The organism is Ignavibacteriales bacterium (assembly GCA_026390795.1).
Classification (GTDB): domain Bacteria; phylum Bacteroidota; class Ignavibacteria; order Ignavibacteriales; family Melioribacteraceae; genus Fen-1258.
In genome coordinates this window covers 403,700-461,370 of the sequence record JAPLFG010000003.1, presented here as the reverse complement: position 1 = coordinate 461,370, position 57,671 = coordinate 403,700, and the positions used below count along the sequence as shown (strand labels likewise).

46 protein-coding genes (2 of these 46 running past the window's edge) are annotated in these 57,671 nt (G+C 36.3%); 21 read left to right on the top strand and 25 right to left on the bottom strand.

The features are described 5' to 3' along the window. The 3 genes from NTX65_05655 to NTX65_05645 all read left to right on the top strand — a co-directional run. Positions 1-1,081: the 3' portion of a T9SS type A sorting domain-containing protein gene (locus tag NTX65_05655; protein MCX6168801.1), read on the top strand. 194 nt of this gene lie to the left of the window's left edge; the window shows 1,081 of its 1,275 coding nt (coding positions 195-1,275); its start codon lies off the left edge, out of view; its stop codon occupies positions 1,079-1,081. A 63-nt stretch (positions 1,082-1,144) separates the two neighbouring features. After that, complete coding sequence (locus NTX65_05650) at positions 1,145-1,756, top strand: outer membrane beta-barrel protein (protein ID MCX6168800.1); 612 nt, start codon at positions 1,145-1,147, stop codon at positions 1,754-1,756. Positions 1,757-1,801: 45 nt separating this feature from the next. Beyond that, positions 1,802-2,425 carry an outer membrane beta-barrel protein gene (locus tag NTX65_05645; protein ID MCX6168799.1) on the top strand — a complete coding sequence of 208 codons (624 nt, stop codon included), beginning with the start codon at positions 1,802-1,804 and terminating at the stop codon, positions 2,423-2,425. Between the two features lie 126 nt (positions 2,426-2,551). On the opposite strand, the gene NTX65_05640 is transcribed toward NTX65_05645, so the two are convergent. The 5 genes from NTX65_05640 to recG form a co-directional block, all read right to left on the bottom strand. Beyond that, entirely contained in the window at positions 2,552-3,796 is a 1,245-nt protein-coding gene (locus tag NTX65_05640; GenBank protein MCX6168798.1) for a KamA family radical SAM protein, read from the bottom strand. A 26-nt stretch (positions 3,797-3,822) separates the two neighbouring features. After that, the gene (locus tag NTX65_05635) at positions 3,823-4,296 is read right to left on the bottom strand and encodes a GNAT family N-acetyltransferase (protein ID MCX6168797.1); all 474 of its coding nucleotides are present in this window, start codon (positions 4,294-4,296) and stop codon (positions 3,823-3,825) included. Next, complete coding sequence (locus NTX65_05630; GenBank protein ID MCX6168796.1) at positions 4,274-5,332, bottom strand: ATP-grasp domain-containing protein; 1,059 nt, start codon at positions 5,330-5,332, stop codon at positions 4,274-4,276. The genes NTX65_05635 and NTX65_05630 overlap by 23 nt, the downstream gene beginning before the upstream one ends. Continuing rightward, the gene (locus NTX65_05625) at positions 5,329-6,420 is read right to left on the bottom strand and encodes an ATP-grasp domain-containing protein (GenBank protein MCX6168795.1); all 1,092 of its coding nucleotides are present in this window, start codon (positions 6,418-6,420) and stop codon (positions 5,329-5,331) included. Before NTX65_05625 ends, NTX65_05630 begins: the two co-directional genes overlap by 4 nt. A 116-nt stretch (positions 6,421-6,536) precedes the next feature. Beyond that, positions 6,537-8,714: an ATP-dependent DNA helicase RecG gene (recG, locus tag NTX65_05620; GenBank protein ID MCX6168794.1), complete on the bottom strand. Its 2,178-nt coding sequence runs from the start codon at positions 8,712-8,714 to the stop codon at positions 6,537-6,539. 200 nt (positions 8,715-8,914) lie between these two features. Between recG and NTX65_05615 the strand changes: the two genes are divergently transcribed. After that, complete coding sequence (locus tag NTX65_05615; protein ID MCX6168793.1) at positions 8,915-10,309, top strand: Xaa-Pro aminopeptidase; 1,395 nt, start codon at positions 8,915-8,917, stop codon at positions 10,307-10,309. 35 nt (positions 10,310-10,344) lie between these two features. Here the strand turns inward: NTX65_05615 and NTX65_05610 are convergent, their stop codons facing one another. The 15 genes from NTX65_05610 to apbC all read right to left on the bottom strand — a co-directional run bounded on the left by NTX65_05610 (position 10,345) and on the right by apbC (position 29,426). Further along, entirely contained in the window at positions 10,345-11,346 is a 1,002-nt protein-coding gene (locus NTX65_05610) for an NAD(P)H-dependent glycerol-3-phosphate dehydrogenase (GenBank protein ID MCX6168792.1), read from the bottom strand. After that, complete coding sequence (gene plsY / locus NTX65_05605; protein ID MCX6168791.1) at positions 11,347-12,015, bottom strand: glycerol-3-phosphate 1-O-acyltransferase PlsY; 669 nt, start codon at positions 12,013-12,015, stop codon at positions 11,347-11,349. A gap of 67 nt (positions 12,016-12,082) precedes the next feature. Next, positions 12,083-12,763 (bottom strand): 2-C-methyl-D-erythritol 4-phosphate cytidylyltransferase, encoded by a 681-nt coding sequence (gene ispD / locus NTX65_05600; GenBank protein ID MCX6168790.1) that lies wholly within the window; start codon positions 12,761-12,763, stop codon positions 12,083-12,085. A 30-nt stretch (positions 12,764-12,793) separates the two neighbouring features. Continuing rightward, on the bottom strand, positions 12,794-13,831 hold the full coding sequence (gene queA / locus NTX65_05595) for a tRNA preQ1(34) S-adenosylmethionine ribosyltransferase-isomerase QueA (GenBank protein ID MCX6168789.1): 1,038 nt from the start codon (positions 13,829-13,831) through the stop codon (positions 12,794-12,796). 85 nt (positions 13,832-13,916) lie between these two features. Beyond that, entirely contained in the window at positions 13,917-16,721 is a 2,805-nt protein-coding gene (gene ppdK, locus NTX65_05590; GenBank protein MCX6168788.1) for a pyruvate, phosphate dikinase, read from the bottom strand. Further along, positions 16,714-17,808, bottom strand: a complete 1,095-nt coding sequence (gene lpxK / locus NTX65_05585) for a tetraacyldisaccharide 4'-kinase (GenBank protein MCX6168787.1) — start codon at positions 17,806-17,808, stop codon at positions 16,714-16,716. Before lpxK ends, ppdK begins: the two co-directional genes overlap by 8 nt. After that, positions 17,802-18,461: a lysophospholipid acyltransferase family protein gene (locus NTX65_05580; GenBank protein MCX6168786.1), complete on the bottom strand. Its 660-nt coding sequence runs from the start codon at positions 18,459-18,461 to the stop codon at positions 17,802-17,804. The genes lpxK and NTX65_05580 overlap by 7 nt, the downstream gene beginning before the upstream one ends. Beyond that, the gene (gene lpxB / locus NTX65_05575) at positions 18,448-19,587 is read right to left on the bottom strand and encodes a lipid-A-disaccharide synthase (protein MCX6168785.1); all 1,140 of its coding nucleotides are present in this window, start codon (positions 19,585-19,587) and stop codon (positions 18,448-18,450) included. Before lpxB ends, NTX65_05580 begins: the two co-directional genes overlap by 14 nt. Then, complete coding sequence (locus NTX65_05570) at positions 19,584-20,171, bottom strand: isoprenylcysteine carboxylmethyltransferase family protein (GenBank protein ID MCX6168784.1); 588 nt, start codon at positions 20,169-20,171, stop codon at positions 19,584-19,586. Before NTX65_05570 ends, lpxB begins: the two co-directional genes overlap by 4 nt. Before the next feature lie 83 nt (positions 20,172-20,254). Beyond that, positions 20,255-20,983 carry an MtnX-like HAD-IB family phosphatase gene (locus tag NTX65_05565; protein ID MCX6168783.1) on the bottom strand — a complete coding sequence of 243 codons (729 nt, stop codon included), beginning with the start codon at positions 20,981-20,983 and terminating at the stop codon, positions 20,255-20,257. After that, entirely contained in the window at positions 20,970-24,569 is a 3,600-nt protein-coding gene (smc, locus tag NTX65_05560; GenBank protein ID MCX6168782.1) for a chromosome segregation protein SMC, read from the bottom strand. Before smc ends, NTX65_05565 begins: the two co-directional genes overlap by 14 nt. Positions 24,570-24,578: 9 nt before the next feature. After that, entirely contained in the window at positions 24,579-27,152 is a 2,574-nt protein-coding gene (locus NTX65_05555) for a hypothetical protein (protein MCX6168781.1), read from the bottom strand. A 129-nt stretch (positions 27,153-27,281) separates the two neighbouring features. Further along, a complete protein-coding gene (gene tpiA / locus NTX65_05550; protein ID MCX6168780.1) occupies positions 27,282-28,037 on the bottom strand; it encodes a triose-phosphate isomerase in 756 nt (251 codons plus the stop codon). Positions 28,038-28,074: 37 nt separating this feature from the next. Further along, positions 28,075-28,299, bottom strand: coding sequence for a NifU family protein (locus NTX65_05545; GenBank protein MCX6168779.1), 225 nt, complete (start codon positions 28,297-28,299; stop codon positions 28,075-28,077). A gap of 35 nt (positions 28,300-28,334) precedes the next feature. After that, on the bottom strand, positions 28,335-29,426 hold the full coding sequence (gene apbC, locus NTX65_05540) for an iron-sulfur cluster carrier protein ApbC (protein ID MCX6168778.1): 1,092 nt from the start codon (positions 29,424-29,426) through the stop codon (positions 28,335-28,337). Between the two features lie 205 nt (positions 29,427-29,631). Here apbC and NTX65_05535 point away from each other — a divergent pair, with 205 nt between their 5' ends. The 4 genes from NTX65_05535 (at position 29,632) to NTX65_05520 (ending at position 33,793) form a co-directional block, all read left to right on the top strand. After that, positions 29,632-30,648: a metal-dependent transcriptional regulator gene (locus tag NTX65_05535; GenBank protein ID MCX6168777.1), complete on the top strand. Its 1,017-nt coding sequence runs from the start codon at positions 29,632-29,634 to the stop codon at positions 30,646-30,648. Between the two features lie 63 nt (positions 30,649-30,711). After that, entirely contained in the window at positions 30,712-31,503 is a 792-nt protein-coding gene (locus NTX65_05530; GenBank protein MCX6168776.1) for a 50S ribosome-binding GTPase, read from the top strand. Positions 31,504-31,583: 80 nt separating this feature from the next. After that, positions 31,584-32,999, top strand: a complete 1,416-nt coding sequence (locus tag NTX65_05525) for a ferrous iron transporter B (protein ID MCX6168775.1) — start codon at positions 31,584-31,586, stop codon at positions 32,997-32,999. Positions 33,000-33,031: 32 nt separating this feature from the next. After that, positions 33,032-33,793 carry a transporter gene (locus NTX65_05520; protein MCX6168774.1) on the top strand — a complete coding sequence of 254 codons (762 nt, stop codon included), beginning with the start codon at positions 33,032-33,034 and terminating at the stop codon, positions 33,791-33,793. A 2-nt stretch (positions 33,794-33,795) separates the two neighbouring features. On the opposite strand, the gene ppk1 is transcribed toward NTX65_05520, so the two are convergent. The 5 genes from ppk1 to NTX65_05495 form a co-directional block, all read right to left on the bottom strand. Further along, positions 33,796-35,931 (bottom strand): polyphosphate kinase 1, encoded by a 2,136-nt coding sequence (gene ppk1 / locus NTX65_05515; GenBank protein MCX6168773.1) that lies wholly within the window; start codon positions 35,929-35,931, stop codon positions 33,796-33,798. A gap of 75 nt (positions 35,932-36,006) precedes the next feature. Then, positions 36,007-36,501 (bottom strand): deaminase, encoded by a 495-nt coding sequence (locus NTX65_05510; GenBank protein MCX6168772.1) that lies wholly within the window; start codon positions 36,499-36,501, stop codon positions 36,007-36,009. A gap of 408 nt (positions 36,502-36,909) precedes the next feature. Beyond that, positions 36,910-38,133: a HAMP domain-containing sensor histidine kinase gene (locus tag NTX65_05505; GenBank protein MCX6168771.1), complete on the bottom strand. Its 1,224-nt coding sequence runs from the start codon at positions 38,131-38,133 to the stop codon at positions 36,910-36,912. A gap of 83 nt (positions 38,134-38,216) precedes the next feature. Continuing rightward, a complete protein-coding gene (locus NTX65_05500; protein MCX6168770.1) occupies positions 38,217-39,485 on the bottom strand; it encodes an adenylosuccinate synthase in 1,269 nt (422 codons plus the stop codon). 71 nt (positions 39,486-39,556) lie between these two features. Further along, positions 39,557-39,895, bottom strand: a complete 339-nt coding sequence (locus NTX65_05495) for an STAS domain-containing protein (GenBank protein ID MCX6168769.1) — start codon at positions 39,893-39,895, stop codon at positions 39,557-39,559. A gap of 233 nt (positions 39,896-40,128) precedes the next feature. Between NTX65_05495 and NTX65_05490 the strand changes: the two genes are divergently transcribed. The 13 genes from NTX65_05490 to NTX65_05430 all read left to right on the top strand — a co-directional run. Next, a complete protein-coding gene (locus tag NTX65_05490) occupies positions 40,129-40,731 on the top strand; it encodes a sigma-70 family RNA polymerase sigma factor (protein ID MCX6168768.1) in 603 nt (200 codons plus the stop codon). A 1-nt stretch (position 40,732) separates the two neighbouring features. Continuing rightward, positions 40,733-42,019 carry a hypothetical protein gene (locus tag NTX65_05485; GenBank protein ID MCX6168767.1) on the top strand — a complete coding sequence of 429 codons (1,287 nt, stop codon included), beginning with the start codon at positions 40,733-40,735 and terminating at the stop codon, positions 42,017-42,019. Positions 42,020-42,094: 75 nt separating this feature from the next. Beyond that, positions 42,095-44,143 carry a SpoIIE family protein phosphatase gene (locus tag NTX65_05480; protein MCX6168766.1) on the top strand — a complete coding sequence of 683 codons (2,049 nt, stop codon included), beginning with the start codon at positions 42,095-42,097 and terminating at the stop codon, positions 44,141-44,143. A 19-nt stretch (positions 44,144-44,162) separates the two neighbouring features. Beyond that, positions 44,163-44,516: an STAS domain-containing protein gene (locus NTX65_05475; protein MCX6168765.1), complete on the top strand. Its 354-nt coding sequence runs from the start codon at positions 44,163-44,165 to the stop codon at positions 44,514-44,516. Positions 44,517-44,518: 2 nt separating this feature from the next. After that, positions 44,519-44,953 (top strand): ATP-binding protein, encoded by a 435-nt coding sequence (locus NTX65_05470; protein ID MCX6168764.1) that lies wholly within the window; start codon positions 44,519-44,521, stop codon positions 44,951-44,953. Positions 44,954-44,958: 5 nt separating this feature from the next. Further along, entirely contained in the window at positions 44,959-46,638 is a 1,680-nt protein-coding gene (locus NTX65_05465) for a PP2C family protein-serine/threonine phosphatase (protein ID MCX6168763.1), read from the top strand. Position 46,639: 1 nt separating this feature from the next. After that, positions 46,640-49,204, top strand: a complete 2,565-nt coding sequence (locus NTX65_05460; GenBank protein MCX6168762.1) for a SpoIIE family protein phosphatase — start codon at positions 46,640-46,642, stop codon at positions 49,202-49,204. Between the two features lie 312 nt (positions 49,205-49,516). Continuing rightward, on the top strand, positions 49,517-50,083 hold the full coding sequence (locus NTX65_05455) for an RNA polymerase sigma-70 factor (GenBank protein ID MCX6168761.1): 567 nt from the start codon (positions 49,517-49,519) through the stop codon (positions 50,081-50,083). A 141-nt stretch (positions 50,084-50,224) separates the two neighbouring features. Next, positions 50,225-51,226 carry a FecR domain-containing protein gene (locus tag NTX65_05450; GenBank protein MCX6168760.1) on the top strand — a complete coding sequence of 334 codons (1,002 nt, stop codon included), beginning with the start codon at positions 50,225-50,227 and terminating at the stop codon, positions 51,224-51,226. Between the two features lie 133 nt (positions 51,227-51,359). Further along, complete coding sequence (locus NTX65_05445; protein ID MCX6168759.1) at positions 51,360-54,035, top strand: TonB-dependent receptor; 2,676 nt, start codon at positions 51,360-51,362, stop codon at positions 54,033-54,035. A gap of 21 nt (positions 54,036-54,056) precedes the next feature. Then, positions 54,057-55,229, top strand: coding sequence for an AhpC/TSA family protein (locus NTX65_05440; protein ID MCX6168758.1), 1,173 nt, complete (start codon positions 54,057-54,059; stop codon positions 55,227-55,229). A 242-nt stretch (positions 55,230-55,471) separates the two neighbouring features. Beyond that, positions 55,472-57,121, top strand: a complete 1,650-nt coding sequence (locus tag NTX65_05435; GenBank protein MCX6168757.1) for a thioredoxin-like domain-containing protein — start codon at positions 55,472-55,474, stop codon at positions 57,119-57,121. 351 nt (positions 57,122-57,472) lie between these two features. Continuing rightward, positions 57,473-57,671: the start of a chloride channel protein gene (locus NTX65_05430; protein MCX6168756.1), read on the top strand. 1,604 nt of this gene lie beyond the right edge of the window; only the first 199 of its 1,803 coding nucleotides appear in the window; its start codon is at positions 57,473-57,475; its stop codon lies off the right edge, out of view.

Here is a 57,671-nt window from a genome sequence, read left to right as displayed (position 1 = left end):
TCAAAAATCATTACCGAAAAATAACGCCATTGATATTTCATTGGTAAGTAAAACTATTTTTTATGTTGCTGCCGATGATGGGACATTTTATAAAACAACGGATGGTGGTGATAACTGGACTATAATTTACTCGAATCCTCAGAAAACGGGTTATGGAAATTATATTGAAATGTTCACTCCGACAGACGGCATTGCAATGGGCGATGGTGATATCAATACGAAGATCCCTCTTTTTATTAAAACAACGAATGGAATAAATTGGACTGAAACTTGTACTCAGTCCATTGGCGGCGCGGCTGCTGACGGGTGGAAAAGCCTGGACTTTGTTAATTCAAACATAGGTTACTACTCACCTAAAGCCGGGCCGATTCCTCGTAGACTCTGGAAAACAAATAACGGCGGTCTAAATTGGACAGAGACCAGCTTTGATGTTTATGCAGATGTGCTAAAATTTTATAACAAAGATTTCGGTATTCTCGCACACTTTCCAACAGTTTATAGGACGTTAGATGGCGCCAATACCTGGAAGGATTTTCCGTCTCCTGTCTCTGGTTTTACTCCCCCGGCCTTAGATATTGAATTTGTGCCCAACAATCCCAATAAGGTATGGATGAGCTATTATAACGGATTATTTTTCAGTAATGATTCTGGAAAAACTTGGTTGCAGCAAAGCATACCAAATACTACCAATACATTCTTTGATATTACATTCGCAAATGAAGAGATAGGCTGGTTGCTTTGTACTAACGGTAAATTATTTTATACGAACAACTGCGGAGGTTATTTTACAAGTGATGTACAAGAAAAAATCCTTCCCGAAGATTTTGAATTGTCACAGAATTATCCGAATCCGTTCAATCCCGTCACGACAATTTCTTATTCAATACCAAAACAGAGTAGTGTCAAGTTAAAGATATATGATCTATTGGGAAATGAAATTGCAGTTCTGATTAATGAAGAGAAATCTGCCGGTAATTACGATGTGAAGTTTAACGGCAGTTCATTACCAAGCGGTGTTTATTTTTACACTCTGCAAGCCGGAGATTTTTACCAGACAAGGAAATTAGTTTTACTTAAATAAATGAATATCACGTAATTACTCAGCGGTAGAGGAATGGTACCTGACTAAAGAAAAAAGGTTCAAATGAAATATTATCTATTAGCATTAATGATTATTGCATGCACATTTTCAACGGCGCAAAGCAGTTTCTCAGTTTATCTTAGAGGCAGTTTGAATTACACTCCCATGCGAGGTCTGGAACACGATTTAGTTGAATGGAAGATAACTGAGATTGACAGATTTAATTTCAGTCCTCATTTTGGAATAAAATATTCCATTAATGAAAAACATTGTTTATACCTGGACGCCGAATGGATAAGCGCAAAATTATCTTATGGACCGGAAGGCTTTCAGAATCATTACACATTTGCAGGTTATCCGGTAACATTTGGTTATGAGTATTTCATAGATACTAATTCCGGATTCAAGCCATATCTAGGAGCCGGTATTTCGTATCTGTTTTTTAATACGGAGAGAACGGAATGGTGGACCGGTTCAACAGAGAATTTAACGGATAAGGGCTTTGGTATGGAAGTTAAATTCGGTTCTGAATATAAATTAACCGGTAATTTCTTTATTACCGGTGAAATAATTTATCGCTATTTGAGCGATATGGAGCGGAACAATGATCGCAATCTGAATAAAGTGAATCTTTCCGGCTTAGCGTCTTCAATAGGAATATTGTTTAAAATGTAAATTAAGCGGTAGAGCCGATATGCGGCAAAACTAAAAAGGGTCTCTATGAAATATTATCTTATCATCATTACATTTGTTCTCACTTCCTTCTCGTCGGCTCAGAGCAATTTATCGGTTTACGTAAAAGGAGGATTGAATTATTCAGCAATGAGAAATACAGGATACGAATCACCAGGAAATTATAACTCTAATATCGATAGATTTTACTACAGTGTTAATCTTGGAATTAAATATGCTATAAATGAAAACAATCGATTATACTTAAACGGTGAGATAACACGCTCAAAATTATCTCATGATTACGGCGGATGGGGAAGCGACCATTATACATTTACATCTTATCCGGTAACTTTAGGTTATGAATACATTTTTCTTACCGGTTCTGAATTTAAGTTATATACAGGTGCAGGAATGTCATATATATTCCGTGAGAGTGAGGTACTGGTATTAGATGATATGCCCCTGTTTCGGCCATTTAGTGTCCGTGACAGCGGCTTTGGATTTGAAATGAAAATTGGCTCAGAATATAAATTAGATGGAAATCTATATTTACTCGGAGAGATAAATTACCGGTTACTAAATGATGTTGAGGCACTTAAGCTTATGTCTGGAGTAAAAGTAAATCTTTCCGGTGTAAGTTTGTCTGTGGGATTACTATTTAGAATATAACGTTTATAACCTGCCACATTCTTTTGCGGCTAAAATAAGTACGAAGATTATAAAAAAATCCCGGCTAGACCGGGATTTTAATTCTATAAATGCTGAAACAAGTTCAGCATGACAGAAGTGAAGCCGTCAATTATTACTTGTCGCAACTTCTGTTACTTCAACTTTCTCTTTATAATTCTTCGGTTTCTTAGATGAACCGTTAGAACCGTTGCCATTGGATCCGTTGCCGTTAGAGCCATTACCATTAGAACCGTTCGAACCATTTCCATTTGAACCGTTTTCCTTCTCCACTATTTCAATAGGAATACTAACTTCCGGTTTTGCCTCTCCGTTATGAGCTTCTCGGTAAACGAAAATCTCACCTTTGTAATTCTTCATAACAACTCTGTCTTCATCGCGGTGTAGAACGTATTGCGGAAGAATCGGTATCTTACCGCCGCCGCCGGGTGCGTCAATAACAAAATGAGGAATTGCAAGACCGCTTGTATATCCGCGCAGTTTCTGCATGATCTCAAGACCTTTATCAAGCGATGTGCGGAAGTGATTAGCGCCTCGTGTTTCATCTGCCATATACAAGTAATAAGGTCTCACTCTAATCTTAAGAAGTTTGGTAAATAATTCTCTCATCACTTCGGCATCGTCATTCACACCTTTCATCAGAACAGCTTGATTGCTTACCGGAATTCCCGCATTAGCGAGCATCTCACAAGCTTTTGTGCTCTCTGGTGTAATTTCCCACGGATGATTAAAATGTGTATTAACATAGACCGGGTGATACTTCTTTATCATATCAACAAGCTTTGGTGTTATTCGCTGCGGAAGAACGCACGGCATCTTCGAACCGATGCGGATGATCTCTAAATGAGGAATTTGACGCAGCCGTTTTAAAATCTTTTCCAGCATAACATCTGTAAGCATCAGCGGATCGCCGCCGGACATAATTACATCTCTAATCTCTGTATGCTTTTCCAAGTATTTGAAAGCGGATTCAAGTTCCTTCATCGAAATTTTATCTGAGTTACCGACTTTTCTTTTTCTTGTACAGAAGCGGCAGTACATTCCGCATTGACTCGTTGTAAGAAATAAAGCTCTGTCCGGATACCGGTGAGTAATATTGGGAACGGGACTCATTCGATCTTCCTGAAGAGGATCTTCAAAACCGTCCATATCATCCAGCTCTGCTTTATCCGGAACACATTGTTTCCAGATCGGATCGCCGGGTTCACGGATTAATGAAAGGTAGTAAGGATTTATTCTTGCCTGGAAAAATTCATCCAAGCCCTCTGCTACTGTCCGGTCAATTCCAAACTTCTCCACAAGTTGATCAACAGAGTGAACGCTATCTCTAACCATTTGCTGCCAGAGTTCCATGATAGTTGCCCTTTATAGTTTGCCGTTTATGTTTTAATGTACTTGCCAAAGACAATCAAGTTGTCGTTGACAGCGTAAAAATCTTTTATTTGGGAGACTATCGAGTATTTATTCCTCATATAAAAATTTCTTGTAGCGTTGTAGCTATCCTTAGAAGATGTTTCGGCAAGTATCCATCTTCCGTTGCTTTCTTTCACAAAATTTTCAGAATGATCCAGAAGTTGTTTGCCGATTCCTTTGTTTTGAGTAGAACCGTCAACAACAATCCAAAATAGATCAAACACGCCGTCGGTCAGCGCTCTTTTACCAACACAATGGTAACCATCAATTTTATTTTCATTTTCCGAAACGAATACATTGTAATATTCATGATTCGGATTAGCGATCGCTTCGTCAATTAATTCAATTGCAACTTTTTTTTCGTCTTCAGTAAAATTATGTGTAGTCTCAATGATAGAGACAAGTTTCGCTCTATCACTAGCTTGCAGCTTGCGTATCATATGTCATTCTCTTTAATGCGAAAGTTGAAATTTTAAAAAGCAATTCATCATAGCCAATACCCGCGGTTGCAGCAGAACGGACAAAACCGGTATCGGGAGAAATATCCGGATTAGGATTCACTTCAATAACATAAGGAACATTTCTCTGATTCAAGCGGATGTCAACGCGCGCATAGTCCCGGCATTCCAGAGCTTCGAATGCTTCCATTGCCATCTTCTCAATTTTTTGTTTCAGGTTGTCATCAAGAGGTGCGGGACATCTTGGAATTGTATTTTTGAAATAGACACTTTCCGGCGACCATTTTGCTTCATACGTAACAATTTTAGGAAACTCATCCGGTAGTCCGTCAAAACGAATTTCCGAAATTGGTAGAATCTGGTTCCCTAGTATTGCAACGTTTAATTCGCGTCCGTCAATGTATTCTTCAATTAAAACTTCTTGATTGAACGAACCGAATAGGTATTCTAATCTTTCTTTCAACGAATCGAATTTATTTACGACCGATAATTCCGAAATACCGATACTTGCGTCTTCTCGGGCTAGTTTTAGGATTACAGGAAATTTCAATAAGAAATTATTTTTTTCCGGATACTGGTTCACGTTCACAATCATATGTTTTGGAGTTCTTACACCATGCGACTGCAGTATTTGTTTCGTCCTGGATTTGATTAGGCAGTTGCCAAGACTAACAGGACCATTCCCGGTATAAGGAATTTCCATCAGATCAAAAAGACCGGCAACGTAACTTTCTAAGTTTGAATTCCCCTCAACCGATTCTACAAAATTAAAAATCAAATCCGGTGAGTAATGGAGAATTTTCTTCATTGCCAATTTTATATCGCTGTTCACCGCGAGGGTTTCAACACTCATATATTTTTTGGAAAGCGATTTCTTAATCATTGTGATCTGTTTTAAAAATTCACGTTCGGATAAATCAACGTTCTCTTTACTATCGGAAACATTTTTCCCAATGTAATTATCGTAAAAACGGGTCGGTTCATTATAACAGATCAACACTTTCTGTTCTAGGTTCATAATAAATTATATCTCTTAGCCGCAGTTAATAAAACTTTGTTAATCATCTCTTCATAAGAGAGCCCGTGTACGCGTGCCGCCTTTGGAAAACATGAATTGTCTTTCGGATCGGGAAGTATTCCCGGTAGAGGATTAACTTCAATTATGTTCGGTTCGCCATCGGCATCGAGTCGAACATCAACACGGCTCCAGTCTTTGCAGCGCAGCACTTTGTAAGTTCTAAGAGCTATGTCTTCTATCTTTTTATATAGTGTCTTGTCAATATCGGCAGGACAGCTAAAAATGTTCAAAGGATTTTCCCGTGTGTCTGCAATCCACTTGGCTTCATAAGAATAGATCGGTGCTAATTCCTTTGGAAGTTCATGCAAATTTATTTCAACAATAGGTAAAACTTCTGTTTCGGAATCATTTCCAATCAATGCTACTGTAAATTCTCTTCCGGGTAAGTATTCTTCAACAAGGAAGGGTTGATTATAAATTTCAAGATTCGTTGAAAGTCTCTCGGTGAGTTCACTAATATTTTTAACAAGAGAAGAATTAAAAATCCCTTTACTTGATCCTTCGGCTACAGGTTTGATCATAACCGGGAATTTCAAACTGAAATTTGCGAGATCTTCTAGAGTTTCGATCAATAAAAATTTTGCCGTATGAATATTATGATATGACAGAACTTCTTTTGCCCGCGCTTTATCAAGACAAGTTGTAAGTGTCAATGGATCGGAACCGGTATAAGGAATTTGCAGCATGTCGAGCATTGCAGGTATCTGTGCTTCCCGACTTATACCGTTTGCACATTCAGCTACATTGAAGACAATATCCGGTTTTACTTTTTTAAAATTTTCAAATGCATTTTCATTCGCTTCGATCATCGTTACGTCGTGAAAAAGTTCTAATGCGTCTCTTAGTGCGTTCACTGTCTCGATTGTATCCCACTCTGCGTAAGTATCATTGAATGTTTCTGCTGATTTTTCATGAAGAGAGAGAGGTATTGTGTCGGAAAAATTATTTTCTTCCGGTTTGACATTATATGTGAGAGCAACTTTTAACTTTTTATTTGGTAGATAAGAACTAATAATGCTTCCTTCCAAAATTTTCTAATAGAAATATAACCAATTAATTTTTTTTTGCAACAAATTGTAAAAAATATTTTTCGGAAAAAAAATTTTTGGCACGATGAGTGAGGAGAAAAAATTTCCGGAACTGCTCAAGCGATCTGAGCAAGATGAATGTGCTGGGAATAATTTTCTTGAAGAGTTCTTTTGATAAGTGAATTGTCCTGGTGAGTTAGCAGCGGATCACCATCGATGATTAAAAAAGCCGCAGCGCGTGCGTCAAATAAAATTTTGGAGTCTTCAATTATGTTGGCATATTTTAATTCCGGCAAACCGCTCTGCTGAGTTCCAAAAATATTTCCTGGTCCGCGGAGTTTCATATCAATTTCGGAAAGATCGAACCCGCTTGTGTATTTTACCATAGAGTTAAGGCGGATGACTGTTTTGTTCTTTTCAATTTGCTCGGGAGAAAGAAAATCGAAATTGAAATTGAATTGATTTGATTTGACTGCAAGTTCATCCTTAGTGACGAGAATACAGTATGCCTGCTTCTCGCTTCTTCCGACTCTTCCGCGCAATTGATGGAGTTGTGATAAACCAAATCGGAACGCATCGTTAATTACAATAATGTTTGCATCCGGTATATCAATTCCGACCTCAATTACCGTGGTCGAAACGAGCACGTCATATTTCCGATCGGCAAAGTCGAACATTATTTTTTCTTTCTCTTTCCAATTCATTCTGCCGTGTATCAAGCATAAGCGTAAATCCTTCAATTGATCTCGGCTTAATTCCTCAAAATATTTTTGCGCCGCTTTGAGTTCTATCTTCTCGGATTCTTCCACAAGCGGATAAACTAAAAATGTTTGGTAGCCATCCTTCGCTTTAGTTCTTATGAAGTTGTAAATATCCGGCAGCTTCCTCTCTCCACGCAAAATTGTTTTTATCGGTTTTCTATTTTGTGGCATCTGATCTATAACCGAAACATCGAGATCGCCGTAGAGTGTCATTGTCAATGTTCTAGGAATTGGAGTGGCAGTCATTATGAGAACATCCGCTTGCAAACCTTTCTGAACAAGAGTTGATCTCTGCATAACCCCAAAGCGGTGCTGTTCATCAATCACCACTAAACCAAGTTTGTTGAACTCAACATTCTCCTCGATCAGTGCATGAGTGCCGATGATAATATTTGTTTCTCCTTCACGGATTTTTTTTAATGTGTCGTCCCTCACAGATATTTTTTGTCCGCCAATCACTTCGTCTACTTTTAAACCGAGCGGCTGAACAAATTCGGAAATTCTTTTGAAGTGTTGATCAGCTAAAATTTCTGTCGGTGCCATCAGTACAGCTTGAAAATTATTTTCAACAATTATCAGCATACTGATCAAAGCAACTATTGTCTTCCCGCTTCCAACATCACCCTGAAGCAAACGGTTCATCGGTTCATCGCTCTCGAGGTCTTTTCTTATTTCGGTTAAAACTTTTAATTGAGATTCGGTCAACTCAAACGGTAGCGATTTCAAAAACTGCTTGAGCGGTGCCTTTTTTGTTTTAAAAGAAAAACCTTTTTTCTTCTCTTTGATAAAATGCTTTCTCATCGCCACAAGGCATTCAAAATAGAATAACTCCTCGTACTTAAGGCGATGTTTCGCTTCATCAAGCAAAGGATAATCTTTCGGCGAATGCATATTCTGTACCGTCGGAATAATTCCAAGAAGCTTATTTTCTTTAATAATAAAATCGGGAAGCGATTCGGCAAGTTGAGTTGAATATGTTTCAACAGCTTGATTGATGATTCGGCGTAAACTAAGATCGCCGAGATTAGTTTCGCGTAATTCTTTTTGAACGCGGTAAAACGGTATAATCTTACCAGTGTTTAAAAAGTCTTTTGATTCTTTTTCAGCAAAACGGTCAAAGTCCGGATGCACAAATTGAAGATGACCATACTTAGTTAAAACCGGTTTTGCCGAAATTGCGAAATGATCGCCTGTGTTGAAAACATCTTTAAAATATTTAGCTCCTTGGAACCAGACACAATCAAAAAATCCCGATGCGTCTTTCATTCTTACTTTAAAGACTTGCTTTCTATTATAGTAATGAACTTCAGTATCAAGCACCTCACCTATTATTGTAACTTCACCCTCATAACCATTCACAACATACTGAACAACTTTGATGCAATTTAAAATTGTCGAACGGTCTAAATAACGGGAAGGAAAGTAAAAGAGAAGATCTTTAATTGAGTGAATACCGATCTTAGAAAAGGATTCCGCCCGTTTTGGTCCTACGGATTTTAAATATTGGACGGACTGATTTAAGGGATCAACCATAGGATTAAATATTATTATATATTAAATATAATCAAATGGGATTTTAAAAAGCATTATTACCTCTGTGTAACTTATAAACCACATTTATATGCAGTCTACTATTTATTGTATTTCCATTGAGTCTTGAGGGAAGTATATTCTTCATAACTTAATCACACTATAAAAGATAGGGATTCATTAAATATAATATTGGAGTAAAGATGAGAATCAAGAAAATAGTTTTAGGATCCTTACTTGTATTTGCGTGTACTTATTGTACTGAACAAATTGTAAATCCAATCGAATCACCATTTCAGTATCCGGAAAAATTATCTTTGTATGAATCTTCATATGATTATAACACTGCGAGGCAACGAAGGATCGAATTAATTAATAGTATTCCTAATGACGCAATAGTCGTGATTACAACAAACGGCTTATACTTGCGTAACGGTGATGTAGATTACGAGTTTAGAGCCGCTTCAAATTTTTATTATCTGACCGGTTTTGAAGAACCTAACTCTATTGCTGTTCTTAGAAAAAATGCTTCAGCAGTTGAATTAATTATGTTCGTTGAAAAAGAAAGATTCGGCACTAATTTAAATTGGTTAGGTCAAGTAAGCGGAATTAATGGTGCTAAAGAAAAATACGGTGCGGATTCAGCATATGCCTATGAAGACTTTCAAAAACTGATCCGTTTTTATTTGAATACGGGAAAGTACAAATCGGTCTATGCTAATTTTGCTGTGAACGCAGAAGTCTCAGATTCTTTTTACAAATGCGGGGCTGTAATTCCACAAGTTTTTTTTATTGATGCGGTCGTTAATCAATTGAGAGTTATTAAAAGCGCAAATGAAATTAACGCGATTCGTAAATCGGTGAATGTATCGCATCAAGCATTTTTCGAAGCAGTCAAAATGATAAAACCGGGAAAGTACGAGTATGAAGTTGAAGCGGTAATGGATTTAATTTCTAAACTGAATGGATGTAAAAGATTAGCATTTCCGGCAATTATTGCTTCCGGTAAAAATGTAAACACAATACATTATGATTTGAACAATACTCAAATGCAATCGGGCGATTTGGTAATGATCGATTTCGGTGCTGAATACTCTTACTATGCATCGGATGTTACTAGAACTTTTCCTGTTAACGGGAAATTTTCATCTGAACAAAACACTGTTTACAATATTGTACTTGAAGCATATAAAGCTGTCATTCAAGCAGCAAAACCTGGGGTAAGTTATAATTATCTTTACTCTCTCAGCCGAGATATAATTTTAAGTAAAATGCTTGAGAAAGGAATAATTACGGGGAATAAACAAGATATTATTAATACCGGTAGATATAGAAATTATATTCCTGCCGGTTTGGGTCATTGCGTCGGTTTAGATGTTCACGATCCTAGCCCAGCTGATTATATTTTAAAAGAAAACATGATTTATGCTTTCGAACCTCATATCTATTTATATGAAGGTGATAATACAGTTAAACAAAATTATTGGAAAGCGAGCGCCAGAATTGAAGATACGGTCTTAATAACGGCAAACGGATGTGAGGTTTTAGGTAATAAATTTCCCGTTGAAATTGGTGATATCGAAAAACTTATGAAATAGAATTTAGGGTTACATTTTAAATTTTGATAGGCTATTTATTCGTCTTCGGCTTTCATATCGCGGGTCATTAATTCGTAAGTGGCTTTGGTCGGATCTTTCTCTTCGAACAATATTTTATAAACTGCTTTAGCAATAGGAGTTTCAATTTTGTGTTTGAGAGAAAGCTGATGAACCGAACGGCAAGTTTCAACACCTTCGGCAATCATCTGCATTTTTTTTAGAATATCTTTTAGTTTTTTTCCTCTGCCAAGTTGTTCGCCGACATATCGATTACGGCTATGCTTGCTCATACACGTAACAATTAAATCTCCCATGCCGGATAAACCGGAAAAAGTTTCAGGCTTAGCGCCAAGCGCTATCCCCAGACGAGAAATTTCTGCAATGCCGCGCGTCATTATTGCTGCTTTTGTATTATCTCCGAACTTTGCACCGTCAATTATGCCCGCACCGATTGCAATAACATTTTTTAATGCGCCGCCATATTCAACTCCAAGAATATCTGTTGTAGAATAAACACGGAAATATGAAGTGATAAATGCAGATTGAATTTGTTTCGCTGTAAACGGATCGCGCGAGGCGGCAACTACTGCAGTCGGAATATTTTTAGCAACTTCTTCGGCATGACTTGGTCCCGATAGTACCCCAATGTTTGTGATTGGTATATCTTTTAATTCATCCTTAATTATTTGGGAGACAGTCAATAATGTATCTTTCTCAATTCCTTTTGCAACACTTACAAATATTGTATCGTGGAAATCATAACGCTTCATTTCTTTTAATACACTACGGATGAATTGTGTAGGTACAGCAAGAACAATCATATGCTTGTCCTGGCAGCTCTCGGAAAGCGAATGTGTGATATAAATTTCTTTTGGGATTTTAATTCCGGGAAGGAGGATTTTATTTTCGCGGGAACGATTAAGAACTTTGGCGTAATTACGTTTGTATTCCCAAAGCGTTACTTCATGCCCGTTAAAATGTAGAAGGATGGCTAAGGTTGTTCCCCAGCCGCCTGCGCCGAGAACGGAAATCTTCATTTAAACCGATTTCTTTTTTACAAATGATAATTTGCTTTCACTGCCTTTGATTAAACGGTCTATATTTTTACGGTGTGTGTAAATCACTAATAATGCAAGGACGATTGTGAACGGAAGTATAGTATGGTAGCCCTGAATGTCGATACCAAATAAATTTTCTCTGATTACAAGAATTAAAGGAACAGCAACTGCTGCTGCGATTGAGCCGAGTGAAATATAACGGGAGAGAGTAACAACAAGGAAGAAAATACCTAGAGCAAGTGCCATATCAACTGTAACAATTATTATCAAAACACCAAGTCCGGTTGCAATTCCTTTGCCTCCGCGGAATCCGGCGAAGATAGTCCATATGTGACCAATTACTGCGGTAACACCGCAAATTATTTGAACGAGAGTGAAGTCATCAAATGGTGTGATATTTTTAAATGGGAAACTGTCTAGATATAAACGGGCAACAATAATAACGGCAAGAGCTCCTTTCAAAGCATCAAGCAAAATTACAAGAATACCGTATTTCCAGCCAAGAACTCTAAAAACATTTGAGCCGCCGGCATTGCCGCTGCCGTGTTCTCTTATATCTATTCCACGTACGAGTTTGCTAACAATGATACTTGTGGGAATTGAACCCGCCAAATAAGAAAGAATAACAACAAATATGAGGTTTAACATCTAAAATCCATCCAAAATGTGGTCAAACTTAGAGAAAAAGTATTTTATATACAAGGAAGAATCTTCTTCAGCTATGTTCGGAAATTAACTGGAAAAGTTTAATATCATCATGATTTGTAATCTTGAAATTGAAAGATGAACCTTCTACTAGTTTTATTTTATATCCCAACCTATGAACCAACATCGATTCATCTGTGCCAAGAAATTTATCATCACTTGCTTTCATGAACGCTTCAGATAAGATTTTGCATGAGAAAATTTGCGGAGTTTGTGCGTAATAAAATTCTTTTCTATCAACAAATGAAAGGACGAAATGGTTCCCTTTAATCAAAGTGTCTTTAGCTTTGGTTGCTACAACCGCGCTACCGAACTTTTTAGCCGTTTCAATCGCATTAATCAAAACATTTTTGGGAAGAAGCGGGCGAACAGCATCGTGAACAATAATTAAATCTTCATCGGAAGCATTAAGTGATTTAAGGGCGTTGAAAACTGAATTTTGTCTTTCTTCGCCCCCTTCAACAATTTTTGAAAGTTTGGTAAATGAATATTGTTCTTTTATATCATTGAGTAATTTGAAATAATCTTTTTGCGCTGAAATAACAATCTCATCAATCATTTCACAATTCTGAAAAACATCGAGCGTGTATGCAATTAATTCTTTACCGTTAAACCGGGTATATTGTTTTGGTAAAACTGTTTCTGCCCGTTTCCCGGTACCGCCCGATGGTATGATAGTAAAAATCTTCACGTCATTATCCAAAAATCACATAACAAAATCTTAAATGATCAACATTGCATCGCCATAACTCAAGAAGCGATAATCATCTTTTAATGCTTTCTTATATGCTTTCATAATAAAATCGAAACCTGCAAAAGCTCCTGCCAACATCATTAATGTTGATTCCGGCTGGTGAAAATTGGTTATCAATTTTTTAGTTACACGGAATTCGTAAGGCGGAAAGATGAATTTATCTGTCCATCCGGAATTTGGCTTTGCAAATCCGTCTGCAGTTACACTGCTTTCAAGAGCACGGCAAGTGCTGGTGCCAACAACAAAAATATTTTTTTTCTCTTCAAGAGCTTTATTAATTACTTTGGCAGTCTCTTCATGAATTTCAAAATATTCTGAATCCATTCTGTGCTTTGTTAAATCCTCAACTTCAACAGGACGAAAAGTACCAAGACCGATATGAAGAATGACTGGAACAAATTTTACACCGAGTTTTTCTGCTTTCTTCACCAATGATGGCGTAAAATGTAAACCCGCAGTAGGAGCCGCAACGGAACCGTCAACTTCTGCAAAGATTGTCTGGTAATTTTCTTTATCGGATGGAACAGCGTCTCTTTTGATATAAGGGGGAAGAGGAGTGTGCCCGATTTTTTCGATCGCCTTGAAAATATCTCCGGCATCTTCGTTGAAACGAACTGTTCTGCCTCGTGATGTTGTGTTATCAATTACTTCACACCAAAGTTTATCATTAAAATAAATTCTGTTGCCTATTCTAACTTTTCTTGCAGGATCAACAATTACATCCCAGATATTTTCTTCCTTGTTAAGTTCACGAAGGACAAAGACTTCGATTTTTGCGTTGGTTCTTTCTTTCTTGCCGAACAAGCGTGCCTGCATAACCTTAGTTTGATTAACAACAACTACATCGCCTTTCTGCATGTAGTCTACAACATCAGAAAATTTATGCTGCTCAATCTCGCCGGTTGCGCGGTTCAACACCATCAGTTTTGCTTTATCACGCGGTGAGACCGGATTTTTAGCAATAGATGTTTTAGGTAAATTATATTGGAACTCTGATAACTTCATTTATTCTCCTCTTTTTTAATTCCGAACGGAGCGAAGAATCTCTTTCAATGAAGAGATTCTTCAAACTCCGCTCAATAGAATTATATTACTTCTTCTTTGAAACTTTCTTATTTGTTTTCTTTACCACTTTTTTAACAGCTTTTTTTGCTGCCGGTTTAACTGATTGCATTTCCTTAACTACAGCATGAGCAGCAGCAAGGCGCGCAATCGGAACTCTGAACGGTGAACAGCTTACATAATTCAATCCTATCTTATGACAGAATTCAACAGATTTTGGTTCGCCGCCATGTTCTCCGCATATACCTATTTTAAGATCAGGTCTTGTAGAACGTCCGCCTTCAACTGCCATCTTCATTAACTTGCCGATCGCTTCTTGGTCAATTGTCTGGAACGGATCAACTGGAAGAATTTTCTTATCAAGATATTCCGGTAAGAACCCGCCGATATCGTCGCGAGAAAATCCAAAACCCATTTGTGTTAAATCGTTTGTTCCGAATGAGAAAAATTGTGCAACTTCTGCAATTTTGTCTGCAGTCAAACATGCACGCGGAATTTCAATCATTGTTCCGGTTAAATGAACAATCTTCTTCAAACCGAATTTTGCACAAACTTCATCATGAACTCTATTTATGATTACATATTGATGTTTGATTTCATTAACATGACATGTAACAGGAATCATAATTTCCGGGTAAGGTTTTTTCCCTTCTGCTAATAATTCTGCTGTTGCTTCGAATATTGCACGAACCTGCATTTCAGTAATTTCCGGAAATGTAATTCCAAGACGAACACCGCGATGTCCCATCATTGGATTATTTTCATGCAATGCATCTGCGCGTTTATTTAACTCATCGAGGGAAATCCCCAAACTTGAAGCGAGTTTTTCTCTTTCATCTTGTCTTGTTGGCACAAATTCGTGAAGCGGTGGATCAAGTGTTCTGAATGTTACCGGATAACCGTCCATTGCTTCAAGAGTACCTTTCACATCATGCTTAACAAATGGGAAGAGTTCATTTAATGCGCTTCTTCTTTCGGCTTCCGTATTAGAGTGAATCATCTTACGCAATTTGAATAATGGTTCTTCAGAGTTTATTCCGTAGAACATATGTTCGGTTCTGAACAAACCAATTCCTTCGGCACCAAATGCACGCGCACGTGCGGCATCTTCAGGTGTATCTGCATTTGTTCTCACTTTTAATTTTCTTACCGCGTCGCAAATCTTCATAAATGCCTGGAAGTCTGGATTTTCTTCAGCAGCTTTGATCATAGGCATTTCACCAAGATATACAGTTCCCTTAGAACCATTTAGAGTGAGATATTCACCTTCTCGAACTGTTACATCACCAACGGTAAAATATTTTTCTTGATAATTTATTTTTACAGAACCTGCACCAACGATACAGCATTTACCCCATCCGCGTGCTACAAGAGCTGCGTGTGAAGTCATTCCGCCGCGACCGGTTAAGATTGCTTGTGCCGCGCGCATTCCTTCGATGTCTTCAGGATTTGTTTCTTCTCTAACCAAAATGACTTTCTTACCTTCCTTAGCCCATGCAACGGCATCAACAGAAGAAAATACAACTTGACCAGATGCGGCACCAGGGCCTGCCGGTAATCCTTTTACAATAACTGCTGAAGTAAGTTCTGCTTTTGGATCTATGATAGGATGAAGAAGTTCATCAAGCTGAGAAGGTTGAACACGCATTACAGCTTCTTCTTTAGTAATTAATTTTTCTTTATACATATCAACAGCCATCTTAACAGCAGCAGGTCCGTTTCTTTTTCCAACACGGCACTGAAGCATATAGAGCCGACCTTCTTGAATTGTGAATTCAATATCAAGCATATCGTGATAATGTTTTTCGAGAGAGCGCTGAATTGCATGTAATTGTTTATAAGCCGGAACCATTCCAGTTTCTAGTGATGGAAGATGAGCAGTATGCTCGCTCTTTCCAATTTCATTAATTGGATTTGGAGTTCTTATGCCAGCAACTACATCTTCACCTTGTGCATTTGGAAGCCATTCGCCGTAAAAATAATTTTCTCCGGTTGCAGGATTGCGTGTAAATGCAACCCCGGTTGCAGATGTATCACCCATATTTCCAAATACCATCGATTGAACATTTACAGCAGTGCCCCATTCATCTGCAATGCCTTCAATTCTTCTGTAAGAGATTGCACGTTTACCCATCCAGCTTTGAAATACAGCAGAAACAGCACCCCAAAGTTGATCCATCGGATTTTCTGGGAAAGGTTTACCAAGAACTTCCTGAACTTTTGCTTTATAGATTTCAATAAGTTCCTTCAAATCATCTGCACTCAAATCAGTATCGCTCTGAGCACCGCGTGCTTCTTTCATATTATGAAGTTCTTTCTCTAATTGCTGGCGAACACCTTTACCTTCTTCCGGTTCAATACCAGCAGCTTTTTCCATTACAACATCAGAATACATTTGAATCAAGCGGCGGTGTGAATCGTAAACAAAGCGCGGGTTTCCGGTCTTTGCAATTAATGCTTCGCGTGTTTGATTGTTCAAACCAACATTCAGAATTGTCTCCATCATGCCTGGCATTGAAGCGCGCGCGCCGGAACGAACTGAGACAAGAAGCGGATTTACTTTATCTCCAAACTTTGCACCCATCTCTTTTTCTGTTTTTGCAAGAGCATCTTTAACTTGTTTCTCAAGTTCTTTTGGGTACTTTCTGTTGTTTTTGTAATAAGCCGTACATACTTCGGTTGTAATTGTAAAACCGGCAGGAACCGGTAATCCAATATTGACCATCTCGGCAAGGTTTGCACCTTTACCGCCGAGCAGTTCTTTCATAGTTGCTTTACCTTCCGCACGTTTGCCGCCGAAATAGTACACATACTTTTGTGTTGCCTTAGCCATTTAACATATCCTCCGATAAATGTTTCTCATTATTTTTTTGTGAGTTAAGTGATTTCGTAATTAATTCGTCAAATTTACTTTGTTCATCAAGTTTGAATTCAATCTTCAAGTAGAAAATATCAATGTCGTCAAGCTCTTTAGAATACTTGATGAATTTTACCGCATCCTTTTGTGTAGTAAGTACCGAATAAGAATTTGAATCGTAAAATTTCTTTCTGATGTCATTTACTTCTTTGAGAGAATAATTTTTATGATCATCAAATATCATTTTATTCGTAATATCAATTTTATTTTTCTCCAGTGCATTCAAAAAAGAATATGGGCGGGCAATTCCGCATACCACTAAACTTTTTTGACCTTGAAACTCGTTCATGTTAAAAAAATGATGACTTTTCACGTCGTAAAAACCAATCGATTCATAATAACCGGTAAATACTTCTTTTCCTTTAAAATATCTTTCCAATTTTTCCGGAATTTTTTTTATCTCTGAAAATTTTCTATTGATTATAATAATATCAGAACGATTCAACGATTCAAACGGTTCCCGCATTGAACCAAGAGGAAGCAGATGTTGTTCAATCTGTCCTTCTTTATCCAAAAATCTCTGATCAATTATTACAACATCAATGTTTCTGTAAATCCATCTATGCTGAAATGCATCGTCGAGGATGATAGTATCAACATTAGAATCTTTTATGAACTGTTTAGCACCGTCTACGCGGTGCTCGGCAACCGCTGCGGGCACTTTTAATTCTTCCGACATGAAATACATTTCATCGCCGCATTCATCAACAGATGTATAGATTTTTTCGCCGTCACTCACATAAACGTAACCGATAGAGTTTCTACCATACCCGCGGCTTAAAAGTCCAACTTTTCTATTTTTACCTTTAAGCGTTTTCGCAATCATCATTGTTGCGGGAGTTTTTCCCGAGCCACCGACGGTTAAATTTCCAACTGAAATTATTTTTGCATCAACCTTTGATGCGGAAAAAATATTTTTATCAAAGAACAAGTTTCGAATTTTTGTTATTAACGAATAGACGACAACCAATGGTGATAATATTATTCTTAAAAAATCTAGCACAGACTTAGAGCATCCTTATGTAATTTATTTAATAACTCTTCGCACTCAATTATTTTTTGATTTGTTTCTTCGTGACTCAAATTCTGATCTATATAAATCGGTTCGGAATAAACAACAACAACTTTGCTGAACGGTTTTGGCACTTCAAAACGGTCCCAGCTTTTTAATACAAACTTTTTCTTTATTCCTATTCCAACCAAAAACAACGGCACGTTCGATTTCTTTGCAGTGATTACAGCGCCGGCTTTCATATTATAAATTGGTCCGCGTGGTCCGTCTGGTGTAATTGCCAACGAGTATCCTTCTCTAATAAGCAAAATCATAACGGTCAACGCATCACTTCCGCCGGTTGAACTTGAACCGCGTACAACGTGATAATTCCACTTTTCGAGTATGCTTGCAAGAACATCACCGTCTTTACTCTGACTAACAAGTGCAGAAGCATTATCGTTCCGGTGAATAAACCACCCGATCATCATTGAACCGTGCCAGAATGCAGTTACAAAATTTTTCTTTTCTTGCTGCAATCTTGATAACGATTCTCCATTAACGGTTGTTATTCTGAGAGATCTTAGCAAAAGCCGGATGGCGGCGCTTGCAAACCGGATTCCAATATATCGAAGAACATTTCGTTGAAAATTACTTAGCTTCATTAAGGCGCATATTAATTAATTCGGCAGTTTTACGGGAAGCTCCCGTTCCGCCAAGTTTTGCTTTTATTAAACCGAGTTTCTGTTTTATTGCGTTGTACTTTTCGTTGCTATTCAGAATTGCTGCACTTTTTACATAAATATTTTCTGCGTTTACATCATATTGAATCAATTCATCAATTACATTTTCTTCAAGAATAATATTTGCCATAGCAATATTTTTTATTTGAACAAGAATTCGTCCTAGTCCGTAGGTAAAATAATTTGTAGAGTAAACAACTATAAAAGGAAGTTCAAACAGACCGGCTTCAAGCGTTGATGTGCCAGATTTAATAATTCCAAAATGTGAATGCTTAAGAAGATCGTATGTAAATCCTTTCACTAATTTGAAATCCTTAACCTGTGTTAGTCCGGTAAAGAAATTCTCGTCAATATTTTCCGAGCATGCAACAACCGTTTGTAAATTAAATTCTTTAGATAGTTTTTCCGCGGCCGCAATACACTCCGGAAATATTTTTCCAATTTCATGCTTACGGCTTCCGGGCAAAAGGAGTAATATTTCTTTATCTTTATTTAAACCAAGCTTGGTATAAAGTTCCGTTTTTGTGAGATAAGGATAATTCTCAACATGTTCTATAAGCGGATGCCCGACATATGCTACGTCTACATTATAGCTCCGGTACATTTTTTCTTCAAATGGAAATACTACAATCATTTTGTTCACTACTTCTCTAATCTTATCAATTCTGCCTTTTCCCCATGCCCAGACTTGTGGAGATATATAATAGATAACTTGTTTTCCGAGTTCATGTAATTTCTTTGCGAGGTTTAAATTGAAACCCGGATAATCAATCAACACAACTGTATCAATCTTTTCATCGGAAATTTTTTGAAGAAGTTCCTTTCTGACTTTGCTGATGAATGGAAGATGTTTCAGTACTTCAATGAATCCAAGAAAAGCCATCTGTTTTATATGAAATTGAGCTTTCATTCCGGCAGCAATCATTTTATCACCGCCGATACCAAAAATTTCTATAGAACTATCGAGCCGCTTTAATTCGGTTATTAAACTTGCGCCGTGAAGATCACCAGATGCCTCGCCTGCAACTATCATTAATTTTTTACTCAATTCAGACTCAAGACGTAACGAATTATTATTATCAAAACAATTAAAGAGAATGCCTGCAATGTTCTTCTTTCAGAGCGAAGACCTTTCTGTAATTGATATTCCGGTTGTTCCAAACCCGGATTTTTATACTTTTTGAACGACGGAATTAATTTTGGAATTACCGCACAATAATCTTTATAGCTCTTACCGTACTTTGTTTGTAAAAAACTTTCTTCTTCTTTAATAATTACAGTGTACTGCCAAAAGAAAAACAAGAGAGCAAAAATTTGCAAATATGGAAAGAGTGCCATAGACATTATTCCAATTCCAAGGTACATCAGCATATTGCCGAGGTAAAGCGGATTGCGCAGATATGCAAAGGCGCCGGAAACAACAAGAAAAGTTCCGCCGACTCCATTAGTTGTACGTGTCTCACTGCCGGCGTAACTAACGCCCCACAAACGGAAAAACTCGCCGAGTAGCGCTATAGAAAAACCAATGACGATACTTGTAATATCGGCTTTTTGAAAAACCACCATCAGAATCAAAAATGGAATTGGCGTGTAGCTTCGGTATTTAAATATTTTCAGTGCAATTTTTTTCATAGTATTTAGTAATTAGTATCTAGTATTTAGACCATAGTAGTTAGTCTAACGACTAATCACTATTTACCTAATACTAAATGTTGTTATCCTTGAATAAAAACTTCTCTTCGTTTTAGTTCTGCTTGATGTCTTTTCTTAAGTCGTTTTTTCGCTTTTAGTTCATCAATTTTTTTGATAACATCATCGAAAGTTGAATACGGGAAGAATGTAATTCTATTTATCTCACAATGTCGCAGTAATGAATGCTTCGCGAAAATGAAATCGCAAAATTGTGCCGGGCAAATATCTGTAATGCCATCTCCGATATAGAAAGTGTAATCTTCATCACTGCTAAAATTCAAAACATGATTCCGTTTGCAATTTCCGCATTGTGTGCATTCTTCGTCGGTAAAAGGGAAGAGAGGGATTAATTTATTCTCCTCATCAAACGAGAGTTTATTGGAATAAACTTCGAGATGCGCTAGTCCTTCGCGCTCTAAAAATTTTTGAATGTAAAAATCAAAACCGTCACTCAAAACACGTAACTCAAATCCTTCGGTAGCGCAGTAATTTACAAATTTTTTAAATGCCGGATCAATTTTTATCTCATCTAAAAAAAGATCAAATTCATTTTCATCAAAATTGTTTACCTGACTGCAGAGCAATCTCCACAGTTCCATCGAATTTATTTTTTGATCAATCCATTCATCAACCCAGGCTTTGGATTTGACAGCATCGCCGAATCTTAGAAACATTGCCTCGCCGACATCGGTTTGTGTAATCGTTCCATCGAAGTCAACAAATATTTTATATGATTTGTTATTGAGGTTCATAAGTTGATGGTATTTCTTCAAAACGAACGCCTACCAATTTAGAAATACCTTCTTCCTGAATTGTTACGCCGTACATGGTTTCCGATGCTTCCATCGTTCGTTTGTTGTGAGTTACAATTATAAATTGAGTCTTAACGCTGAATTCCTTTATCAGTTTGGTGAAGCGGTCTATATTTGCATCATCAAGAGGCGCGTCAACTTCATCAAGAATACAAAACGGACTTGGTTTAACAAGATAAATCGCAAAGAGAAGAGCAGTAGCGGTTAAAGTTTTCTCTCCTCCGGAAAGAAGTTCAATTGAAGTCGGTCGCTTGCCTTTCGGCTTGGCAAGAATTTCAATTTTACCTTCAAGCGGATCAATTCCTTCTTCGAGCATTAAATCTGCTTCATCGCCCGGATTGAAGAGTGTTTGGAATATCTGGGTAAAGTTTTGACGGATTTTTTCAAATGTATCAAGAAATAGCTGCTGTGCTGTTTCATTGATCTCGTTAATTGTCTTAATCAAATCTTTTTCGGAATCTGTTAAGTCGTCACGTTGTTTATGCAAAAATTCAAGCCGTTTATTTTCTTCTTCATATTCGGAATAAGCAAGAAGATTTACCGGACCAATATTTTTTATTTTTTCTTTAAGCGATTGAACTTCAGCAGTTGTTGAGATAAAATCGAAAGTCTCAAGATCATCAAACTGTTTCAGAGCCAGTTCTAATGAATAATTTTCTTTAATGTGATCGATCAAATTTTCCGTGCGGATAGTAATTTCATTTTCTTTTATTTCAAACGAGTAAACTTTATCTGAAACTTCCTGACGTTCATTCCGCAATTGATTTAATTCATTCTCAAATTTTGCCGCTTCGTCTTTAATCGCTTTTAATTTGTCGCTAATCTCTTTTTCTTCATTAAGCAACGTTTGCCTGAGAGAATTAATCGATTCAAGATCATCATTTACTTGTACTATCTTCTCTTTAAGAGTGTCGGTCTCTACTTCGTTAGACTGCAAATCCTCTTGACGTTTCTCGATTCCTTTTGATATTTGTGTTTGATTCGATTGGGAACGAGTTATTGAACTCCGAGTGTTTTCAATTTGTCCTTTCAACCGTTCGAGTTCAAGTTTGCGCTGATTCTGCTCTTCAACAAATGAATTGAATTCATCCTCGAAGGCATCAAGTTCCGATTCATTCGAGTAGATATTCTCTTCAAAAACTTTTTTCTTTTCATTCAGCGAATCGAGTTCTTTATCGAAAGTAATAATCTGATTATCAAGCAAATTTGCTTTTTCCGCAAGCTCGCGGATTTCCTTCTGAGAATTCTCAATTTCTTCGTTTGCCTTGTTCTTTTCAAATTCAAGTTGAGAAATTTGCTTTTCTATATTTGCAACATCATTGGCAATTAATTTCTCGCTGTCGGTTAAATTCTTCAAATCAATTCTAGAAATTTTTCCCTCGGTATCCGCAATAAGAGCTTTCAATCTGGCTAAACTGGTTTCATGTTTTGGGAATTCTTTCTTTAAATTTTCCAAAAGCTGGCGGCGTCCAAATAAAGTTTCATCTTGTTTGGGAAGAGAGCCGGCTTCAACAATACCGCTGGTTTGAACAAAATCGCCGTCTAAAGTTGAAAAATTAAATCCGGGATATTTTTTGTTCAGATAAATTGCAGATTTTAAATCTGCAGTAACCGCATAATTGAACAGTGCCTGTTCAAAAAACGGCTGCCAGTTTTTTTCGGTTTCAACAAAATCTTTTGCCCAACCGATAAATGTTTCCTCTTTGGCAAGTTTTTTTGCTTTTCTCTTTTGACTGAAATCCGCCAAGTTTTCTATAAATGATTTCTTTACTTGCCCGTTCGAACGCAGTAAATAAAAGCTTGCTTTGCCAAGATCATTCTTTCGCAAATACTCGATAGCATTCTGAAGATCGTCTGTGCTTTCAACGAGAAGATTATTAAGAACAGATTTGAGTGCGGCTTCTAAAGCAAACCGGTATTTCTCTTGTGCGTTTCCTATATCGGCAAAAATATTTTTATTCTTTTTAGTCCATTCATTGTTTTCAATAAGAACTTTAGCGCCTTTAGAAATACCTTCCAGATTGGAGATCAATGTTTGCAAAAATTCAATTTTTTCTTTCAGTCCGGCAAGAAGCGTTTTTTCTTCAACTTCTTTTTGCTTAAGTGAATTAAGTTCTTGTTCTAAATCTTCTTTTTCTTTTTCGCGCAGAGCAATCATTAACCCGGCATCTTTAAGCTTTTGCTCGGCACTGTTTTTCTCTACGTTCAACTCTTCAATGAAGCCGACTGTTTTTGCAATCTTGTTAGTGATGTTCTGAATTTTCTGATTGAGTTTTTCTATGTTGGAATTATGGGTAGCCAGTTCTTTTCTAATATTAGCAGCATTGTTTTCTCTTTCCGAAATTTCTCTTAACAATGAAAACTTTTCTTCATTAAGCTGTTTTAATTCACCGCGCTTCTTCTCAAGAGCTTCCCGCCGGTCAATAACTATTTGCTCACTTTGAGAAATTTCCGAACTCTTTTCATCAAGTTTTTGAGAGAGCATTAACAGATCTTCGTTGCTTTGCTCGATATGATTAATCGTTTCATCCAACTGATGCTGAAGTTCTAAAATTTCTTTTTGCAATCTTTCATGATTGCCGAGAAGCGATTTAAGCCGTTCTTCAGAAACCGAGATATTTTTTTGTGTTGTATGAAGTTGGTCTGTATTAAGAGCAATTTCATCTCGTTTGTTCTCTAAGCGGGTATCAATTTCATTTATTTCATTTCTATAGCGGATCAGTTCATTTTCAATTTTTCGAATGTCAAGATCAATAGTGTCTTTTTTATTTGTAAACTCGGATATATCTGTTAAGAGATTTTGCCTTTTGATGCTGAGATGAGAATACTCACGTTCGGCAAGATCAATTTCTTTATCGCGCAAAACAGATTGAATTTGTGTGTATTGATCTGCACGTTTTGCTTGTCGTTCAAGAGAGCGAACCGATTTTTCAACTTCGGAAACAATATCATTTACACGTGTAAGATCAGATTTAACATCATCCAATTTTTTCAAAGAGAGGCGGCGGCGCAATTTATATTTGTTAACTCCGGCAGCTTCTTCAAACATCTTTCTGCGTTCTTCGGTTCTGCTGCTCAAAATTGTTTCAACCATTTTCAACTCGATCACAGAGTAAGCATTTGCGCCTATTCCAGTATCCATGAAAAGGTTTGTAATATCTTTAAGGCGGCAAAGATTCTTGTTCAGAAGATATTCGCTTTCACCTGAACGAAAAATTCTACGTGTAATTGTAACTTCGGTGTATTCGGTTGGGAGAACGCCTTTGTCATTTACCAGAGTAAGAGATACTTCAGACATTCCCATTGGCTTCTTATCGCGGGTTCCGTTGAAGATTACGTTCTCCATTTTATCGCTGCGGAGAGTTGTAGTTTTTTGTTCACCCAGCACCCATCGAATTGCATCCACAATATTTGTCTTACCGCATCCGTTAGGGCCAACAATGCCGGTTATACCGCGGTTGAAATTTATATTAGTCTTGTTAGCAAAAGACTTGAATCCGAAGATCTCTAATTTGGATAAAAACAAATAGCGCCTCTAAAAAATCATTGAATTGTACTGCTTGATTGAATTTACTATGTAATAGTATGTTGAACTAGTCAGCTGATATTTCAATAAGATGCCGCCGACAAATAAAACAATTACAGCGAGACTGTATAAATAAACCATCAATGGTCTTACATCAAAGACAACATAAATTCCCTTGAAGATTCTCTGAAGAATCCACAAGAAATATAAAATCAAAAAAATAAAAATGACCGTTTCATATGATCCATTGATTAAAAGTTTGAAGAGAATTAATTCAACCGGAAGCAAGAGAATTAAGGGCAAGAATGACCAAACGACCGTATATAAAATGCTTGTAAACTCAACACGCGTTTTAATAAAGAACGACGCAAACTTAATTACTGCCGCAATTACTACAAATTTCAAAATGAATAGAGCGAAGAGAAACACAAAACAACTCTGCAGATTCCACGCAAGGTAACTGATAAGCTTTAGTAAGCTGTGATGCCCGATTGCGATAACTAATTTTTCTAATAAAATATTAGTGCGGTAATAGTAAAGTAATATCGTAATTAGAAGTGATGCCGAGCCTGCTTGGATCAAAAGTAAAATCGCAGTGTGAATGCCTGACATGATTCTATGATCCCGGACATCTGCGAAAAAATTATACGGTCTTAATAATGCACGGGTACAATCTTCTCTGAATTTTTTCTTTGTGTTTATAAGAACAGCCATAACAATGAAAAGAAACAATGCAAGTAAAATGAAAATAATCGGGTTATCCTCTTTACGTGTGCCGATTGGAATTGTAACTTTTGCATCGTTGCCCAATTTTGCGGCTATTACTTTATAGCCGATACCATTAAGGTTGCGCGCATAATCAAGAATACCAAATTTATAAAATCCATTTTCTGAATAACTGCCGTATAGAGAAGCAAATTCTCCTTTGTAGTCACAGAGTGAATTAATGAAGAAGCCGGAAATTTTTAATTCTCTTGTTAGATCAATTAATACGCTAAAATATTTTGCTTGAGCGTCCGATGAATATTTTGTCAAGTAACCGCTTTGATTGCCTTTGTAGTTAGGGTAGGTTACTTCACTTACAAAGATCGAATTCTTGCCAAGCGCATCAATTCCTTTTTGAAGTTCTTCTTTAATGTTTGCAATAAGGGGAGAATATAATTCGACACCGTAAAAATCTATTGCTTCAACCGGTGTGATTGGAACTCCTACAAAAGAAGCGTAAGTGAAAAATCCTTTATCCCGTATTGAGCCGGCAACACGCGAAAGAAAATTTTGTGTTATGACGGAATTGGGAAGCAATGAAGAACCAACGCCAGCTAATATTGTGTTGCCGTATTCAGAGTAGCTTGATACCATCGATTTTAAAAGTTGGATGGTATGAAGTTGAAAATCATTCAGAGCTAAAAGATCTTCCGGAACAGAATTCAGCGGTAACTCAACCATTGCAAATAAGCCGAGCTCCTGGCAAAGTTTCATTGCATAAGGATTTGGGTAGCTTTTTGAAAATCTTACAGAATTAAATCCGGTATTTTTAATGAGAGTCAAATCATCTTTAATTTTGTCGTATCCATTCATTTGCCGGAGAGAAGATTCATCGTAGAGATAAGTGGTCCCTTGAAGAACAAATGGATTTCCGTTTAGAAGGAAATTCTTCTCATCTTTATTGATTTGATAAAAAGAAATCTGCTTGACGTTTTTATCTATTACTAATCCGTTGCTAATCAGAGTAACTTCGCATAAATAATAATTTGGCGATTGCGGAGACCATAACAGCGGATTAATTAATTCTAGACGGATATTCGATTCGTTATTTTCTGAAGAAATTGTTTCTACAAAATCTCCTTTTGCTTGAGCTGCTGCAGAACCGTTAGGTATTAAATTTACGCGAACAATTATTTCTTTTGATTGAGAAACTTGAGAAGATTTTTGGAACGATGAATTTTCAATCCCAATTTTGAAATTTATGTATGTTCTACTTAGAGTTTGATCAAATGAATACGTATATGAATTGGAAGATATATGAAGTGGAGCAACAGTTTTTATATAAACATCTCTAAAAATACCGCCGCTCAGACTTGGGAACAAAAATCGTTGTGTTGAAGGAATGGAATTTTCCGAATTAAGTTTTGAACTTACTTTTACAGAAATAATGGAATTCTCTTTTAAAATGTCTTTAGGAAGTGAAACCTCAAACGGATACGAGCCGCCTGAATGTTTGTAAATATTGTATCCGTTAATAGAAATTTCAGCAGAATAGTTTAATCCTAAAAATCCTAAAACAAGTTGAGAATTTTGAAGCTGCTTTTCAGTGAATTTTACATTCTTCTCAAAAATAAGAGATTCTTCCCCTTCAAAAATTGCGGGGATCGAAACAGTTATTTTTTTCTCACTATCGCTTTCACTGTATACTTGCCAGCCTGAATTTAGCAGCTCAACATTCCGATATTCATTCCTATCAAAAAAGACCGGATCAAAAATACCGTTCGTATTTTGCGGAAGGGAGATAACTTTGATTTGAGCTAATAACAAATTTTGCAGTAAAGCTGATAGAAAGATAAGGTACTTCAGATGTTTTGCCATAATGCCGTAAATTTTTCAAATAAACGGCACAAATATACGAAATCGAAGGGGGGGGTATCAATAAAATTCCAAAAAATATGGGCTCGTTTTGAGCCCATTTTGAAGATAAACTAATATTTTACTAAATGATTAAGCGGCTTCTATAATTTTAACGAAAGATTCCGCTTTTAAGCAAGCTCCGCCGACTAAGGCACCGTCAATATCAGGCTGAGAAAGTAATTCTTTGGCATTGTCTGCTTTAACACTTCCGCCATATTGGATTACAAGTTGATCTGCAAAATTTTGCGAGTAGAGCTTTGCGATTAATGTGCGAATAAATTGATGAACTTCTTGAGCTTGCTGAGGTGTTGCGTTTCTTCCTGTTCCAATAGCCCAAACAGGTTCGTATGCAACAATTAGAAATTCCAGTTCGCTTTCACTTATTCCTCCCAAACCATTTCTAACTTGTCTTTCAATTACTTTGAATGTTACAGCTTTTTCTCTTTCTTCTAAAGTTTCACCGACACAGAAGATCGGCTTCAAGAGATTTTTAATTGAGGCTTTTATTTTTTTGTTAATTACCTGATCGCTCTCTGCAAAAATAGTTCTTCTTTCGGAATGTCCGAGAATTACAAATTCACAACCGACACTTTTGAGCATAGATGGAGAAATCTCTCCTGTGAAAGCACCACTCTCTTCAAAATAAACATTCTGTGCGCCAAGTTTAATTGATGAATCTTTCAGTAGAGCTTTGGCAGTTTCAAGATTAATAAACGGCGGACATACAATAGCATCGGCGTTAACCTTTTTTCCACTCAATTCTTTTTTAATCTCGGAGATCAAATTAACTGTTTCATGGATGTCGTTATTCATTTTCCAATTTCCGGCAATGATTTTTTTACGCATTCTCTTTCCTCGTATATTTTATTGCGAAAAAAAGCTGTCAGTTGACAGCTTCTACTCTTCTAATTCCGGGTACTTCTTTAATCAATGCACGCTCAACACCGGCTCGTAAAGTCATTTGAGACATCGGGCAATCGCTGCATGCTCCTGTTAGTTTTACTTCAACAATTCCTTCCGGTGTAACCCGTACCAGTTCTACATCGCCGCCATCAGCTTCCAAATATGGTCTGATTGATTGCAATGCATTCAGAACCTTTTCGTGCATCGTGTCGCTCATTTTAATATCCTTCGTATATAATCTTAAAATTCAATTTCAATTTTGGGCGCAGCAGATGAAAAATTTGTTTTGCTGATTTCTGCTGCCATATTTCTACTGATTTCAAAAATCTTTTTTGCTTGTTCAGATTCCGGTTTATCAAAAACGATCGGTTTGCCTTTATCTCCGCCCTCGCGAATGTTTTGGTTTATCGGTAATTGACCTAACAACGGTATTGAAAATTCATTGGCGAGTTTTTTACCGCCGTCAGTTCCAAATATATCATACCTTTTGCCGGTATCGGGTGCCAAAAAATAGCTCATATTTTCAACAATGCCAAGAATTGGAACGTTTACTCGCTGGAACATCTTAATCGCTTTTTTTACATCAACAATTGAAACATCCTGCGGTGTTGTTACTATTACAGCACCTGTCAGCGGAATTGTCTGAACAAGTGTAAGCTGAATATCACCGGTTCCAGGAGGCAAATCAAAAATTAAATAGTCAAGTTCATCCCAATGTACATCGCTCATAAATTGTTTGATGGCTCCGCTTGCCATTGGTCCGCGCCATATAACGGGTGCATCGTCATCAATTAAAAATCCAATTGACATTACTTTTACACCGAAGTTTTCTAAAGGAACCATCTTGGCTGTTGCAGTATCCTGATAGATTCGCGGTTTATCATTAATTCCCAGCATCATCGGAATGCTTGGACCGTAAATATCTGCATCAATCAATCCAACCTTTGCACCATCGAGAGCAAGAGCTACTGCAAGATTTACAGCTACTGTACTTTTCCCGACTCCACCTTTACCGCTTGCAACTGCAATTGTATTTTTTACTCCGGGTAAAATCTCGCTCACTCTCTGATTTTTACTCGGTTGAACTTTTGCACTCATTGTAATAGCTATTAATCCAACGCCGGGATTTTCTGCTTTAATTGCATTGATACAATCTTGTTCAATTTTATCTTTGAGCGGACAGGCAGGAGTTGTAAGTTCAACTGTAACTGAAATATTGTTTCCATCTATTTTAATATCTTTAATCATTCCAAGCGTAACTAGATCTTTGTGAAGGTCGGGATCATTAACCTTGCGAAGAGAATTTGTTACCGATTCAACAGTGATTACCATTAGTTCTCCAAAATTTTTGTTCCAAAAATAGTATTTTTTTCTGTCATTCTACTTCTGAACAAATATTATCAAATTAAGGTTTCATCTCTTTCACTTATCAAACTTTATAATAAAGGGGGAATTATTCAGTAGTGAAAATCGTTCCTTGAAATAGAATGTCATAAGAAGTAAGTTAATATCGGAAAGTTGAATAAAGGAGTGAACGTTGAATCCATTGACTTCCTTGATTGCGGGAATAGTCTTCATTGTGGTTTTGCTTATTATCTTTCTGCCGGGTGTAGGAATAATTGCTCGCTGGAAAAGAAATAGAAAGGATAGATCGCGAGAGTTGATTGAAGATGCTTTGAAACATCTTTACGATTGTGAGTATACAAGTGTTGATTGTTCACTTAACAGTATTAGCGGTAGTTTATCTTTAAGCGGTGAAAAAACTGCTCAGGTTATCTCCAGTCTTGAATCTATGAATTTGATCACTTCTCATGAAAATAAAATTTCACTTACACCTGAAGGCAGATCTTATGCTTTACGAATAATCAGAATTCACAGGTTGTGGGAAAGACATTTAGCAGATAATACAAGTGTTCTGGAAAAAGATTGGCATTCGGTTGCCGAACAGAGAGAACATGAGACTTCGCGTGAAGAGGCGGACCGGCTTGCGGCTAGACTCGGGAATCCATTAATAGATCCTCACGGTGATCCGATTCCGTCTACTACGGGTGAGATTCCTGAAAGAGAAGGAATAACTCTCAATAATCTCAAGAATGGAATTTTTGCTGCAATTATTCATATTGAAGACGAGCCGAAAGAAGTTTACGCGCAGCTTTCAGCTATGGGACTTTATCCCGGTATGCAAATTTATCTTTTAGAAAATTCAAAAAACAAAATTCGATTTGAAGCTGATGGAGAAGAATGTTTACTCGCTCCAATTCTTGCATCTAATATTACAGTTGTTCCAATCTCTGAGAAAGATCATGTTAAAGAGAAATTTCAGTCATTATCTTCTCTTAAAATGGATCAATCGGCTATGATAGTCGGTATCTCCAAAGCGATGCGTGGGCAGCAGAGAAGACGGTTGCTGGATTTTGGTGTCGTTCCCGGAACAATTGTAAAAGCTCAATTGGAAAGTTTAAGCGGAGATCCGACCGGTTACGAAATTCGTGGTGCAACAATCGCGCTTAGAAGAAATCAATCGGATCTTATCTATATAAAACAAGTTGATTAATTAAAGCGGTCGTTACTATTTGAAAACGACCGGTTTTAGTACTAAAAATTTAGAAAAAAAATAATGATTACAGATAATGCAAACTGTGCAACTTGTCCAGCTCACAACCTGGCAAATCTTGTTAAACTTGGTATTGATATGTCCGAGTTTGATTATGTAGTTGCGCTCGCCGGAAATCCTAATACAGGAAAGAGTACAGTCTTTAATAATTTAACCGGATTGAAGCAGCACACAGGCAACTGGCCGGGTAAAACTGTAGGACGTGCTGAAGGTGGATTTAAATTCGGTGAGAAACGTTTTAAAATTGTTGATCTGCCCGGGACTTATTCGCTCCTTTCAACAAGCGATGATGAAGAGATTGCCAGAGATTTTATTTTGTTCGGTCAACCGGATGTAACAGTTATAGTTGTTGATGCAACCCGTCTGGAAAGGAATCTTAATCTAGTTCTTCAAGTTCTTGAAATTACAGATAGAGCTGTATTATGTGCTAATTTAATTGATGAAGCAGCGCGTCATAAAATTCAAATTGACGACCGCCTGCTTTCCAAAATGTTGGGTATTCCCGTTGTTCCAACTGCAGCCCGGCAGGGCGTTGGTATAAATGAATTGTTGAAACAGATACATGACGTTGCAACCGGTCAATTCATCTGTAAACCGCACCGTCTTTCCAGTGAAATTAAAAATGTATCTCATGCGGTTGATCAATTGAATAAAAAAATTGCCCAGACTTTTCCTGATTTGCCTAATACAAGATGGATTGCTCTTCGCCTTCTTGAAGGTGATCAAAAAGTAATGGATGCAATTCGAACCGGCGAAATTGGTAACCTTAAACCGGTAGAAAATTTTAGTGAATAAATAAAACAAAGAATACTGACGCAAAATTTGAGTATTCTTAATCTATTTGAGTTATGCTTTAAGCCACTTTAGGAAAGTTGATGAATAAAACTGAAGAAATATTATCCACAGCAAATAAGTTGAGATGGGAAGTCGGTGAAAATTTTCACGATTCTATTCTTGAGTCTATCTATAAAGATGCATCCGAAATTTCCGGCAAGGTTATAACAAGAATCGGCGAGAAACCGAAGTTCGATCTGGACCGTTTTATTGATCGTATTGTTACTGGAAAATGGACGGGATTTCCAATCATGTTTCTTTTGCTTGCTTTAGTTTTTTGGCTTACGATTATAGGTGCTAACATTCCATCTGCCTGGATTTCTTTTATTCTTGTTGATACACTCCATCCTCTTTTGAAAAATTTTATGAATTCGATTCACATTCCATTTTGGATAACGGGATTACTAATTGACGGAGCTTATCTTGCAGCCGCGTGGGTTATAAGCGTCATGCTGCCGCCGATGGCAATATTTTTCCCAATGTTTACATTGTTGGAAGATTTCGGATATCTGCCGCGCGTTGCTTTCAATATGGATAATATTTACAGGAAAGTCGGCGCACATGGTAAACAAGCATTAACAATGAGTATGGGTTTTGGATGCAATGCTGCAGGTGTAATTGCAACTCGAATTATCGATAGTCCTCGCGAACGAATTATAGCAATAATAACTAATAATTTTTCATTGTGTAACGGGCGCTGGCCTACGCAAATATTAATTGCAACTATATTTATCGGGGGAACTGTTCCTGCTTATCTTGCTGGAATTGCATCAGCCGGTGCGGTCGTTGCTATAGCAATTCTTGGTGTATTTTTCAGCTTAGTTGTATCATGGGGACTTTCAAAAAGTGTTTTGAAGGGGGAAGCATCTGCTTTTAGTTTGGAACTTCCTCCTTATCGCCCGCCAAGACTGCTGCAGACTCTCTACACATCATTAATTGACAGAACAATTTTTGTTTTGTGGCGTGCTGTTGTATTTGCAGTTCCTGCCGGACTTGTGATATGGCTGGTTGCAAATGTAGATATCAGTGGAATCAGTTTAGCTGAACATTTTATTCGAGGTGTTGACCCGTTTGCGTTTTTCATCGGATTGAATGGAGTAATTATTCTAGCCTATGTAATAGCTATTCCTGCAAATGAAATTGTCATTCCTACTGTTCTGATGTTAACAGTATTAAGTACAAAGATGACATTAGGTGCCGGTGCCGGGGTTATGTTTGAACTTGATTCTACTGCAGCTACAGCTAACATTCTTCATGCTGGAGGTTGGACAGTATTAACCGGAATTAATCTGATGTTGTTTAGTTTACTTCACAACCCATGTTCTACAACCATTTATACAATTTATAAAGAAACGAAAAGTTTAAAGTGGACAATGATTTCAACATTTTTACCAATAGCTATGGGTTTAATAATCTGCTTCTTTTTTACTCAAATCTGGAGATTGATAGCCGGATGATTATGGAGAAAAATTTCTTCCGGAGAGTTTTTGTGATTTTGTTCTTTTCTACTACTCTCGGTTTTGCGCAAGAAATTCCGGAATTAATAACGGACCGCCCGGACCAAACAGAATCACCTAACGTAGTTCCTTTCGATGCACTTCAATTAGAAACGGGATTCATTTATCAAAAACAAAAATATTCGGAAAAGGCAATCTCAATTGAGAATGATAATTTAATTCTGGCAACTACACTTTGCCGTTACGGTGTGAATTCATTTATGGAATTACGTTTTGGAGGGGAGTATTTCATTGGTCAAACACTTACCGACGGATTAAAATCGAATCTTCAAGGAATTCAAAATATATTATTCGGGGCAAAGTTTAATGTTAGGAAAAATGAGAAGATTTTTTCTAATGTGGGGATAATCATTCAAACAATACTTCCTTTCGGGAATGCGGAGTTACGCCCGGATAAATTTATTCCCACTTTTTTACTTTCAATAGACCAAAGTATTTCTGATGATATTTCATTCGGATATAACCTCGGGGCGGAAGGAATTACAGGAACCGATCGATATTATTTCATATACACAGCTTCATTGGCATATGATATCAATGAAAGATTAGGTACGTTTTTCGAATTCTACGGTAGTTCGGCAAATCAATTAACGCCATCGAATAATTTGGATTGCGGTTTAACCTATCTGATTAGAAAGAATGTTCAAGTCGATTTTTCTTTAGGGACAACATTAATTAATGATAGTACGGATTTTTTTGGGAGTATTGGTTTCTCAATTAGAATCCCGCAATAAAGCTACTCTGTAAATTCGTGTGGTATGATTTTTTTATTGGTGGGAGTAGAGCGAAGCATCATCCATTCCTGTTGATTTATTTTCTTCTCGGTATAAACTTTTCTATTAAAAACATATTTGCCCGTCGGAAGCAAAACGCGCGCTTTAACATTATCCTTTAGACAAGTATCGAGTATATGTTTCTTAATGAATATTTTCAAATCCTTATCCATTATTGGAAAAGAAATTTCAACTCTCCTGTCAAGATTGCGCTGCATCAAATCGGCACTGCTTCCGTAAATTTCTTCCTTGCCGTTATTATAGAAATAATAAATACGGCTGTGCTCTAAAAATCTTCCGACAATACTTATTACCCGGATATTATCGCTTAGTCCGTTCATCTGTGGAATTAAACAGCAGATCCCACGCACAATCAAATCTATTTTAACTCCTTGAGATGACGCCTCGTATAATGCGGCAATCAGCAATGGATCAACAAGTGAGTTGAGTTTGAAAATCAAACGCCCGGTACCGCCTTCTTTTACATTCTTTATCTCTCTATGAATTAGATTCAAAAAATTTTGACGTTTGTTAAACGGTGCCACCCACAATTTTCTAAAATTATTTTGTTCCGAATAACCGGTAAGAAAATTAAAAATTTCGGAAACATCCGAACAAATTTCTTCATCACAGGAGAACAAACCAACATCTGTATAAATTTTTGCTGTTGTTATGTTGTAATTACCGGTGCTCATGTGGACATAGCGTTTAACGCCGTCAACTTCTTTACGAACAACTAATGTCATCTTTGCATGAGTCTTTAACCCTAGCAATCCGTAAACGACATGCACGCCGGCTTTTTCAAGTTCACGTGCCCAATAAATATTATTCTCTTCATCAAAACGGGCTTTCAATTCGACCAGAACAGCAACTTGTTTTTTCCGTTCCGCTGCTTCAATTAAATATTTTATTATCGGTGAATTTGTTCCGACACGATAAAGTGTTTGTTTAATTGCTAAAACATCGGGATCTAAAGACGCTTGTTTAATAAATTCAATTACCGGACTGAACGAATCGTACGGATGGTGAAGCAGAATATCTTTTCGGCGTATTAATGAAAACAAATTTTCTTCTTCTTCAAATATATCTGGAACAACAGGGTGATATGGCTTCTCTTTTATTAGCGGGAGTTGAAGATCATAAAGAAGTATCAGATCACTAAGCCCAAGGTTTCCATCAATCACGTGTAAATCATCGCGGGTAATTTCTAAATTCTCAATTAACGTATCGATCATATATTCGGGCATTTGCTTTTCAACTTCAAGCCGAACTACAGAACCGAATTTCCTCTGTTTAATATTTTCTTCTATCATTTGAAGCAAGTCGTCTGCTTCATCTTCTTGAATTTCAAGATCGGTATCGCGTGTTATTCTAAAACGATATGCCTCAACTATTTCTAATCCAGGAAAAAGTAAATTCAGATTCGATTTAATTAAATCGCCAATCCAGATATATTTATACACACCATTCGATGTTCCATTAATTGGTTTTGCTTTGACAATCGATTCAATTCGGAGAAGCCGCGGAAGAATTCCAGGTACTTTGACACGGGCAAAATGTTTTTCGCCGTTTGGTTTTTTAATCAGAATTGCAAAACTCAAACTCAAATTGGATATGTAAGGAAACGGTCTTCCCGGGTCGAAGGCAAGCGGAGTAAGAACAGGGTAAATTTCTTTCAAGAAATATTGATTTAGCGCTTCATGTTCTTCATTAGAAATTTCTTCAAGGGTACAAATATGAATTTTATTCGCTCTTAATTGCGGTACGATCTCATCGCGCCAATAATCACTAATTTGTCTTAGCATCGGCTGAAGAGTTTTCTCAAGTTTCCTTAATTGTTCAATTGGAGTCATGCCGTCAATTGACGTATCAATTATATTTGCACGCATCTGTTCTTTGATACCAGCAATACGAATCATGTAAAATTCATCAAGATTGGAAAAGAAAATGGAGATAAATTTAACTTTTTCTAATAAGGGAAGGTTTGGATTGAGTGCTTCTTCAAGAACTCTTCTATTAAACTCCAGCCAACTTAAGTCTCGGCTAAATAAATTTTCCGGCTTAATATATTTTTGAAGATTTTCTTTTGATAATTTCATTATAAACTAATTGTTATTTCTCAATTTTAGGTGATGAATATAGTATTTTTTCGCCAGATTTCCCTCAAATTGAGCTCACTTAAACTTCTTGGCAGAACTAAAGCTTCCCAAGTCGTAATCAATTTCCATGTCGGGCATTTTCAATCTTTTGATATTTACATTTGCAATGCTAAAAAATTTTTCCGCAAGTGTATCGTGAAAATCAGAAAAGATTACAACCTCTTTAATACCTGCGGTTATTAAAGCTTTAGAACAATTGGTGCACGGCATTGTTGTAATATAAGCGGTGGCGCCTTGGGTGCTTATGCCGTGTGATGAACATTGCAGGATTGCATTCATCTCCGCATGTATAGTACGAACACAATGATTATCAACAATCAAACATCCGTCGTCTTCACAATGTCCGTCGCCGGGAATTGATCCGTTGTAACCTGTAGAGAGAATTTGCTTTTCCTTTACCAGCACACATCCGCAGTGCATACGCGGGCATGTTGCTCTTTCAGAAACAAGCATTGCAACTTTTAAAAAATATTCATCCCACGATGGACGTTGAATTTCTTTCTTATCCATTAATTATCCTAATATTGTGTCTTCCTAAATTAAATTTACAAAATATTTTGAATGGAAATCTCTTGTAAAGCTCAGATTTACGCCAAAAATTAGAGTATTTTTTTTAAAAGTAGATACAGGTTGCTGGAAATAAAAAACTGCCATGGTTGAGGGCGGACCATGGCAGTTAAACATAATGTATCGAGGGTGCTTATTTTGTTACGGTATTATGATTACAAAGATTATACCAAAGAAAATTCAAGCGGTTATTAAGATTATTCAAATTGTAGGAATTTAGAATTGAGGGAAGAAACTTTGTTTATAGGTCATTTTCGATGGAAAGGGGCAATATATATCAAAGCGTATGTTTATTTTGATCCGACAGCCCCTCTTATCAACTCAGTATGTAAGTAAAAAAGGGAAGATCTTTCATGTAATTTTTTCAGCTTCATTTAGAATTATTTTAAAAATAGTTCCTTCGTTAATTATAGATTCTTTCACAAAAATTTTCCCTTCGTGATAATCCTCAATTATTCTTTTGGAAAGACTTAAACCCAAACCCCAGCCGCGGCGTTTTGTGCTATATCCGGGACGGAAAATATCTTTTTTTCTGCCGGCTTCAATTCCTTTCCCGTTATCCGAAACTTCAATTTCAATTTTACCGTGGTTCTCACTAATACTGAAATTAATTTTGCCTTCCTGGATTTCAATGGCGTCCAACGCATTCTTGATTAAATTTTCTATTACCCACTCAAACAACTCGTTATTCATTTTGGCTTTTAATTCTTTGTCGCCTTGAAGACCAATTAATACATTTTTACCCAGCTGAGGCAGCCGTCTCTGAAAATAATTTGCAACACGTTCTATTGTTAAGAAAGGGGATTCATCACGAAGTTCTGGTTTAGAACCGATCTTGGAAAATCGTTTTGTAATTTTATTTAGCCGGGTTAAATCGCTGTTAATTTCATCCGATATATCCAGAACTTTATCTTGATTTGCATAATTCATTTTTAACATTTCATTCCATCCCATTAAGCTGGAGATTGGAGTACCAAGTTGATGTGCCGTTTCCTTCGACATCCCAACCCAAATGTTGCTCTGTTCGCTTCTTTTTATGTAGCTAAAACTCGAATAGGCAATAATTAAAAAGAGAAGTGCGAAAATTATCTGAAGAAATGGATAATACCTTAACCGTGTAATAATTTCTGAATCACCAAAATAAATTTTCTGGTGTACTTTTCCATCTGGAAACTTTATATCAATCGGCATTTGCTCAGAAGCCAGAAGTTTCACTTTATCTGAGAGAAATTTTTTGAGTTCAATTCCTTTTAGGTCAGGCTTATGAGGAATGTTTTTGTATCCGCTTCCGGCGACTGTAGTGGTAACCACACCGTTGCCATCTGTTAGAATAAGAGGAAAATCAATTCTCTGAATTATATTTTGGAATATAAAAGTAAGATCGGAATTGGGAGACTCTGTATTGGCAATGTACTCCAAACTACTTGCGTACAATTTTACAATTTCTTTCTCGCGTTCCTGAAGTTTACCAACTATGTTTTGCGTATAGTAAAGAGTTCCGAAAGCAATTGCAGCTCCTATCACTATTAAAACAAGTTTAATATTCATAGAAGCAGGTCCGCCGGTCATTTTCATTTGAATCTCCTTATAGAAATTAACCCAATGAAATTTACGAAACTGTTTTCGCTAATTAAAAAAAAGAAAGGGTAAAAAAGATTCTATAGTTCAATCGTCTGATCTCTCTTCGGACCAACAGAAATCATACTAATTTCAAATCCGCCTTGCTGTGAAATGAATTGTAGATAATCTTTGGCCTCTGAAGGTAATTGATCATAGCTAGTCAGATTGGAAAGTTCGGATTTCCAGCCCGGCAGAGATTCATAGATAGGGGTAACCTGCATCATTTGATTTTCGTTTGTTGGAAAAGATTTTAACCGCTTACCGTTAATTTCATAACCAACACATACTTTTATATTATCGAAATAGCTTAAGACATCGAGCTTTGTGATGGCTGCTCTCTCAATTCCGTTAATCATTTTTGAATAGTTCAGTAAGAAAGCATCAAACCAGCCGCATCTTCTTGGTCTGCCTGTTGTTGCGCCAAACTCTGCGCCGATTTTCCTTAATTGTTCACCATCTTCATCTAATAGTTCTGTTGGGAACGGCCCTAATCCTACTCTTGTTGTATAAGCCTTCACAATTCCAATTACGGAAGAAATTTTTGTTGGAGGAATTCCTGAACCAGTGCAAGCCCCTCCTGAAGTTGGACTCGATGAAGTGACATAAGGGTAAGTTCCGAAATCAACATCGAGTAGAGCGCCCTGAGCACCTTCCAATAAAATAGATTTTCCTTCTTCCAAAGCCGTATTAAGATAGAGCGGAACATCAGTAATATATTGATCTATTGCATCATCGAACGCTAAATACTCTTTGATTATTTCATTTACATCCAGCTCTTTTTGGTTATACACTTTTTTCAAAAGATTATTATTTTCTGCAATGTTCTGCTTAATTTTTTCTTCAAGAACTTTTTTGTCAAGTAGATCTACAATTTTTATTCCTTTACGGGCATATTTATCTATATAACATGGTCCAATTCCACGTCCGGTTGTTCCAATTTTTGAAGACCCGCTTTCATTAAGTAAATCTAGGAGCTTATGATAGGGCATAATTAAGTGTGCATTATGGCTAATAAAAAGTCTTCCTTTTATACTTATACCCATTCCCTCCAATAATGAAATTTCATCTAGCAAAGCTTTTGGATCAATTACAACACCGTTGCCGATTACACAAAGAACTTTTTCTCTAAGAATTCCGGATGGGATAAGATGAAGAATAAATTTTTTACTCCCGATTTCAACTGTATGGCCGGCGTTAGCACCGCCTTGATAGCGCACAACAAGATCGTAGCGTTCGCTCAAAATATCAACAATTTTTCCTTTGCCTTCGTCGCCCCATTGGCTGCCGACAATTACTGTTACACTCATTTATGCCTCGGATCTAATTTAGGTGGGTAAAACTCCGGCAAAATATTACCGGAGTTGTAAAAAATTAATAATTATTTAAAACTTTCAACCGCATCATTAACAGAAGTATAATGTTCGAATATAGTAATTAGTTTTGTTATTACAAGAAGACTCTCGATTTTTTCTGTAGCATTTGCCAATTTCATGATACCGCCGCCATTTTTTACGGTAGTATATCCGCTAATAAGCATTCCAAGTCCGGAACTATTCATAAATTTTGTCTCAGATAAATCAATAATTACATTCTTTTTATCATCATCAAGTAATTTATGAAGAAGATCGCTAAATTCTTGGGCCTCGGGTCCGCCCATAACGTTTCCTTTTAACTCGACTACTACGGCTCCATATTTTTCGACTTGTTTGACCTTCATGTTTTCTCCTCAAGGTTAATTTAGTTTTGTTATCAATTTTATACTATTCAATCCTGTCTGAAAATAAAGAATGAGGAATGGATATAATTATTCATAAATATTTATATTGGCAACTAAATTATTGAATAGAAAAGTAAAAAGAAAGTTATTTTAAGTCTCATTATTACCAAATTTTATTTTGTGTAAATCATTAGCTTTTGAGGAACAATAAACTATAATTCTCGTCTAAAAGCATGGAAGTAGTAAAAGAACAAGACCAATTTGATTTTAGCGAATCGAAAGGAGAAAGGGACGAAGACTTTACTCTTATCCGTTCGTTTATAAATGGAGAGGAATCAACATTTAGAATCCTTGTGCTCAAACACAAAGAAAAAGTTAGAAATTTAGTTTTTCTTACTTTAGGTGACACCGAGTTTGTTGATGATATTTCTCAAGATGTTTTTATAAGTGTTTATCACAAACTAAATGAATTTCGTTTTGAATCAAAGTTTACAACTTGGCTATACAGAATTACGGTTAATAAGTGCAGGGACTATTTAAGAAAGAAAAGAGTTCGCAGTATTTTTGTTCCCATTAAAGATTCGGACAGCGAATACGGGACGGGACCATTTTCTGAAGATGTAGATATTCCTCAGTTAGTTAGAGGATCGATTGCAAAATTACCTGAGAAACTTAGAATACCGCTTGTTCTAAGAGATATCGATGGATTGAGTTATAAAGAGATTGCCGATCAATTAGGTATTGAAGTCGGTACTATAAAATCAAGAATTTTCCGGGCACGTGAAAGTCTAAAGATAATCCTAGAACCATACCAAAAAGAGTTAAGAGCATATTAATATGAGTGAACAACAGAAAGATAAATTTCTTGGCTTTGCAAAAGTCAAAAAATATTTTCCATTTGTTGTTTTAATTGTCCTATCGGTTGCACTCATGTTCTTTTTTAAACACAAGAAACAAGAAATAAATAAATCAATTGCAGATGTAAAAAATAATTTGCTTTCCTTTTATGCCGAAAATCTAAAACCGCTCTTATCCCAGACTAATATTTCAGAAGAAGATATATTCAATTTTGCTTTATATAATAGTTTACCGCTTGATAAAGAAAAAAATAAAGTTCTTGTAATTTCAGAGGATAGACCCGGCAATAATACTTTTGTTATTAAACCGGCGGATTTCAATTCATCTACAAAGAACTACGAAACCTTTGTAAATTATATGGGGATGAACGAAAGTCAAAAAGCAAAAGCGGATTCAATATTAAATTCATATAAAAAAGAAATTTATTCTTCCGTATTAGTCAATGAGAAAAACACATATGCCGTAAATCCTAAGATTGCCGATATCCAGCAAGCAGTTCTTGCCGATTTAATTTCATTTGCACAAAAGGTCAACCAATCCAAATCAAAAGAACTTTTTACGGAACATTATGATCTTAGTGATAAAAAAAAGTTTGCTGATCTAATTACTTCAGCCAAAGCAATTCCGCAAAATGAATATTATTTAATCACTCCCGATACGGTAGCTAGGACATATTTCAAATGGAACCAGGAAAAGTTTAATCAACATTTAAACGATCTCGAAAAAAGTAAATATACAATTGCTCCGCCAATACCAAATTTAGATGTTCAGTACGAAAGTGCGCCGACGGTTCCGAAGGTCAAGAGCATTCCGGGTGCAGATGATTTTTCTTTTAATATTGATTCGAACTCTTTCAAGATTGTTGTTCCAATGGAAACAATGAAATTTACTAGAGAAGTTAACGACAGCATAAGAGTTAAATTGAGAGATGCTGCACGGAAAATGAAAAATATTTCGTTTTATTTTGGAAATAAAAAACATAGTACCCATAGTTCTAGAGATTCAAGAATTCCCAACGCCCCCGAAACACCGGAAATAATTATTAATCCTTATGAAATTGTAAACAGTACCATGGAGATGCTCTCAAAAACACAAGTAAAGGATTGGGAAAAATTTGGGGAGAAGATGGATTCTTTGTCAAGAAAATTTAATCCTGAAATGAACGATTCCTTAAAAAAGAAGATAACAGAAGAAATAATGAGAGTGACCAAAGGACTAAAAAAATCGAATAATAAGATTAAAGCTGATACTCTAAAAAAACACTAGCATAGAAAGCCAAATAAGAATCACATGTTTTGTATAGTATAATTTTTCCCTAATATCAGAGAACAATTGAGAAAAATGCAAAGCAGATTAAAAATATTAACACGTGCACGGGGACTTGAGAACGCAGTTATTGTATTCATTCTCCTTTTCTTGTTCAATCTGATTTTTCCTCAGCACGATACAATATTGTTGTTCATCGGGAACGAAATACTTGTTTTTATTACCGTATTTTTCTCTTTCAATTATGTATCCGGTTTTCTCAATTCGAAAGTAGATTCGCCTCTTTCATTAGTGCTGAACGCCGGGATATTAGCCGCTCTAATTTTTTTCACCGTATCGATAGTAAAGGCGCTCTTAGGGAGCCAAAGCAGCGGAAACGGAATTGGTTTTTTTAATTCGCTTTTCTCTGTGCTGCTGAACTTTGTTTTTATATGTGCCATCGTTTACATTTTTTCCACTTTCCGTGAATTATCTTTCCTGCGTCAAAAGAAAGATCCGAGTACATACTTCAATACAATGCTTGCATTCTTTGGTCTAAGTTTTATCTCAAATATTTTTTTAAAGTTCGATCCAACTTTTAGCTACCCCAAAGAATCATTTACCGTTGTCACAATTGTATTAATATTTTTAAACTCTTTACGCGTTTCTTGGATTGCGTTCTTAACCAAACGGCAAAAATATTACTTACTAGTGATATCGGTTGTTCTCTCAATATTATTTGCTCTGGATTACTCCATTGTAAATGATGAGACCAGTATAATGCAAAAAATACTCTTCGCTTTTTCACCCGGGCTTCAAACCTTTATAAGTTTATTAATGATTTACGGCATAATAAATTTTGGCGTAATATTTTTTACAACTCTTTTCCATTTGCCTACTGCCGAAGCGTTCGACCGCAAAGCTGATGAAGTTTCTTCGATGATGGATCTTACAAAACTTGTTACTCAAGTTTTCGATTTTAAGGAACTGGCGGAAACTATTACGACTATTACCGCACGGGTATGCAACGCAGATTCAGCGTGGTTAATAACCAAGAAAGGCAATGACATCGAACTCGGCTCTGTTCATAATATCGGATTTGTTGATGCTGATAGAATTACGAATCAATTATTTGGTTCCGGCGAAAACGATTATGACACAATAGAAATAATTCAATATGACGAAATCAATCCGGTAATAAAAAATAACGATCAGAGATTCAAATCTATTGCAATTGCTCCTCTGAAAGTTCATGGAAATGTAAACGGATATCTTTTTGCCGCGAGACAGCGCGATAATAATTTTGATCCGGATGAGAAAAAAGCAGTGCAGGCTTTTGCAGATTATGCTGCTGTTGCTCTTGAGAATGCAAAATTGATTGAAGAGTCAATCGAAAAAGAACGTCTTGAAAAAGAGTTCGATGTTGCCCGCGATATACAGCGAAAAATTCTTCCGAGCACCGTTCCAACTTCCGACCAGCTGCAAATATCTGCTCTTTTTGTCCCGGCATTTGAAGTCGGCGGCGATTACTATGACTTCTTTGAACTTGAAAACGATCGGCTTGGATTTGTAGTTGCCGATGTTTCCGGTAAAGGAATAAGTGCCGCATTTATTATGGCGGAAGTGAAAGGAATTTTTGAATCACTTTCCAAGATAATATTTAATCCTCGAGAACTATTGATTAATGTAAATAATATTTTAAAAGAGAGCCTCGATAAAAAAAATTTCGTTACTGCTATATACGGTGTTATAAATAAAAAGTCCGGCGTTCTTAATTTTGCAAGAGCGGGACATACACCTATTCATATCTGCAGTTCTGAAAAGATTGAACGTTTTCAACCTGCAGGTATCGGGTTAGGACTCGATTACACAATTGGATTTACTTCTTCAATAAAAGAAATGGAAATTCAATTGAAGAATAATGATATTGTAATTTGTTATTCCGATGGTATTCCGGAAGCGAAAAATAAATTGGAAGAAGACTTTGGATATGACAGGCTAGATTCTTTATTAATAAAAAATTGCAATGAAAACCTGGATAAGATTTCGAATAATTTAATGAAAGAATTAACCGTTTTTTCCCAAAGTCATTCCCAGCATGATGATATTACTTTAGTAATGTTTAAGTGGAATCAAAAAAAATAATAATAGCAGGAGTTATTTAATGGCGGATTTCAATGTCAACTTACGAGGAGTCGGTTCCGTGAGTGTGATTGATGTGAAAGGGTATCTTGATGCTCATACCGCGCCGGAGCTTGAAAATATCTTCAACAAATTACTCGACCAGCGTCAGTTTCGAGTTGTGGTCAATTTTGACGAGTTGAAGTACATAAGCAGCGCCGGGCTTGGTGTTTTTATGGCTTACGTAGAAACAATGAGAGAAAACAGCGGTGATATCAAGTTCTCTAACATGAAAGAAAATGTTTATAACATTTTCGATCTACTCGGCTTTCCGATTTTATACGAATTCTTCAAAGAAGAAAAAGAAGCTCTTCAAAAATTTGATTCTCAAGGATAAGCTTGAATTCTTCTAACAAAATATTTGAGAAAGAACTTTCTATCAAAAGTACAACCGACAATCTTGCTTTGATAAGAGAGTTTACGAGGTCTGCGGCAGAAGAAATCGGATTTACCGATGAAACAATCGGTAAAATAATTCTTGCTGTAGATGAAGCATGTACAAATATTATTAAACACGCCTATAAATATTCTCCCGACGGCAATATTATCATTTCCATCAAGTTTGAAGAGAGCAAATTTATTATTGCTATAACCGACGAAGGTAATCACTTTGATCCAGCACGTGTGCCGGAACCCGACTTAATTCATTATTATAAGCAGAAACGAGCCGGCGGGCTTGGCATGTTTCTTATGAAAAAGCTTATGGATGAAGTTAAGTACTCTACTCTTACCGGAAATAAAAACCAAGTTATTTTAGTTAAATATCTCTCCTAATTGTCATGCAACAATTAGACAACAATGCTGCGCTTAGAAATTTTTCTGCTCTTGTAGATTTCAGCAATCTTATAAATTCGACGCTGGACTTAAATTTCACACTCAATAATATTCTGCTTACATGTTTCGGAAAATTTCATACAACAAAAGGATTAATTGCGCTCTTCAATGAAGAAAATAATCTTGAAGTGAGCGCCGTAAAGGGAATTCCAAAATTAATTATAGAAAATTTTCCGAAAGTCTCTTTCAGCGAATATAAATCGGATGAGCTTATTAATGATTTTGTAAAACAAAATAATTTTTCCGTTCTTGAAGAAATCCATTCAACGGATGGACTCAAGGGAATGATTATTCTCGGACAGAGATTAACAAATAAACCGTACGATATAGAAGACATCAATTTTCTTAAAACGATTCTGAATGTTGGTTCAACCGCTATAGAAAATTCAATTGTTGTTGAGAAATTAAAAAGAGCAAACCGGAATCTCGACGCTAAAGTAAACCAGCTTAGTTCTCTTTTTGATTTGAGCAAAGAGTTTAGCGGCATTTTACAAATTGAAATGGTAAGTAAAATGCTTGTCTATTCTTTAATCGGGCAGATGATGGTTTCAAAATATTCCGTAATATCATGTGCCGGGAATATTCTAAGTTTTTTAGAAAATCGATTTGACGAGACACATCTTAGGACTGTTCTTAAAAGTTGTGATACAAACCAATTTATAAAGCCAATGACTCGATTTGAATTTGTTGATGAACTTAAACCATTTGCCGAGGTTGGTGTAGACCTAATTGTGCCGATGCAAATCAAAGGAGAAACAAAAGGATTAATTCTTCTTGGTAAACGTATTAACGAACTCCAGTACACTCAATCCGACATCGAATTTGTCTCTTCGGTAGGAAGTCTTGCAATTATTTCGATTGAGAATGCGCGTTTGTTTAAAGAAACACTTGATAAACAAAGACTCGAAAAAGATCTTGAGACTGCCCGCAACATCCAAAATAATTTACTCCCAAAATCAATCCCGGCACTTTCCAATTTTGAAATAGACGCATTTAATAAATCTGCGCGTATGGTTGGCGGGGATTATTATGACATTGTTAAACTTGACGACAACAATGTTTTATTTGCAATAGCGGATGTCTCCGGCAAAGGTGTACCTGCGGCTTTATTGATGGCTAATATTCAGGCATTCTTGAAATCAATTTGTAAAATGAAACTCCCGCTTGATATTGCCACCAACCTTATGAATGATCTTGTTGCGGAGAATACAACAATGGGAAGCTTCATAACGTTTTTCTGGGGAATTATCGATAACGAGAAGAAAGAGATCAATTACGTTAACGCCGGTCATAATCCGCCGCTTTTAATTCGCAACGGTGAAATTACAAAACTTAGGAAAGGCGGAATGATTTTAGGGGTCATGCAAACTGTTGTACCGTATATTTCCGAAGTCGTACAACTTCAGACCGGAGATGCAGTCGTTCTTTTTACAGACGGTATTACGGAAGCAATGAATGATAAGTGGGAAGAATATTCAGATGAAAGACTTGAAGAACTTGCCCGACAAAAATATCAAGAAAATTCTCACAACATTCTTTCACACATTCGATTTAGTGTCGAAGATTATACTCACGGCGCTGAGCAATCCGACGACATCACATGTTTGGTTATAAAGGTAAAATGATATGAAAGAGATATTCAAAAAATTTTGGGTCAAGAATCAGAAGAAAATTATTCTTATATCAACTGTGATTCTCTTACTAATCGGAATAGCGAATTTCTTTTTCATATTTGAGGTTACGGCACAATCAAACGATGAATGTCTTTGGATCGAAAAAAAATCCTCTGACGGTGATTCTATCAAGGTTTATTTTGATCAGGTAAAAGAGAATGGTGTAACATGGCAAGCCGGTATTAGAAATGGTGATCAGCTTCTTGCCATAGATGGCGTTAAATTAATAAATAACCTTGTCGCCTCACGCACATTAGATCGTATTCAAGCGGGCGATTACGCTACATACAAAATTCTTAAGAACGGCAAGATACTTGAAGTCAAAATTCTTGTAAAAAAATTGATAAACTTCAGCGGACTGGCATTTGCGCTGCTCTCTTTTATTTGGATGATAGTCGGTTTCATTGTTGTGATGGCAAAATCGGAAGGAAGAACTCAGAATGCATTTTATAGAGTTGGAATTGCCGCCACTTTATTTGCAATGGCAGACATGCTATATCGCGGGCAGCAGGTTCCGAACCCGATTTTTCAAAACGTAATTCTTCTTTTTACTGTTGATGCATTGTGGACTTTAGGAGGAGTATTCTTTCCGTTTTTATTAGTCCGTTTCTTTTCTCTTTTCCCCAAGGAATTATCACTGGTCAAAAAGAAATGGTTCAATAGACTATTAAATTTTGGTCCTTATATTATCTTCGCTGTCATAATCTCATTGAAGATCTATTTTGTTTATCAAAAAGGAAACGGAAAACTGTATGAAACGATTTCAACTATAATCTCTTTTCTTATCGGTTGCGGTTTAGTAATCGGTCTGGTATTTCTATTTATTAATTATGTGAAGTTGAAAACAAAACAGGAACGAAACGCCATCTTTGTAATTCTAGTTTCGTACCTAATTTCTGTAATTGCGCTTATCTACACATTTACACTTGCGGCCAGGATTGGCGGTGTAATATTTAACAATCCATATTATTTCACTCCGGTTATTCTTATTGCGTTGCTTCCTATAGCATTTGGTTATTCTATTTTTCGATACTCGCTAATGGATGTAAGTGAAGTTGTTAAGAATACAATTGTATACGGGGCTGCAACTGTTGCGCTGGCAGGAATTTATTTCTTGATTATTTATCTGATCGGGCAGTCAATAAGTGCCGCAATTGGAACGGAATATCAAGGGGTAATTGCCGGAATGGTTTTTGTTTTATTTGCAGTTGTTTTCCAGTCAACGAAAGATAAATTTCAGGATTACCTTACAGAAAAGTTTTATCCTGAACAGTTCGCATTTCAATCACGATTGTTAGTTTTTAGCAACGAAGTAGCGAGTATTGTTGGACAAGAAAATATACTTGATTCAACTTTGGATATGTTCGTTAAGTCGCTGAGAATTAAAACATTCGGTTTGCTGCTGCGCGATGACGAAGATGTTTATAAACTTGCAAGACATCAGGGTATATCGAATTCATGGTTCCGGTTAGATGATAAAAAAAATATTATAGAGAAATTTCTTTTAGAACGTAGTTTAATCGGATTGGAACCCATAATTGAAAGGCAAGATTTCCGGACAATTTGGGAAGATGATGCCGACCGGCTAATTGTTGAAGATATTTTTACAATCATACCGTTATTTATTAAACATAAGGTGATTGGTTTACTGTTGTTTGGATTAAAACAATCCGGTTCCCGGTTTTCCGGTAAAGATATTGAATTGTTAATTTCAGCAGCTAACCAGGTTGCGGTTTCTATTGAGAATGCAAGGTTATATGAATCCGAAACTGAAAAACAAAAGATGGAACGCGATTTGGAAAATGCGAGGAAGATTCAAGAAACATTACTGCCAAAAGTTTTTCCAAAAATAGAAGGACTCGATTTTTCCGGCAAGATGATTCCCGCTATGCATGTTGGCGGAGATTATTTTGATCTGATTAAAATTTCGGAGAAGAAATTGTTTGTTGTTGTCGGAGATGTTTCCGGAAAAGGATTAAGCGCATCGTTCTACATGTCCAAACTTCAAACCATGATTCGTCTTTATTGCACCGATGGAAAATCACCCCGAGATGTTTTAATTGATGTAAACAAAAATATTTATGAAAACATCGAAAGGGGATGGTTTATTACTGTGTCACTTGCACTATTCGATCTTGATACAAAACGCGTAACATTCTGTAGAGCAGGTCATCCGGGAATGATCAGAATACGTAACGGCGAGTGCGATACATTTGCATCGGGTGGAATGGGAGTCGGCTTAGACAAAGGTGAACTATTCAATTCATCGCTTGAAGAAGAATCTTTACAACTTCAAAGGGAAGACCTATTCTTCATTTATTCAGATGGTGTTACAGAATTGATGAATTCGGCAAATCAGTTTTACGGCGAAGCAAGATTGGAAAAATTATTAGTGGAAAATTTCAATCATAACTGTTCTCAAATAGAAAAGATTTTACTTAATGATTTAAATGAATTCCGGGGTAAAGTGCCGCAGTACGACGATATAACTGTTCTTTCCATCAAAACTACATTTTGAAAGAATAGTCTAGCGGCTGCCTAATTCAAGACGGTAACGACTCAAAGAAAAGAATCTTTTAACCGGGAAACTGAATGTACTATTTGTAGTGAGTAACTATTCAAATTTATCATATTCATTTTATCGGATTCGACAGAAATAAATCCATAGTTAAGTCTAATCAAATTTTACCCAAACCGGAAAACATCAATAGAAAGTTTTTTAGATCAGCTTTCCAATCCTTCTTATATTTCAAAAATATAGTTTCTCGGAAATATTTTCTTTAGATTCAGCCAAGAAAAAGTTTTTCCATCATTAAATTAAGTGGCCTGAATGCTGCCCGATAAAAAAATATTTGATCTTTCGGATAGGGGTTTATTCGAACTGGCAAAAAATAATGATCAAATTGCATTCAACGAGATTTACAAAAGATACTGGTCCAAGCTTTATATTTACGCCTACAATGTCCTTAGAGAAAAAGATATCTGTGAGGATATCATTCAGGAAATGTTTACAAACTTATGGACGAGAAGAAAATCTTTGCAGATCGATAATGTTTCAGCTTATTTATACCAGGCTGTGAGATTCCAGATATTCAAACAATTCCGGCAACGAAAACTATTAGAACGACATAATTCAGAATTCGAAGATTTCATATCAGAAAATAGAATTGAAGAATCGATGGAATATTTAGAGCTTTATAATCGTATCGAAAGCCTGATAGAGTCCCTGCCGGAACAACGGAAAATAATTTTTCGGTTAAGCCGGAATGAGGAATTATCCAATAAAGAAATCGCTTCTAAACTTAATCTCTCCGTTCAAACGATAAAGAATCAAATTACCAATGCATTAAAAACCATCCGAAAATCGCTAAAAAGTATCAACATAATTTTTTTGTAAAACCCCCAACACTTACTTGTATTGATTCCGTGCAAAGATATTACCGAATGACACAAAGCGGATAGTACTTATTATCTCTCTACGGTACTTAAGTACAGAGAAAACGAAAAATAAGTAATCCATTACTTTTGAGAAGAAATAATGAACAATCAAGATTTCACAAAATTAGCTGAAAAGTACCTGAGAGGAGAATGCCTTCCCGATGAAGAGTTGTTGTTTCAGAAATATTTAGATTCATTCCAACATACCAGCACAAATTGGAATGCATTTGATTTAGGAGATAAACAAAACATGGAGGATAAAATATATTCTGAAATCAAGAAGAAGATAGAGAATACCGATAGAAATTTATTTCAAAAAATATTATTCACACCTCATCTGATCAAAACAGCAGCATCAATTATTTTATTCATTACTCTAAGTACAACTCTATTAATAGTAAGCGGCATATTCAATAAAAAACCGAAAGCTGTTATATGGAATGAGAATGTTACGGAGATGGGGCAAAAATTTACTTTGTCGCTACCCGATGGCTCAACAATAATTCTTAACGCGGACAGCAAATTAAAATATCCAATTGGATTCGGAAAGAACTCGCGGGAGGTCTATTTAAAGGGCGAAGCGTATTTCAATATTAGCCACAACCCGTCGAAACCATTTGTTGTTCATACCGGAAATCTTGTAACTACTGTGTTGGGTACAAAATTCAATATAAGCGCCTTTCCAGAAGAAAAAAACATTGCGGTCTCTCTGGTCAGCGGAAGCGTTAAAGTTTCTAAGGAAAATTCAGGTACAGTTGAGAATATTGTAATGCTTCAGCCGGATCAGCAGCTATTGTATAACAAGAACAACGAGATCGGCACTGTTGAACATTTTGATTTGCAGGAAGCAACCGGATGGAAAGAAAATGTGCTGGTGTTCAAGAAAGAACCATTTAAAAATGTTCTGGTGAAACTGGAAAGAGCTTACGGAATAAAATTCGAATTGACAGATCCATCGTTTTCCAACCGCAAAATCACCGCAAATTTCAAGAACGAATCTCTCTGGACAATCTCTGAGACACTTAAAAAGTTAACCGGGCTTCAATGCAAAAATATTAAAGAGAAAAACGAAACCAAGAAGATCATTTTCTACAAAAAATAATTTATCAACATATTTAAGGAGGAGTGAAAATCTATGAGGGTCAATAAAAAGCCATGACGATGGGAAGATCGTCACGGCTTTAAAATGCTAAACACATAATTAACAAAATGTTTAACACAGACAGGTGTAAAATATGAAAAATTATATTATACGGACAATCAAAATGGCTTTATTATATTCATTCTTGGGGCTGCTTCTACAGGGGATTCTTGTCAATATACTCTTTGCCACAACGCCTGCGGAGGGACAGAACCTTCGAGATATTAAAGTGAGTGTAAAGGCAGTAAGCGTTACGCTTGAACAGGCATTGCAAATAATTGAAAGTAAAACAAATTTTAAATTCATTTTTTTTGAAGAGGGACTTCCCCTGAATGAAAAAGCAACGGTTATTGTGGATGACGAATCTCTCTACAATATACTTGAAGTATTTGCTAAAGATTACGGATTAACTTTCAACAGAATCAACGATCAGATTGTTGTAAAAAAATCTTATGGGCAAAAAGAAAATTTAGTTACGGCTGTTGAAACAGGTTCTGTAAAAGGAAAAGTAACCGACTCAAGGACAAAAGAAGCTGTTGTGGGGGCAAGTGTTCTAATTAAAGGAACAACCCATGGTACTTCTACGAATATAGGAGGTAACTATACAATTGATAATGTTAGTGAAGGCAAATATACGTTGGTTGTTTCAAGTGTAGGCTATAAATCAAAGGAAGCAACGGTTAATGTTACTGCAAACCAAACAGTGGGGCTAAACTTACAGCTTGAACCAACTGATATTAATATGAATGAAATTGTAGTCACAACCGGTACGGTTCTCCCGACACTGGTTAAAAAGCTTCCCAATACAATAAGCGTTATAACAGCACGTGAAATTGAAAATATAAATCCAACCGATGTTGCTGACCTTGTCCGTTTAACTGTTCCAGGAGCTATATATACAGATGAAGGTGTCGGTACAACTTACGGAGCTTTTTCTGTAAGAGGAGTATCTACAGTTTCAGGAGCCGCCTCCACACTTAAGGTTTATATTGATGGAGTAGAAGCATCTGACCCGGCATATATAACCTATATGGACCCCAGTGTTATTGAACGTGTTGAGGTAGTTCCGGGTCCTCAAGCTTCAACTATCTATGGTGCAGGCGCTATTAGTGGTGTTATGCAGATCTTTACTAAACATGGAAAATCTGGCGACTCAAAACTATCCGGGAAAGTTACAGCGACTTCTATAGATAATAAGTATAATAGTGGTACTTCACCATTTGGCCAGGAATATTTATTAAATGCCAGCGGTGGTTACAGTATTTTCAGTTATAATTTAGGTGTTAATTATAACACTGAACCTCAATGGATACCGCTTTTTCAAGAACAAGCACTAAACCTTACCGGTTCCACAAATTTTCATCTTGGAGATCTGACCGGAGGATTGTCTCTAAATTATTCTAAACGGAATAATACAAGGGGATGGGATCCTATCTATATTAAAATGTATAACTCAATAGGACAAACTTATGCGGCACCGAATACTGCATCACAAAGCGCATACCAGACCTATGCACTTAATCTAAGTTATAAAGCTGCTGAAAATTGGACTCACAATTTTACTCTTGGCTATAATACATTGAATTCATTAAACTACGATAGAACTCCCAATACAACCACAAAACTTTATTCGATTACTGATTCGAGAACCGAACGCTGGACAGCATCTTACAACACATCATATCAGGCAAAGTTGTTCGAATTGATTGGTTCGGCAACAACATTAGGATATGATTGGTCTCAGTATTCCCATCCATTCTTCTCGTCTAAGGTTCTTGACAAAAATAATTATGATTTCGTAGATCAAAATCCAGGTTATGTAATAAATTCAGGATTCTTTGGACAGACACAACTATCGTACAATGATTTTCTTTTCTTTACAGGCGGATTGCGCGCAGATAAAAACCCGTCAGGGGCAACCAATGCATATACCTGGTCACCCCGTTTAGGGATTAGTGCCGTATATGAATTGGAAAAATGGATGGTGAAAGGAAGAATTGCATGGGGACAATCGGTTATTATTCCTGATGCCAGTCAGGTGGCAGGTACTGTAGCCCCAACATACATTATTTTTCCAAATCCTGGTTTAAAATCTCAGATACAAAAAGGTTGGGAGATTGGAGCAGACCTTTATTACTCAAGCATATTGTCGTTAAGCTTAACTTACTATAACCAAAAACCAACAAATTTAATTGAACAAGTGAATCTAGGGTCAAACAGTCAAAATATCTCAACTTATCAATACCAGAATGTGGACGAAGTTAAAAATGAAGGTTTTGAAATCAAAGCTGTTACACACCCATATGATTGGTTAACTATAAATATTAATTATGGTACAAATAAAAGTACTATAACCCAACTGGCGCCAACTTATACAGGCGGTTCAAGGGTTGGGGATCAATTAAACGGACAGCCTAAATATACATTGTCAACAAATATTGAAGTAACTCCAATTGAAGGTACAACAATAACACTGAGCGCTTTCCAATTTGGAGAGTGGATAGCTGCAGATTTTTATGGTTTTCTTGCTGATGTTTACAGCGGAAAATATGTTCCAGCAAAAAAACCATATCCATCAGGTTACCTAATAACATATCCTTCATATCTTAAAATTAATATGGGTGTTTCGCAAAAGATTACTGAAGTGCTAACAGGATTTGTTCAAGTAGAGAATCTAACAAACAACGACAAATTTGAACGACTCAATATGATTATTACACAACCTCGTACAATAATTTTTGGTATTAGATTCTCAGGATTATCATTGTAGAATTAATAATAAAGGGAAAACATGAAATTAAATAAAGCTAAACCTGTTATAAACAATTTTAGTAGAGTCGTGCTTTATGCGGCTCTACTTATTTTATTAACGTCAAAATATTCATTCGCAAACGGTCAATTTGAATTAAAGGGAAGAGCTGTTGGATTAAATGGTAAAAAGATAGTTTTAATAGGTGTGCCTGAATTAAGAACTTCGGATAGCCTTGGTACAACAATAATTAAAAATGGTAAATTCAGTTTCAAAGGGAGTATCGCCACACCTATTCTTGCCAGATTGATGGTACCGCAATCAAATCATTATTCAAGTTTTTGGCTTATGCCCGGAACTGTTGAAGTTGAACTTGACACCGCACGAGTTTCAGAAAATTCTCCAAAAGAGTTAGTACCAGTTGTAAAGGGTTCTTCTGAACAGAATATATACAACCTGTTTAATGAGAAAATGAAAATTCTTTCTTCCGATCTTAATCGAGAGTACAAAAAAATGAGTGCCATGAAAGATCCGGAAGAGAAAAAGAAGCAAGAAGAAAAAGTTTCTGATATTCGAGAAGAATACACTAAGAATTCTAACCAGTTCACTTGGGATTTTGCTAAAGAACATAACAATTCATTCGCGGCTTGCTTCTCTCTATCATTCGCAATTAATGATTCATACGGACCGATTGAAAATTTAGCAAGCGTAATGAATAATTTTACCGATGACGTTAAACAGTCATTATCATATAAAAAGAATTCAGAAGAATTAGCCTCCTTGCTAAGGATTCAGCCCGGAAAACATGCACCGGATTTTACATTAACAGATGTGGATGGAAAAGATCTTAGTTTATCTTCTTTGAAAGGGAAGGTTGTTTTAATTGATTTCTGGGCTTCATGGTGTATACCTTGCGTTGCATCAATACCATCGATGAAAATTTTATATAATCAATATAGAGACAAGGGTTTTGAAATATTGGGAGTATCAAATGATTCGAAAATTGATGCATGGAAGAAATGTATTCAGCAAAATAGTATTCCATGGAAAAATGTTGTAGATCGATTCCCAATTCAATATAGACCAGCGGAGATCGCAACGCTTTACAGTATACATTTTCTGCCCACAACTTTACTAATTGATAAAAACGGTTTAATTGTCGCAAAGAACCTGCACGACAAAGAACTCGAGGAAAAGATCAAAGAGATTCTATAAATCTCTAAAGTAGTAATTGGAATTTAGTTGGTTACTGGGTATAATTTCCCGACAAAATTGATTGTTCACACTTTTGCGAGATCTTTGATATTTATAAAATATTTCCAATGTTCTCGTACACTCCTAACTCTCCAGAGATCAACCATTAGCCATCTTTGGAGAGTTTTTTTACAGATTCAATTTTTGTTGAGTATTAATGATGATTATGAATTCTTTAGCACTATTTATGAAAAGGAAAGATTATGAAGCGCATATTTTTAAATATATTCTGTTTACTAATAATACTATCCTCGACCCAAGCAGCAGACGATTCTGATAAAACAGTAATTTATGGTAAACTTCTTGGATATAATGATAAACCCATTCAGACAGCGCATGTTACGCTATTACCTGAGAATATCACTTCAATGATTCTTACAGGAATTAAATTGGATCCGGTTAAAGTTGAGAGTGACGGATCATTTAAAATAATAACTGATCGAAAGGGAATGCTTTCTCTTTCGTTCATAGGCGATAAACATGAAGGCCAGTCGGTTTTAATTTTTGTTGAAAAGCCTTCAAAAGTAAAACTTGATGTTCGGCTTGTTCTTTATCAATGGTCAGATAATGTGAATGAGCTTAAATTGGTTGGCGATTTTAACAAGTTTTCATGGAACTCCGATTTTATTTTGATGAAAAAAAATGAAGACGGAACATTCTCAGCGGATATTAATATTAATGAGGATAGAAAATTAAAGTATGGCATTATTGGTTACATTAAGGGAAGCGGGGCACTTTTGACGGGGACTGAACAAGACGAAACAGAAATTAGAGGAATGGCTAATTATGCCACGGTGGTAGATGTGAAAAAAGGGATTAAAACAATTGTTTTTGATCCGGCAAAACTCCCGCATGAAAATTCGGATCCTTATATTAAATTCGAAAATCCCCAATCCTATACGGCAAAAATTGCACTGCTCAGTGATGAATTTAACAAAGCTTTAATTAATAGTTATAAGAGCAAACCAAATAATTATGACTGGAATCCAATTGTTGCTCAAATAAAAAAGAGCTTGGGAACTGAAAAGAATAAGTATGTTCGTCAAATGCTGTTCATCAGTTATATAAATCTTATTAGTACAAATTATAAAGTTGAACCGGCGCTAATTAAGAAAGCTCTAACTGAACTTTCTCCCGATTATGAATTATTCAGCATGCGGTGCAGCAGCAATTTATACGAAGCCGTAGTAATGAACGGAGGTTATGCAGAGAACAAAAAATATGTCGAAGATATTCTTGCCAAAAATCCGAGCAAGGAGTTCCAGTCATTTTTTCTGAATTCCGCATATGATATTGAACTGAAAAACAAAAACACGATTCTCGCTGACGAATTCTATAATCGACTTCAAAATAATTATCCGGATTTTTATGCTGCAAAGCTGGCAAAATCAAATAAACCTCCAGAAAAAATAGTCGCCGGGAAACCGATGATTGAGTTCGAATTTACTTGCATCGACAGTTCCCGGAAAGTTTATACTAACAATGATTTTAAAGGTAAAAATTATTTGATTGATTTTTGGGCGGTCTGGTGTGTGCCGTGCTGTGCTGAATTACCTAATGTTCATCAAGTATATGAAAAATATAAGAACAGGAATTTCGAAATACTTAGCGTATCTCTTGATGCGGCACCGAAAGATGTAGAAAAATATAGAAAGATAAAATGGGCAATGCCATGGCATCATGCCTTTCTTGGTCAGGAAAATTTTAAAGTTGGCAGTGAAGTCGGTAACTATTTCGAACTTCACTCAATTCCAAAACCAGTCCTTGTCAATTCGGAAGGAATCATTATAGCAGTAGGTAATGAATTGCTAGGTGAAGGATTGGAAAAACATTTAGTTGAATTGCTGAAATAATTTTGCAGGTTAACCAAAAGAGCTAGTAAATGAATCTTTCGATGATTGGTTAACCTTTTCTCATAGAACCTCTCTGAGGGAATCCCCCGCCTTTAGAGAGGTTTTTTAATTGTAAATTGGAAAGACGATATTCCATATCATCTCTGCGAAAATCTTGTCAGTTCTGCATTTCAAAAAATCTTATTAAGTAATTCATAAGTTATAAATACAAGGTGAGATTTTAGTTACAGATTTTCTTATGTTCTATCCAAAATGAAGAATAAACAAAGAAAAGATATTAACAACCGTCGCGAAATCAGCCTGAATGTTCTAAAGATTAGTAAATATTTTTATAAGAAAAGGGATTTTTAATTGACACGATTTGCAAAACTTATCTTGATCTATATAAAAAAAACGATAAACAGAATTACCTTTTTATTAAAAACGAAAATAGAATTTAAAACCTTTATTGTCCTTGGAAGTGTGCTGGTTGGTATTCTATCCGGCTTAGCTGCCGTAATTCTTAAAAAGCTGGTTCATTTCTTTCAGCAGGAGCCAAGAATCTTGCTTG

Coding starts and splice junctions, on each gene's coding strand:
- NTX65_05650 (MCX6168800.1), top strand. CDS start 1,145: ATGAAATATTATCTATTAGCATTAATGATTATTGCATGCACATTTTCA.
- NTX65_05645 (MCX6168799.1), top strand. CDS start 1,802: ATGAAATATTATCTTATCATCATTACATTTGTTCTCACTTCCTTCTCG.
- NTX65_05640 (MCX6168798.1), bottom strand. CDS start 3,796: ATGGAACTCTGGCAGCAAATGGTTAGAGATAGCGTTCACTCTGTTGAT.
- NTX65_05635 (MCX6168797.1), bottom strand. CDS start 4,296: ATGATACGCAAGCTGCAAGCTAGTGATAGAGCGAAACTTGTCTCTATC.
- NTX65_05630 (MCX6168796.1), bottom strand. CDS start 5,332: ATGAACCTAGAACAGAAAGTGTTGATCTGTTATAATGAACCGACCCGT.
- recG (MCX6168794.1), bottom strand. CDS start 8,714: ATGGTTGATCCCTTAAATCAGTCCGTCCAATATTTAAAATCCGTAGGA.
- NTX65_05615 (MCX6168793.1), top strand. CDS start 8,915: ATGAGAATCAAGAAAATAGTTTTAGGATCCTTACTTGTATTTGCGTGT.
- NTX65_05610 (MCX6168792.1), bottom strand. CDS start 11,346: ATGAAGATTTCCGTTCTCGGCGCAGGCGGCTGGGGAACAACCTTAGCC.
- plsY (MCX6168791.1), bottom strand. CDS start 12,015: ATGTTAAACCTCATATTTGTTGTTATTCTTTCTTATTTGGCGGGTTCA.
- queA (MCX6168789.1), bottom strand. CDS start 13,831: ATGAAGTTATCAGAGTTCCAATATAATTTACCTAAAACATCTATTGCT.
- ppdK (MCX6168788.1), bottom strand. CDS start 16,721: ATGGCTAAGGCAACACAAAAGTATGTGTACTATTTCGGCGGCAAACGT.
- NTX65_05580 (MCX6168786.1), bottom strand. CDS start 18,461: ATGAAGCTAAGTAATTTTCAACGAAATGTTCTTCGATATATTGGAATC.
- NTX65_05570 (MCX6168784.1), bottom strand. CDS start 20,171: ATGAAAAAAATTGCACTGAAAATATTTAAATACCGAAGCTACACGCCA.
- NTX65_05565 (MCX6168783.1), bottom strand. CDS start 20,983: ATGAACCTCAATAACAAATCATATAAAATATTTGTTGACTTCGATGGA.
- NTX65_05555 (MCX6168781.1), bottom strand. CDS start 27,152: ATGGCAAAACATCTGAAGTACCTTATCTTTCTATCAGCTTTACTGCAA.
- tpiA (MCX6168780.1), bottom strand. CDS start 28,037: ATGCGTAAAAAAATCATTGCCGGAAATTGGAAAATGAATAACGACATC.
- NTX65_05545 (MCX6168779.1), bottom strand. CDS start 28,299: ATGCACGAAAAGGTTCTGAATGCATTGCAATCAATCAGACCATATTTG.
- apbC (MCX6168778.1), bottom strand. CDS start 29,426: ATGGTAATCACTGTTGAATCGGTAACAAATTCTCTTCGCAAGGTTAAT.
- NTX65_05530 (MCX6168776.1), top strand. CDS start 30,712: ATGATTACAGATAATGCAAACTGTGCAACTTGTCCAGCTCACAACCTG.
- NTX65_05525 (MCX6168775.1), top strand. CDS start 31,584: ATGAATAAAACTGAAGAAATATTATCCACAGCAAATAAGTTGAGATGG.
- ppk1 (MCX6168773.1), bottom strand. CDS start 35,931: ATGAAATTATCAAAAGAAAATCTTCAAAAATATATTAAGCCGGAAAAT.
- NTX65_05510 (MCX6168772.1), bottom strand. CDS start 36,501: ATGGATAAGAAAGAAATTCAACGTCCATCGTGGGATGAATATTTTTTA.
- NTX65_05505 (MCX6168771.1), bottom strand. CDS start 38,133: ATGAAAATGACCGGCGGACCTGCTTCTATGAATATTAAACTTGTTTTA.
- NTX65_05500 (MCX6168770.1), bottom strand. CDS start 39,485: ATGAGTGTAACAGTAATTGTCGGCAGCCAATGGGGCGACGAAGGCAAA.
- NTX65_05495 (MCX6168769.1), bottom strand. CDS start 39,895: ATGAAGGTCAAACAAGTCGAAAAATATGGAGCCGTAGTAGTCGAGTTA.
- NTX65_05490 (MCX6168768.1), top strand. CDS start 40,129: ATGGAAGTAGTAAAAGAACAAGACCAATTTGATTTTAGCGAATCGAAA.
- NTX65_05485 (MCX6168767.1), top strand. CDS start 40,733: ATGAGTGAACAACAGAAAGATAAATTTCTTGGCTTTGCAAAAGTCAAA.
- NTX65_05480 (MCX6168766.1), top strand. CDS start 42,095: ATGCAAAGCAGATTAAAAATATTAACACGTGCACGGGGACTTGAGAAC.
- NTX65_05475 (MCX6168765.1), top strand. CDS start 44,163: ATGGCGGATTTCAATGTCAACTTACGAGGAGTCGGTTCCGTGAGTGTG.
- NTX65_05465 (MCX6168763.1), top strand. CDS start 44,959: ATGCAACAATTAGACAACAATGCTGCGCTTAGAAATTTTTCTGCTCTT.
- NTX65_05460 (MCX6168762.1), top strand. CDS start 46,640: ATGAAAGAGATATTCAAAAAATTTTGGGTCAAGAATCAGAAGAAAATT.
- NTX65_05455 (MCX6168761.1), top strand. CDS start 49,517: ATGCTGCCCGATAAAAAAATATTTGATCTTTCGGATAGGGGTTTATTC.
- NTX65_05450 (MCX6168760.1), top strand. CDS start 50,225: ATGAACAATCAAGATTTCACAAAATTAGCTGAAAAGTACCTGAGAGGA.
- NTX65_05445 (MCX6168759.1), top strand. CDS start 51,360: ATGAAAAATTATATTATACGGACAATCAAAATGGCTTTATTATATTCA.
- NTX65_05440 (MCX6168758.1), top strand. CDS start 54,057: ATGAAATTAAATAAAGCTAAACCTGTTATAAACAATTTTAGTAGAGTC.
- NTX65_05435 (MCX6168757.1), top strand. CDS start 55,472: ATGAAGCGCATATTTTTAAATATATTCTGTTTACTAATAATACTATCC.